The sequence below is a fragment of the Nonomuraea sp. NPDC003707 genome (assembly GCF_053587055.1).
Genome location: NZ_JBSFNK010000010.1, coordinates 115,343 through 172,674, shown reverse-complemented (window position 1 = coordinate 172,674; position 57,332 = coordinate 115,343). Strand labels below are relative to the sequence as shown.

Annotated in this window: 49 protein-coding genes (2 of these 49 running past the window's edge); 32 read left to right on the top strand and 17 right to left on the bottom strand. The window is 72.2% G+C overall.

Going from position 1 to position 57,332, the window contains the following annotated elements; all coding sequences use genetic code 11:
* From ACWDRB_RS26710 to ACWDRB_RS26690, 5 genes are all read left to right on the top strand, one after another.
* Positions 1-177: the 3' end of an ABC transporter substrate-binding protein gene (locus tag ACWDRB_RS26710; protein WP_449897931.1), read on the top strand. It extends 1,329 nt beyond the left edge of the window; 177 of the gene's 1,506 nt are visible here — the last part of the coding sequence; the start codon falls outside the window, past its left edge; the stop codon is at positions 175-177.
* Between the two features lie 95 nt (positions 178-272).
* Positions 273-1,220, top strand: coding sequence for an ABC transporter permease (locus ACWDRB_RS26705; protein ID WP_449897928.1), 948 nt, complete (start codon positions 273-275; stop codon positions 1,218-1,220).
* Positions 1,207-2,889 (top strand): dipeptide/oligopeptide/nickel ABC transporter permease/ATP-binding protein, encoded by a 1,683-nt coding sequence (locus tag ACWDRB_RS26700; RefSeq protein ID WP_449897926.1) that lies wholly within the window; start codon positions 1,207-1,209, stop codon positions 2,887-2,889. Before ACWDRB_RS26705 ends, ACWDRB_RS26700 begins: the two co-directional genes overlap by 14 nt.
* The gene (locus tag ACWDRB_RS26695; protein WP_449897924.1) at positions 2,882-3,688 is read left to right on the top strand and encodes an ABC transporter ATP-binding protein; all 807 of its coding nucleotides are present in this window, start codon (positions 2,882-2,884) and stop codon (positions 3,686-3,688) included. The genes ACWDRB_RS26700 and ACWDRB_RS26695 overlap by 8 nt, the downstream gene beginning before the upstream one ends.
* A complete protein-coding gene (locus ACWDRB_RS26690; RefSeq protein WP_449897921.1) occupies positions 3,685-4,932 on the top strand; it encodes an amidohydrolase family protein in 1,248 nt (415 codons plus the stop codon). Before ACWDRB_RS26695 ends, ACWDRB_RS26690 begins: the two co-directional genes overlap by 4 nt.
* A 14-nt stretch (positions 4,933-4,946) precedes the next feature.
* Here the strand turns inward: ACWDRB_RS26690 and ACWDRB_RS26685 are convergent, their stop codons facing one another.
* Positions 4,947-5,252 carry a hypothetical protein gene (locus tag ACWDRB_RS26685; protein WP_449897919.1) on the bottom strand — a complete coding sequence of 102 codons (306 nt, stop codon included), beginning with the start codon at positions 5,250-5,252 and terminating at the stop codon, positions 4,947-4,949.
* Between the two features lie 99 nt (positions 5,253-5,351).
* Between ACWDRB_RS26685 and ACWDRB_RS26680 the strand changes: the two genes are divergently transcribed.
* The 3 genes from ACWDRB_RS26680 to ACWDRB_RS26670 are packed head-to-tail and all read left to right on the top strand — an operon-like array spanning position 5,352 to position 12,143.
* Positions 5,352-5,735 carry a YbaB/EbfC family nucleoid-associated protein gene (locus ACWDRB_RS26680; RefSeq protein WP_449897916.1) on the top strand — a complete coding sequence of 128 codons (384 nt, stop codon included), beginning with the start codon at positions 5,352-5,354 and terminating at the stop codon, positions 5,733-5,735.
* Positions 5,735-11,596, top strand: coding sequence for an NUDIX domain-containing protein (locus tag ACWDRB_RS26675; protein ID WP_449897913.1), 5,862 nt, complete (start codon positions 5,735-5,737; stop codon positions 11,594-11,596). Before ACWDRB_RS26680 ends, ACWDRB_RS26675 begins: the two co-directional genes overlap by 1 nt.
* A gap of 31 nt (positions 11,597-11,627) precedes the next feature.
* On the top strand, positions 11,628-12,143 hold the full coding sequence (locus ACWDRB_RS26670; protein ID WP_449897911.1) for a hypothetical protein: 516 nt from the start codon (positions 11,628-11,630) through the stop codon (positions 12,141-12,143).
* Between the two features lie 10 nt (positions 12,144-12,153).
* Here the strand turns inward: ACWDRB_RS26670 and ACWDRB_RS26665 are convergent, their stop codons facing one another.
* The 5 genes from ACWDRB_RS26665 to ACWDRB_RS26645 are packed head-to-tail and all read right to left on the bottom strand — an operon-like array spanning position 12,154 to position 18,153.
* On the bottom strand, positions 12,154-12,867 hold the full coding sequence (locus tag ACWDRB_RS26665) for a helix-turn-helix transcriptional regulator (protein WP_363971191.1): 714 nt from the start codon (positions 12,865-12,867) through the stop codon (positions 12,154-12,156).
* A 57-nt stretch (positions 12,868-12,924) separates the two neighbouring features.
* A complete protein-coding gene (locus ACWDRB_RS26660; RefSeq protein WP_449897909.1) occupies positions 12,925-14,712 on the bottom strand; it encodes a dipeptide ABC transporter ATP-binding protein in 1,788 nt (595 codons plus the stop codon).
* Positions 14,709-15,560 carry an ABC transporter permease gene (locus ACWDRB_RS26655; RefSeq protein ID WP_449897907.1) on the bottom strand — a complete coding sequence of 284 codons (852 nt, stop codon included), beginning with the start codon at positions 15,558-15,560 and terminating at the stop codon, positions 14,709-14,711. Before ACWDRB_RS26655 ends, ACWDRB_RS26660 begins: the two co-directional genes overlap by 4 nt.
* Positions 15,560-16,525, bottom strand: a complete 966-nt coding sequence (locus ACWDRB_RS26650) for an ABC transporter permease (protein WP_449897905.1) — start codon at positions 16,523-16,525, stop codon at positions 15,560-15,562. The genes ACWDRB_RS26655 and ACWDRB_RS26650 overlap by 1 nt, the downstream gene beginning before the upstream one ends.
* On the bottom strand, positions 16,522-18,153 hold the full coding sequence (locus ACWDRB_RS26645) for an ABC transporter substrate-binding protein (protein WP_449897902.1): 1,632 nt from the start codon (positions 18,151-18,153) through the stop codon (positions 16,522-16,524). Before ACWDRB_RS26645 ends, ACWDRB_RS26650 begins: the two co-directional genes overlap by 4 nt.
* Before the next feature lie 179 nt (positions 18,154-18,332).
* On the opposite strand from ACWDRB_RS26645, the gene ACWDRB_RS26640 reads away from it, so the two are divergent.
* The 5 genes from ACWDRB_RS26640 to ACWDRB_RS26620 all read left to right on the top strand — a co-directional run bounded on the left by ACWDRB_RS26640 (position 18,333) and on the right by ACWDRB_RS26620 (position 24,080).
* Positions 18,333-18,716, top strand: coding sequence for a RidA family protein (locus ACWDRB_RS26640; RefSeq protein ID WP_363971181.1), 384 nt, complete (start codon positions 18,333-18,335; stop codon positions 18,714-18,716).
* Positions 18,709-20,619, top strand: coding sequence for an amidohydrolase family protein (locus ACWDRB_RS26635; RefSeq protein ID WP_449897899.1), 1,911 nt, complete (start codon positions 18,709-18,711; stop codon positions 20,617-20,619). Before ACWDRB_RS26640 ends, ACWDRB_RS26635 begins: the two co-directional genes overlap by 8 nt.
* A gap of 2 nt (positions 20,620-20,621) precedes the next feature.
* Positions 20,622-22,034, top strand: a complete 1,413-nt coding sequence (locus ACWDRB_RS26630) for a S10 family peptidase (protein WP_449898376.1) — start codon at positions 20,622-20,624, stop codon at positions 22,032-22,034.
* Complete coding sequence (locus ACWDRB_RS26625; RefSeq protein ID WP_449897897.1) at positions 22,019-23,473, top strand: S10 family peptidase; 1,455 nt, start codon at positions 22,019-22,021, stop codon at positions 23,471-23,473. Before ACWDRB_RS26630 ends, ACWDRB_RS26625 begins: the two co-directional genes overlap by 16 nt.
* Before the next feature lie 73 nt (positions 23,474-23,546).
* Positions 23,547-24,080, top strand: a complete 534-nt coding sequence (locus ACWDRB_RS26620) for a hypothetical protein (RefSeq protein ID WP_449897895.1) — start codon at positions 23,547-23,549, stop codon at positions 24,078-24,080.
* Between the two features lie 16 nt (positions 24,081-24,096).
* Here ACWDRB_RS26620 and ACWDRB_RS26615 read toward each other — a convergent pair whose 3' ends face one another.
* The 4 genes from ACWDRB_RS26615 to ACWDRB_RS26600 all read right to left on the bottom strand — a co-directional run bounded on the left by ACWDRB_RS26615 (position 24,097) and on the right by ACWDRB_RS26600 (position 26,839).
* Positions 24,097-24,648: a CGNR zinc finger domain-containing protein gene (locus ACWDRB_RS26615; protein ID WP_350727510.1), complete on the bottom strand. Its 552-nt coding sequence runs from the start codon at positions 24,646-24,648 to the stop codon at positions 24,097-24,099.
* 48 nt (positions 24,649-24,696) lie between these two features.
* Positions 24,697-25,344: a cytochrome b/b6 domain-containing protein gene (locus ACWDRB_RS26610; RefSeq protein ID WP_449897894.1), complete on the bottom strand. Its 648-nt coding sequence runs from the start codon at positions 25,342-25,344 to the stop codon at positions 24,697-24,699.
* On the bottom strand, positions 25,310-25,960 hold the full coding sequence (locus ACWDRB_RS26605; RefSeq protein WP_350727617.1) for a molybdopterin-dependent oxidoreductase: 651 nt from the start codon (positions 25,958-25,960) through the stop codon (positions 25,310-25,312). The genes ACWDRB_RS26610 and ACWDRB_RS26605 overlap by 35 nt, the downstream gene beginning before the upstream one ends.
* 156 nt (positions 25,961-26,116) lie before the next feature.
* Positions 26,117-26,839, bottom strand: a complete 723-nt coding sequence (locus ACWDRB_RS26600; protein WP_350727512.1) for a sulfite exporter TauE/SafE family protein — start codon at positions 26,837-26,839, stop codon at positions 26,117-26,119.
* Between the two features lie 69 nt (positions 26,840-26,908).
* Here ACWDRB_RS26600 and ACWDRB_RS26595 point away from each other — a divergent pair, with 69 nt between their 5' ends.
* Positions 26,909-27,607 carry a thioesterase II family protein gene (locus ACWDRB_RS26595; RefSeq protein WP_449897892.1) on the top strand — a complete coding sequence of 233 codons (699 nt, stop codon included), beginning with the start codon at positions 26,909-26,911 and terminating at the stop codon, positions 27,605-27,607.
* Here the strand turns inward: ACWDRB_RS26595 and ACWDRB_RS26590 are convergent.
* From ACWDRB_RS26590 to ACWDRB_RS26565, 6 genes are all read right to left on the bottom strand, one after another.
* Complete coding sequence (locus ACWDRB_RS26590) at positions 27,588-32,630, bottom strand: type I polyketide synthase (RefSeq protein WP_449897890.1); 5,043 nt, start codon at positions 32,628-32,630, stop codon at positions 27,588-27,590. The two genes, ACWDRB_RS26595 and ACWDRB_RS26590, sit on opposite strands and share 20 nt — an antisense overlap.
* Entirely contained in the window at positions 32,623-34,275 is a 1,653-nt protein-coding gene (locus ACWDRB_RS26585; RefSeq protein WP_449897888.1) for a non-ribosomal peptide synthetase, read from the bottom strand. The genes ACWDRB_RS26590 and ACWDRB_RS26585 overlap by 8 nt, the downstream gene beginning before the upstream one ends.
* Positions 34,276-34,296: 21 nt before the next feature.
* Positions 34,297-35,511 carry a peptidogalycan biosysnthesis protein gene (locus tag ACWDRB_RS26580; protein ID WP_449897886.1) on the bottom strand — a complete coding sequence of 405 codons (1,215 nt, stop codon included), beginning with the start codon at positions 35,509-35,511 and terminating at the stop codon, positions 34,297-34,299.
* 19 nt (positions 35,512-35,530) lie between these two features.
* A complete protein-coding gene (locus ACWDRB_RS26575) occupies positions 35,531-36,463 on the bottom strand; it encodes a sulfotransferase domain-containing protein (RefSeq protein WP_449897884.1) in 933 nt (310 codons plus the stop codon).
* Between the two features lie 160 nt (positions 36,464-36,623).
* Positions 36,624-37,796, bottom strand: a complete 1,173-nt coding sequence (locus ACWDRB_RS26570) for a hypothetical protein (RefSeq protein ID WP_449897882.1) — start codon at positions 37,794-37,796, stop codon at positions 36,624-36,626.
* Positions 37,793-38,278 carry a SigE family RNA polymerase sigma factor gene (locus ACWDRB_RS26565; RefSeq protein WP_449897880.1) on the bottom strand — a complete coding sequence of 162 codons (486 nt, stop codon included), beginning with the start codon at positions 38,276-38,278 and terminating at the stop codon, positions 37,793-37,795. Before ACWDRB_RS26565 ends, ACWDRB_RS26570 begins: the two co-directional genes overlap by 4 nt.
* 150 nt (positions 38,279-38,428) lie before the next feature.
* Here ACWDRB_RS26565 and ACWDRB_RS26560 point away from each other — a divergent pair, with 150 nt between their 5' ends.
* Together ACWDRB_RS26560 and ACWDRB_RS26555 are read left to right on the top strand one after the other, a co-directional pair.
* Positions 38,429-39,811 (top strand): cytochrome b, encoded by a 1,383-nt coding sequence (locus tag ACWDRB_RS26560; protein ID WP_449897878.1) that lies wholly within the window; start codon positions 38,429-38,431, stop codon positions 39,809-39,811.
* Between the two features lie 80 nt (positions 39,812-39,891).
* Entirely contained in the window at positions 39,892-40,473 is a 582-nt protein-coding gene (locus tag ACWDRB_RS26555; protein ID WP_449897876.1) for a carboxymuconolactone decarboxylase family protein, read from the top strand.
* A 16-nt stretch (positions 40,474-40,489) separates the two neighbouring features.
* Here the strand turns inward: ACWDRB_RS26555 and ACWDRB_RS26550 are convergent, their stop codons facing one another.
* Positions 40,490-41,221 carry a DUF3592 domain-containing protein gene (locus ACWDRB_RS26550; RefSeq protein ID WP_449897874.1) on the bottom strand — a complete coding sequence of 244 codons (732 nt, stop codon included), beginning with the start codon at positions 41,219-41,221 and terminating at the stop codon, positions 40,490-40,492.
* 165 nt (positions 41,222-41,386) lie between these two features.
* Between ACWDRB_RS26550 and ACWDRB_RS26545 the strand changes: the two genes are divergently transcribed.
* From ACWDRB_RS26545 to ACWDRB_RS26470, 16 genes are all read left to right on the top strand, one after another.
* Entirely contained in the window at positions 41,387-42,886 is a 1,500-nt protein-coding gene (locus ACWDRB_RS26545; RefSeq protein ID WP_449897872.1) for a phage tail sheath family protein, read from the top strand.
* 26 nt (positions 42,887-42,912) lie between these two features.
* A complete protein-coding gene (locus tag ACWDRB_RS26540; RefSeq protein WP_192784721.1) occupies positions 42,913-43,443 on the top strand; it encodes a phage tail protein in 531 nt (176 codons plus the stop codon).
* Positions 43,444-43,455: 12 nt separating this feature from the next.
* Positions 43,456-44,094: a hypothetical protein gene (locus tag ACWDRB_RS26535; protein ID WP_363971148.1), complete on the top strand. Its 639-nt coding sequence runs from the start codon at positions 43,456-43,458 to the stop codon at positions 44,092-44,094.
* Positions 44,091-44,789, top strand: coding sequence for a hypothetical protein (locus ACWDRB_RS26530; RefSeq protein WP_449897868.1), 699 nt, complete (start codon positions 44,091-44,093; stop codon positions 44,787-44,789). Before ACWDRB_RS26535 ends, ACWDRB_RS26530 begins: the two co-directional genes overlap by 4 nt.
* Positions 44,786-45,973: a DUF4255 domain-containing protein gene (locus tag ACWDRB_RS26525; protein ID WP_449897866.1), complete on the top strand. Its 1,188-nt coding sequence runs from the start codon at positions 44,786-44,788 to the stop codon at positions 45,971-45,973. Before ACWDRB_RS26530 ends, ACWDRB_RS26525 begins: the two co-directional genes overlap by 4 nt.
* Positions 45,970-48,066 (top strand): ATP-binding protein, encoded by a 2,097-nt coding sequence (locus ACWDRB_RS26520; RefSeq protein ID WP_449897864.1) that lies wholly within the window; start codon positions 45,970-45,972, stop codon positions 48,064-48,066. Before ACWDRB_RS26525 ends, ACWDRB_RS26520 begins: the two co-directional genes overlap by 4 nt.
* Positions 48,063-48,296, top strand: a complete 234-nt coding sequence (locus ACWDRB_RS26515; RefSeq protein ID WP_449897862.1) for a hypothetical protein — start codon at positions 48,063-48,065, stop codon at positions 48,294-48,296. Before ACWDRB_RS26520 ends, ACWDRB_RS26515 begins: the two co-directional genes overlap by 4 nt.
* Positions 48,293-48,973 (top strand): hypothetical protein, encoded by a 681-nt coding sequence (locus ACWDRB_RS26510; RefSeq protein WP_449897860.1) that lies wholly within the window; start codon positions 48,293-48,295, stop codon positions 48,971-48,973. The genes ACWDRB_RS26515 and ACWDRB_RS26510 overlap by 4 nt, the downstream gene beginning before the upstream one ends.
* Positions 48,973-49,287, top strand: a complete 315-nt coding sequence (locus ACWDRB_RS26505) for a hypothetical protein (RefSeq protein ID WP_449897858.1) — start codon at positions 48,973-48,975, stop codon at positions 49,285-49,287. The genes ACWDRB_RS26510 and ACWDRB_RS26505 overlap by 1 nt, the downstream gene beginning before the upstream one ends.
* Positions 49,277-50,386 carry a hypothetical protein gene (locus ACWDRB_RS26500; RefSeq protein ID WP_449897856.1) on the top strand — a complete coding sequence of 370 codons (1,110 nt, stop codon included), beginning with the start codon at positions 49,277-49,279 and terminating at the stop codon, positions 50,384-50,386. The genes ACWDRB_RS26505 and ACWDRB_RS26500 overlap by 11 nt, the downstream gene beginning before the upstream one ends.
* 9 nt (positions 50,387-50,395) lie before the next feature.
* The gene (locus tag ACWDRB_RS26495) at positions 50,396-50,983 is read left to right on the top strand and encodes a phage baseplate assembly protein V (RefSeq protein ID WP_350727532.1); all 588 of its coding nucleotides are present in this window, start codon (positions 50,396-50,398) and stop codon (positions 50,981-50,983) included.
* 14 nt (positions 50,984-50,997) lie between these two features.
* Entirely contained in the window at positions 50,998-51,342 is a 345-nt protein-coding gene (locus ACWDRB_RS26490) for a hypothetical protein (RefSeq protein WP_449897854.1), read from the top strand.
* Positions 51,339-51,707, top strand: a complete 369-nt coding sequence (locus tag ACWDRB_RS26485; RefSeq protein ID WP_357745506.1) for a GPW/gp25 family protein — start codon at positions 51,339-51,341, stop codon at positions 51,705-51,707. Before ACWDRB_RS26490 ends, ACWDRB_RS26485 begins: the two co-directional genes overlap by 4 nt.
* Complete coding sequence (locus ACWDRB_RS26480; protein ID WP_449897851.1) at positions 51,704-54,295, top strand: putative baseplate assembly protein; 2,592 nt, start codon at positions 51,704-51,706, stop codon at positions 54,293-54,295. The genes ACWDRB_RS26485 and ACWDRB_RS26480 overlap by 4 nt, the downstream gene beginning before the upstream one ends.
* 78 nt (positions 54,296-54,373) lie before the next feature.
* Positions 54,374-56,875, top strand: coding sequence for a putative baseplate assembly protein (locus ACWDRB_RS26475; protein WP_449897849.1), 2,502 nt, complete (start codon positions 54,374-54,376; stop codon positions 56,873-56,875).
* Positions 56,872-57,332 carry the beginning of a phage tail protein gene (locus ACWDRB_RS26470; protein WP_449897846.1) on the top strand. Its footprint extends 1,606 nt past the window's final position, so the window shows 461 of its 2,067 coding nt (coding positions 1-461); the start codon lies at positions 56,872-56,874; the stop codon falls past the right edge of the window. The genes ACWDRB_RS26475 and ACWDRB_RS26470 overlap by 4 nt, the downstream gene beginning before the upstream one ends.

The following is a 57,332-nucleotide window of genomic DNA, read 5'->3' as shown; positions in this document are numbered from 1 at the left end:
GTGACCGACAGCGGCGGACAGTGCGCCGCCCTCCAGTCCGCGCAGAAGTCGTTCCTCCAGCGGGTCGACGCGATCCCGCTGTCGACCCTGCCCACCACCACCGTCGTCTCCAGCGGATTCGCCATCCGGACCTTCGACGACTACCTCGACCCCGCCACCCTGCGCATCCTCAAGTAGCCGACATGACCTCTCTTTCCACGCCTGGTCCGAGTCTTTCCACGCCTGGTCCGAGCGCCCGGTCGCGGGGCTCCTCCGCCTGGCTCGGTTTCGCCGTGCGGCGGCTCACCAGCCTTGTCGTGATCTTCATCGCGCTGCTGGTCGTGTCGTTCCTCATCGTCCAGCTCATTCCCGGTGACCCGGCGGTCGGCGTCGCCGGGGCCAACGCCGATCTCGCCGACGTCCAGCGGGTCCGGACCGAGCTGGGGCTCGACCGGCCGATCTGGGAACGGTTCCTCGTCTACGCGGGCGGCGTCTTCTCCGGGGACCTCGGCACGTCGTTCATGTACCGGCAGCCGGTCGAGACGATCATCATGAACCGTCTCCCCTTCACCGCCACCATCGCGGTGACGGGAATCGCCGTCGTCCTGCTGGTCGCCGTACCGCTCGGCATGGTCATCGGCGTCCTCACGCGCGGCGGCCGGCGCAGGTGGCTGGACGCCGCCTTCGGGGTGGTCACCGGTTTTCTCGACTCGATCCCCGGCTACATCATGGCGTCGTTCCTGGTCGTGATGTTCGCCCTCGGCATCGGGCTGGTGCCGCTCTTCCCGCCGGCCTACGCGCCCCGCTTCGGGGCCGCGTCGTTCGTGCTTCCGGTCGCGGCGATCGTGATCGGCCCGATCTGCACCATCTCCCGGGTCGTCCGCCGCGAGACGGCGGTCGTGCTCGACACCGACTACATGCGGACGGCCCGCGGCTGGCGGCTGCCCGCCTTGCGGCGCCACGTCCGATGGGCGCTGCCGAACCTGCTCACCACCACGCTCACCCTGAGCGGGCTGATCCTGACCGGCATGATCGGCGGCGCGATCATCATCGAGTCGGTGTTCGCGCTGCCCGGCCTGGGCAGCGGCATCATCAAGGCCATCCTCGACCGCGACTATCCGGTCATCCAGGGCATGGTGCTGGTCATCGGCATGATCGCGGCACTCGTCAACCTCCTCGTCGACGTCCTGCTCGGGCTGATCGACCAGCGGACCCTCGGAGGGTCGCATGTCTCCGCGTAGCCGGCCGCGCCGCCGCAACCCCGGGCTCGTGCTCGGCCTGGCGCTGCTGGGCGGCATCGTGCTGATCGCCGTGCTGGCCCCGATCCTGTTCACGGAGCGGGCGGCCGTGCTGGGCCCGCGGTTCGCCGCGCCCTCGTCCGGGCACTGGCTCGGCACCGACGCGGCCGGCCACGACGTCCTGCTGCGCAGCCTGGTCGCCACCCGCCTCACCCTGCTGATGACCGTGGGCGCGACGGCCATGTCGGTCGTCTTCGGCGTCGTCCTGGGCACCGGCGTCTGGCTCGTGCGGCCCCGCGTCAGGGAGGTCTGCCTGCGCGTCATCGACGCGATGGTGGCCTTCCCCGGGCTCCTGCTCGCGCTCGTCGTGGCGGCCGTGCTCGGGGCGGGCGGCTCCTCGGCGGTGATCGCCATCGGCCTGTCCGGCATCCCCTACTTCGCGCGCCTCACGGCGAACCTCGCCGCGAAGGTCTCGCAGCAGGAGTACGTGTCGACCGCGGGCCTCCTGGGCGTCAGCCGCGCCCGGATCGCGATCAGGCACATGCTGCCGAACATGGCCGAGCCGCTGCTCGTGCTGACGGCCTCGACGTTCGCGGCCACGCTCACGGCGATCTCCGCGCTGTCGTTCGTGGGCCTCGGCGTCCAGTCGCCCTCCTACGACTGGGGCAAGCTCCTGAACGAGGCCCTGCCCTCGCTCCTGGCCGACCGGCCCTTCCAGATGGTCGGCCCGGCCTGCCTCATCGTCCTGACCGGGCTGGGGGCGGTCCTGATCGGCGACGGCCTCGCGGCGGCGGCGAACCCGCGGGGGCACACGGCGCCGGGCCGGAGCGAGGCACCCCCGGCCGCGCAGGAGGCGACGAGCGACCAGCTCGCCGACGTCCGGGATCTGTGGATCCACGCCGGCGACACGCCGCTGGTCAAGGGCATCTCCTTCGGCATCGGGCGGGGCGAGATCGTCGGCATCGTGGGGGAGAGCGGATCGGGCAAGACCCTCACCGCGATGTCGCTCGCGCGGCTGCTGCCGGACGGCCTGACCTCGACGGCGAGCCGCATGGCGGTCGGCGACCTGGACCTGCGCCGGCCCGTCCGGCCGGCCCTCCTGGCGGAGGCCGTCAGCCTGATCTACCAGGACCCGGGCTCGACGTTCAACCCCGCGCTGCGCATGGGCACCCAGCTCACAGAGGTGCTGCGTACCCACAAGCGCCTCGGCGGGCGAGAGGCCGCGCAGCGCATCCTCGACGCGCTCCGGGTGGTCCACCTGACCAGGCCCGAGCAGCGCATGAAGCAGCATCCGCACGAGCTCTCGGGCGGCATGCGGCAGCGGGCCATGATCGCCGCCGCGCTGGCCGTCGAGCCGCGCCTGATCATCGCGGACGAGCCGACCACGGCCCTGGACGTCACCGTCCAGGCGGAGATCCTGCGCGAGCTCAAGCGCGTCAACCGCGAGTTCGGCGCCTCGATCATGTTCATCTCGCACGACATCGGGGTGGTCCGCGCGCTGTGCGACCGCGTCCTCGTGATGTACCGCGGCGAGATCGTCGAGGAGGTCGCCGCCGGGGAGCTCACCGTGGAGACCGCCCGCCACCCGTACACGAGGGCCCTGCTGGAGGCCACCCCCGACATCGACGCGTCGTGGACCCCGCCGCGCACGAAGGAGCACTCGCATGGATGAGGAGACGGCCGTCGAGGTACGCGACCTCGAGGTGGGCTACGGGTGGGGCAAGAACGCGACGCGCGTCCTGCACGGCATCACCCTGGACGTCGCCCGGGGCCGCACGGTCGGCATCGTCGGCGAGTCGGGATCGGGGAAGTCGACGCTGGCCAAGGCGCTGGTCGGGCTCGTCCGGCCGACCGCGGGGAGCGTCAGGATCGGCGGCGTCCCCATCTCCTCCGCGCGGGGCGCCGGCCGCCGGGCGCTGCGGCGCAAGGTCCAGATGATCCCGCAGGACCCGTACTCGTCGCTCGACCCCAGGCGCACGATCGGCGAGGCGCTCGCCGAGGCCGTGGACCCGAGCCGGGCGGACGTGCGGCGGCACCGGGACGAGATCGTCCAGTGGCTCGAGGCCGTCAGGATGCCGGCCGACACCATCGACCGCTACCCCCACGAGTGCTCCGGCGGGCAGCGGCAGCGGGTCGCGATCGCACGAGGTCTGATGATCGGGCCCGAGGTGGTGATCGCCGACGAGATCACCTCCGCGCTCGACGTCTCGGTCCAGGCGGAGATCCTCCACCTCCTCGCCAAGCTGCGCCGCGAACTCAACCTGACCATGCTCTTCATCTCGCACAACCTCGCCGTCGTCCGGCACGTGAGCGACGAGGTCGTGGTGCTCTACCACGGCGACGTCGTCGAGCACGCCCCGGCCGCGGACCTCTACCGGAGTCCGCGGCACGAGTACACCCGCACCCTGCTCGACTCCGTACCGGGCGCCCCAGGCTTCGACATCGAACCCCGTCAGAAGGACTCCGCTTGACCACCCATCGAAAGCTCCGCCTCGCCAACGTCAGGATCATCAACGGCACCGGCGCGCCGCCCGTCGAGGACGGCGTCCTCGACGTGACCCCGGACGGCGTCATCGGGTTCGCCGGCCCGGCGGCCGAGGCCCCGGAGGTCCACGGCGCCGACGTACGCGATCTGCGCGGCAGGACGCTCCTGCCCGGATTCGTCGACTGCCACGTGCATATGGGCTTCTCCCTGGGGAACGGCCCCTTCCACGCCCTCCAGAACGACCCCGCCCTGACCGTCCTCGAGTCCGCCGCGCGGCTCCGGGCGACCCTCGAGGCCGGCGTCACCAGCGCGCGCGACCTCGGCGGGCTGTCCTCGGGCTTCCGCGAGGCGATCGAGCGCGGGCTGATCCCGGGCCCGCGGCTGAAGCTCGCGGTGAGCCCGATCAGCCACACCGCCGGGCACGGGGACATGCACCTGTACGGCGGGACGATCGCGCCCACCGTGCCCGAGCTGATCGAGATCGCCGACACCGTCGACGAGGTCCGCAAGGCGACGCGCCGGGTGCTGCGCCAGGGAGCCGACCTCATCAAGATCTGCACGACCGGCGGCATGGGGAGCAGGCACGACCACCCCGACGACGAGGGCCTGCGCCTGGACGAGGTGCGGGCCATCGCCGACGAGCTCGACCGGCACGGCGGCAAGCCCATCGCCGCGCACGCGCAGGGACGCAAGGGGATCCTGACCGCCCTCCGGGGCGGGGTGACCAGCGTCGAGCACGGGTACGGCATCGACGACGAGGGACTCGACCTCCTGGAGGAGCGCGGCGCCTTCCTCGTCCCGACGCTGTCGACCGTGTTCGCGATCGACAAGGAGACGATGCAGCCGTACCACTACGCCAAGAAGGTGAAGTGGTCCGAGATCACCAAGAGGAACATCGGCCACGCGATCGCGCGCGGGGCCAGGATCGCGCTGGGCACGGACGCCGGCGTGTGCCCGCACGGGCAGAACCTGCGCGAGCTCGGGCATCTCGTCGAGCTCGGCATGTCCCCGATGGCCGCCATCGTCGCCGGGACCCGGACCGCCGCCGAGCTGCTCGGCATCTCCGGCGAGGTGGGCACGCTGGAGGCGGGCAAGCTCGCCGACCTCGTGGTCACCGACGCCGACCCGTTGCGGGACATCCACGCGCTGGCCGACCCGGGGCACATCGAGATCGTCATGAAGGCGGGCGCCATCGTCAAGGACCTCGGCCCGGTACGCACTGGCCCGTAAGCGGTCCGGCCGGCTCAGGTGCGCAGGGTGCTGGCGTCCTCGCCGGCCTTGTACGTCTTCGAAGCCAGGTGGAGCCGGTTCTCCTGCTCCCTGAGCGCGCTCGCGAGCAGGTCGAGCCCTCTGCCGATGCTCTCCATCCGTTGCCCGCGCGCCTGCCAGTACGCGCGGCCGTAGTCGTCGTCGCCGACGGCGGTGTGTGCCGCGCTCGACGCCGTCTCGAACCGGGTGTGGGCGCCGGACACGTCACCGGCCATGCCGTCCGCCGCGCTCGCCAGCCGGTGGAGGTGGGTCTTGCTGTAGACGACGCCGTCGAACTCCACGGTTCGGGAGCCTAGCTGGCATGTGCAGACATGAGTGGAAGAATCGGGAAAGAATGGTGCTTCTGAGGTTTTTGGTGCTCGTGAGGGACGGAGGTGACGATGGACGAACCGTGGCGGCTGTTGGAACAACTCGTCCAGGAGGTCAACCAGCAGACCGAACAGCTCAAGAAGATGCAGGAGAGGGTTCGGGAGCTGTCGGCGACGGCGAAGTCCAAGGACGGCATGGTGACCGTGACCGTCGGTCCCCGCGGTGAGGTGCGCACGATCGAGTTCGACCCCCGGGTCTACCGCAAGCTGTCCCCGTCGGAGCTGTCCGCCTCCGTCGTCGAGCAGATCGGGCGGGCGACCAGGCAGGTCTCCACCGAGATGAAGGAACTGATGGAGCCCTTCGGCGTGCCGGATCTCCCGTTCGAGGACCTGTTCGGCGAGGGAACGAACTTCGAGTCGTTCCTGCCGCACCCCGGTACGCCCGAGCCGCGGTGATGGGACTCGACCTCAGTCTGGTGCCCGAGATCGTGCGGCCGCTGGCGCTGCCGCTGACGGGCGGGGCGCTTCCGGAGACCGACGTCGACGGGGTCATCGCCGAGGCGCAGGTGCTGGAGAACCTGGCGGACCTGCTGGCCACGATCAAGTCGGACGACGCCGCCGCGGTCGTGCGGTCGCTGCGGGATCACCAATGGCAGGGCGCCGCCAAGGAAACGTTCGAGCAGGTCTTCAAGGTGCTCGGCGGACAGCCGGACGCGGACGGCCCCCCTTCGGACGAGACGCTGATCGACCTCATGGAGAAGGCGCTCCGGGAGGAGGCGGCATCCCTGCGCGAGCACGGCGTGCGGATGCAGCACACCGAGTGGATGATCTACGCCTCGCTCGCGCTGCTCGGCGCGATGATCGTCAAGCTGCTGGTGTGGATCTACGTCAACGGCCCGGCCGTTCTCCGGCTGATCCAGCACAACACGTTGATGACCCAGGTGAACATCCAGACGCTGAAGCGGCTGATCCTGGTCAACATGCTGAAGTTCGCCGGGATCATGGGCGGCCTGGACTTCGGCGTGCAGGTGGCGCAGCAGATCTGGGGGGATCGCGAGGCGGGGGACTTCGACCTCGCGTCGCTGGCGATGTCGGTGGGCAGCGGCGCGCTGACCGGTGCCCTGTTCGCCGGCGCGAACGCGGCCCTGTCCCGTCTGCTGAGCCGGCGGATGGTGTACGTCGCCTCCGAGGCCGAACTGGCGGTACGCGACAAGATCGCGGCCATTGCGCAGAGCATGTACGGCCAGGCCCTGCTGGGCGGAGTGGCGGGCACCGCCGGAGCCGTCCCGGGGCTGGCGATCAGCGGGCAACTCGACGGCGAGCACCTGGCGTACACCTTCATCTCCGGTGTCGCGGGCGGCCTCGACATCCCCGCGTCGGCACGGGTGAGCCACTTCCCGATGCGGGCGGTCGCGGAACTCGGCGACACTCCGTCCGCCACGGTCCCGCATGCCGACCCGCCGCCCTCATCCGGCAACCAGCCCCCGCCCTCGCCTGCGCTTCCGTCCTCGCCCCGACTCGTACCGCACGACGCCGCCCCGCTGCCTGTACCGCACGACGCCGCCCGGCCGCCCGTAGCGCACGACACCGCCTCGGCGCCCGTAGCGCACGACACCGCACCGCGGCTCGCAGGGCACGACACCACCGCACTGGCGCAGCACCACCCTCGGCCCGACCAGCACGCCGACGTCGCCACCCTGATCAACCGCCAGCCGTCCGAACCGGGGACCAACCTCCCCCAGCCGCACCAGGGCCAGGTGATCGTCGGCGAGGTCACCCGGCGCCACGACGTGCTCCTGCACAGCCCAGCCGAGCAGGGCGGCACCCTCGCACGACCCCAGCAGAACCTCCCCGCCGCCCGAGCCCCGATCGGCGACACCACCCCTGCCGTCCCGCGGGCCGAGCCCGCGACTCCGGGTAGCCTCCCCCACACGTCACTGCTCCCGGCCACGGTCCCGGCGATCATCCCCCCGACCCCTGACAGCCCCGGCGCCGGCGAACAGGACAACCACCACCAGGGCCAGGACAGCCCGCCTCCCCAAGACACCGAAACCGCGCCGGCCGTCCAAGATCGGCACACGGAAGACTCCGCCCCCTCGGCGCGCGAGGACAGCGATCCGCCGGTCACCGGCCGGCAGACAACGACGCCCCAGCACGCGAGTACGGACCTCCAGGGCGGCCAGACCGTCGTGCCCAGGTCCAGCCCGCTGCCCGAGAACCCGCGCCGGATCGAGCCGGTGTCGCGGCAGGTGGCGGACCTGCTCAGCCGGGACGGAGCCCACGACCCGATCAGCGGCCCCGCCTGGCAGGCCGCCCACACCACCACGGTGGACCGGCTCGCGGACACGATGCGGTCCTCGACGAAGGACATGCTCGGCGTGGGCCGCAAACGAAGCCTGCAGGCGGCGGTCGGCGACCCCGCCACCGACCTCGTCCAGAGCGAGGTCCGCGTCATGGGAAAGACCATCAGGACCTGGCAGGCGGTCGAACGGAGCGAGCTCCCGGCCTTCGTGGAAGGCGCCCGCACGTACGCGGAAGGCGAACGCCAGATCATCCGGCAACTGCCGTTCGACTCGCCCGAAGCGCACCGGACGGCGCGACGGCTGGCCGTCGAGGAGCTGCTGCGCACGTGGGGATACGGCGCGAGCGAGATGCTGCCGGAGCGGCTGGCCATGCACATGGCCGCGCTCGACGAGTTCGGGCTGACCGGGGTCCTGGACCTGTCGGCGTACGGTGACCTCAACCGCGCCAGGACGGCCGCGAAGATCCACGCCCGCTCCGGGGACATGCTGCGCGACTTCCTGCGGCAGCAGTACGCGCAGACGCAGCGCGAGCTCGAAAGCCGCGGCATCGAGGAGCTGGTGCTCTACCGGGGGATCACGCTCGACCAGCATCCGGTCCCCGTCCTGGCGGAGGCCGCGAACGGCGACGTCGTGCCGGCCCCGCCGGCGCTGCCGCTGCAGGCGTGGAGCGCCATGCCCGGGGTCGCCAAGCGGTACACCGGCCTGGGGGAGGGGGCGGTCATGGCGGGGGTCTTCCCGGCCTCCCAGGTGCTGTCCACCCCGTGGACGGGGATGGGCCAGCTGCCTCTCAACGAGTTCGTCGTGCTCGCCACGCCCGGCGAGGTCACCGTGCTACGACCCCCGCACGTCGGCGAGACGCCCGCCACGTATTCCGACCTTCCACCCGGCTGGCAGGTCTCGAAGCCCAGCGACGGATGGACCCAGTGCGAGCAGGGCCACCGGCACTGGGGCACGGAAGGCGGGGCCGGTCTGCTGCTCTTCCACCGCGCTCCCGGCGGCGAGGTCCACGTTCTCATGCAGCTGCGTTCCATGGAGACGCAGCACGGAGGGACCATGGGGCTGCCCGGCGGCGCCCTCCACCGCGGCGAGGACCCGGTCGACGGCGGCTTCCGCGAAGCCGGCGAGGAGAACCGGCTGGACCCGAGCGAGGTGAAGGTGCGCGGGGTCCACCACGACGACCACGGCGGCTGGGCGTACGACACCGTCATCGGCGAGATGTCCCACCAGGCCGACGTCTGGCCCGCCTCCCGGGAGTCGCTCGACAACGTCTGGGTGCCGCTGGAGGAGGTGCCGGACCTCAACCTGCACCCCGACCTCGCCCGGGCCTGGCCCGACGTACGCACGGAACTCGACCGCGTCCTGGCGGCTCCCGACACCCGTCCCAGGCCACCGCACCCGGCGAACACGCACGAGATGCCCGGCCTGCCCGACACCGACGGATTCTCGCCGATCGCCGATCCGCGGCCACGGAACTTCGCCGAAGCCGCGGCGACCGTCCACCGCTGGTCGCCCGGCAACGACCGCCCGCACCAGAACGGCCCGCACCAGAACGGCCCGCACCAGGGCGGCCCGCCGAACCGGATCGAACACCTGCTGAGCAACCCCCCGGCCGCGGCGGACGACGTCCTCCTGGCGGAGGGCCGGCGCCTGGTGGAAGAGCTGCCCGTCATCGACGGGAGCGACACGACGGCAAGAGCCCTGGCCTCGATGAGCCGGACCCTCAACTGGCCGAACCCGCGCAGGGCCCTCCACGACCTGGCCTCCGAACTCGGCCTGAACCTCGATCTCGACGCCTTGGTGGAGGTCTACGAGAACGCCCAGCGATTCGGCATGAACCCGGACGGAGCGACCGGCCGTACGGGCCTGGTCGACGCTCTCAGAACGGCCATGGCGGCGGACTCCTACCGCTGGACGGGGCAGCACTACCAAGCCCGCTTCTCCCTCCCCGAGGCGACCCCCGCGCAGGCACGCACGATCGGGCTCATGGTCGAGATGATGGGCGAGCCCGTCACCTCCGCCAAGGTCCGGAGCTTCGTCAAACCCGTGCTCGACCGGCACGGCATCGGCGACGTCGGGGAGTTGCTCCCGGTCGTCCGGGCCGCCCACGAGAAGGGCTACCTCCCGGCCGGGACGACCGGGGAGGCGGAGTTCCGCGCGGCCATGGACCAGTTCTGGCAGGACGACCCGTACCTGTGGAACGGGGTGCTGCTCGCCGACAGATACTCCTTGCCCGAGCTGCACGACCCGACCGCGCGTCTGTCCGCGCGGCTGGAGGAGATCGTCGCGCACTCCGGTCGTGACGCCGTCCCGCCATTGGAGGGTCTGGCCGGCGACCTCGGGCTGGGACGCTCCGCCGAGCAGCTCGTCCGCCTGGCCGCGGACGCGCAGGCGGACGGCGCCGACCTGGCGCGGGCGGCCGACCGCGAGGATCTCGTCGGCCGCCTCGCCGCCTACCGGGCGCGCGACCCGTACCTCTGGGACGGGCTGCGGATCGCGGCCGAGCGCGGCATCACGGGGCTGAGCAACGACGAGGCGCGCATCCTTTCCCGCCTCGCCGAGATCACCGCCTCCGAGTCGCCGTCCCGGATGTGGGTGTTCGATCCGCTGCGCCGGTTGGCGGGGGACGCGGGTCACCACCATTCCGTCGAGCAGCTGGTGCGGCAGGCCACCGTGGCACTACCGCACGGGGTCGACCCCTTCGGGCCGCTCGACAGGCAGCAGGTGCTCGACACCCTGGGTACGAACGCCGTCGTACGGACGGCCCCGCAGCAGGTCCCGCCGGGCCTGCACGACCTGTCGCCCGCGGCCGTCCGGGACGCCCGGCAGGCCGCGGTCCACGCGCACGCGCAGGCGAAGGAGGCCTTCCACCAGTCCTCCCTGCGCCGCACCGTGTCGCGCCTGGTCGGCCAGGACCCGCGGGTCGTGGCCAGGCAGGAAATGGTGGCCTCGCTGGAGGCCCGCACCCGGGCGTGGCAGCGCTGGCCGGATCGCCCCGAGGTCTCTTTCACGGGGGACTTCGCGGCCTTCCGGCACGCCTACGATCAGGCGGTGCAACGCGCGGTCAGGGGAGAGGCGGTGATCCCCTACATGCGGGAGAACGCCACCGCGTCCCTGGGGGCCCGGGACGGCGGGCGCGGCTTCGGGGTGGAGATCGAGTTCGAGCTGCCGAAGCACAACGCCCGCCAAGCCCTGCAGGCCATCGCCCGTGCCCTGCACAAGGCCGGCCTGACCGCCGATGCCCAGGTGGACAACTACCACACCATGCGGGACGAGGGTTACCGGTCAGGCAAGAACGGCGGGCGCGGCCTCTGGAGACTGGAGCAGGACGGCACGGTCGACGGCGAGCTGATCTCACCCATCCTGTACGACGAGCCGGCGACGTGGGAGAACCTCCTCGTCGCCACCGAGATCATCCGCGCGCACGGCGGCACGGCCGGCGCCTCTACCGGCGGGCACGTCCACGTGAGCACGCACGACTTCGACCACATCGTGGAGAACTACACCAGCTTGCTGAATCACGGGGGCCTGCACACCGACACCCTGTTCAGGCTCGGGCACAATCCGGAGCGGGAAAGCCACCGGGGCGTGGCGCAATGCAAGCCCAACCGGCTCCCCACGGAGGGTTACCGGTCGATAGCCCCGGTGCGCAATCTCAACGGCCGCAAGTCCGCGATGAACATGGAGAGCATGAAGGGGACCGCGAAAGACCACGTCGAGTGGCGGCTGTGGGACGGTTCGCTCGACCCCGCCGTGATCCAGTCCCGTGTGAAGGTGTCGCTCGCGGAGGTCGAGGCGGCCTTCCGCACCGCGACGCTGGGCCGGCTGCCCAACCTGGGCCGGCTCGACCAGTTGGGCGCCCACGCCGAGCTCCTCAAGCTGGATCCGGGGCTGGACCTCACCGAGCAGGGAAGTCTCTCCTTCCGAGTCCTGATGGACGAGCTGTTCTGGCGGGCCGCCGACAAGGAGCAGCTCACCGCCCTGTTCGCCGCCACCCGCTGGGTGCCCGCGGCGTGAACGACCTCACCACGGAACGGGAGGCCGGCCGGTGGCCGTGATCATCCGCAACTCCTCGGCGGCGGAGCCGCCTCCGCCCGCCCCGGTCAACGGCGACGGCCGGCCGTACCGCTACGAAATGATCCACGCGGACGGGACCTACCGCGGCTACGCCGACGACGCCGCCGAGCTGGCCGGGATGCTCATCCCCGGCTACGCCTCGCTCGCCACCGACGGCGAGCGGGCCGCGGCGCGGGTCGGCCTCGCGATGGACGTACAGGTCAGGGTGCAGGCCCAGCTCGCGGCCGGGCCGCAGCTCGACGCCTGCGACGAGGCCGAGCGCGCCGTCCTGCTCGGCGGCCGGCACGAGCCACCGGCCCCCTCCCGATGGGAGGCGCCGGTGCCCCTGGTGCTGGTCTCGGCCTTCTACGAGCCCGCCGGGGCGCTGCCGCGGCCGACGGGGCCGGCGGAGCTCCAGGTCTGGCTCGACCCGGCCGACGACTGGACCCTGCTGACCAGCCTGCACACGGCCGGCGTGATCGTCGTGGGAGCGCGGGACGACACCTGAGGCCGGACGTTCAGTCGACGGTCTCGGCCTGGAGCTCGTTGAGGTAGTTGTAGATCGTGAAGCGGCTGACGTTGAGCCGCTGGGCCGCCTGGTCCACCGCACCGCGCAGGGTGAAGAACCCGCGTTTGTTGAGGTCCTCGACCACCGCGACCTTGTGCGACTTCTTCATCAGGTCGACCGGCACCCCGGCCCCGTTGATCGCGTTGTCGAGGATCCCCTCGCCGAGGCTCTCCAGCGACACCGGGAAGGTCTCCGCCGGCCTGCCGGGAGGGGCGTCGAGCATCGGGCCCGCCCCGGGTGCGAGGGCGGTCATCGCATGGAGGATCTCCTCGGCCCGCTTCAGGTCGCCGATGTCGGTGTTGACGCACAGGCACACCACCGACTTGCCGGACGGGGCGTGGAAGAAGATGCTCGACGAGCGCATCACCAGCCCGTCGGCGGTCTCCGACCGGTAGCCGATCAGGTGCTCGGTCCAGCCCGCCTTGAACGTGCGCAGCCCCAGGTCGGTGGGCGGACCGCCGATGTCCCTGCCGGTCAGCGTGCCGCCGATGGCGGCGATCGTGTTGGGCATCGTGGTCAGGTTGTGCAGCACCGCCTCGGTCTTGGGGCCCATGGCCTGGGCGAGCGCCGGGATGACCGGGCCCAGCAGTTCGACCACCAGGGCGGCGTGGGCCCGCTCGTTCGTGGTGAACGTCGGCTCGCCGTCCGCGGACGTGGCTGTCATTGGCCGTACCCCTGTCTCGTGTCTCGCAGGATCGATCTCAACAGTATGTCGAAGTGTTCACTCGTGCCGGGGCACGGACTCGACCAGGCTGATCGTGTACGGGTGCCGGGGGGAGTCCAGGATCGTGCCCGTGTCCCCGCTCTCGGCGATCTCTCCGTGCCGCAGCACGATGGCCCGATCGGTCATCTGCCGCACCACCGCCAGGTCGTGGGTGATGAAGAGCATGCTGGTGCCGTGCTCCCGGCGTACCTCGCGCAGCAGCTCCAGCACCTGCGCCTGGACGGACACGTCGAGCGCGGCCACGGGCTCGTCGCAGATCAGCAGGCGGGGCCGGACCGCGATGGCCCTGGCGATGGCGACGCGCTGGCGCTCGCCGCCGGACAGCGCGCTCGGCTTGCGGGCGGCGTAGGCGGCGGGCAGGCCCACCAGGTCGAGCAGGTCGCCGACCCGCTGACCGGTGCCGCCGACGGCGAGCGCCTCCGTGAGCGCCGCGCCGATGGACAGCGCGGGGTTGAGCGAGGCGTACGGGTCCTGGAACACCACCTGGACCAGGCGGCCGGCCTGCCGCCGCTGCTTCGCGGTGAGCCGCCGGTGGTCGGTGACGTCCAGCTCGCCGAGGCGGATCGTGCCGGCGGTGGCGGTCTGCAGCCCGAGGACGCAGCGCGCGATGGTGGTCTTGCCTGAGCCGGTCTCGCCCACGAGCCCGAGCGACTCGCCCTCGGCGATTTCGAAGGACACCTCCCGTACGGCCTGCTTCGTCGCCGCCCGCGAGACCATGGACGTGGTGCGGTAGGTCATGCTCAGCCCGGACACGGTCAGGATGGGCGCGCCGGTCCGCGGCCGGGGCACCGCGGCGGGCTGCGTGGCCTCCTGACGGCGCAGCCGCAGGTCGGCGCGGATCTCGTCCAGGCGGAGGCAGGCGGACGAGCGGTCGTCGCCGACGGGCGCGAGCGGCGGCCGGGACGCGGCGCAGTCGGGCGTGCTCCAGTCGCAGCGCGCGGCGAAGGCGCACCGGTCGGCCAGGTCGTCGGCGCGCGGGACGCTGCCGGGGATAGCGGTGAGCGTCTCGACCAGGTGCGTCACCGGCGGCTCGGCGAGCAGCAGGCCGAGGGAGTAGGGGTGCTCGGGCGTGCGCGCCAGCTCGCTCGCGGGGGCGTTCTCCAGGACCGACCCGGCGTACATGACCAGGATCCGGTCGCAGACGGAGAAGGCCACGCGCAGGTCGTGCGTGATGAGGATGAGCGCCATGTCCCGGTCGCGCTGGAGCTTGTGCAGCAGGCGCAGGATGTCGGCCTGGGTGGTGGCGTCGAGGGCGGTGGTGGGCTCGTCGGCGACCAGCAGGTCCGGGTCCCCCGCGAGCGCGGCGGCGATGGCGACGCGCTGGCGCATGCCCCCGGACAGCTGGAAGGGGTACTTGCGGGCGACCTCGGCGGCGTCGAGCCCGACCTCGGCCAGGCGGCGGACGATCTCGGCGCGGGCGGTGCCGCGGTCGCGGCGCACCTGGCGCGGGAGCGACTCGCGCAGGTGCTCGCCGATGGTCTGCAGCGGGTTCAGCGCGGTGAACGGGTCCTGCATGACCATGCTGATGCGGGTGCCGCGCAGCGGCCGCAGCTCGCGTTCCTTCCTGCCGATGAGCGGGACGCCGTCGAAGGTGATGTCGCCGGACGCGCCGACCCCCGGGGGGAGGGCGGCCATGACCGCGCGGGCGGTCATCGTCTTGCCGCTGCCCGACTCGCCCACGATGCCCAGCGTCCGGCCGGCGTCGAGGGTGAAGTCGACCTCCCTGACCAGGGTTCTGGGACCGGCGTGCACGCGCAGGCCGCTGACGGTGAGAAGAGGGGTCACGGCCGGTCACCGTCCATGGAGTAGCGGTCGTAGATCCAGTCGCCCAGGAGGGTGAAGCTGGTGGCGGTGAAGGCGATCATGGCGCCGGGCGCCAGGGAGATCCAGGGGTTGTCGGCGAGCAGGTTCTGGCCGCTCTGCAGCAGGGCGCCCCAGTCCGGGTTGCCGGGCGGCGCGCCCAGGCCGAGGTAGGACAGGCCGGACAGGCTGATCAGCGCGCCGACGAAGTCCAGCAGGAAGGTCGCGATCACGGTGGGCATGATGTTGGGGAGGAGGTGCCTGGCCATGATCCGCCCGGCGGGCAGGCCCAGGGTGCGGGCCGCGTCCACGTACGGCAGGCGTGCCTGGGCGAGCGTGGCGCTGCGGCACAGCCGGATCTCGCCGGGCAGCGACAGCACGGCCAGGACGAGGACGGCGAACCAGTAGCCGCCGCCCACGACGCCGACCAGCACGATGATCACCAGGAGCCCGGGCAGCGCGTACATCAGATCGGCCAGCCGGTTGAGCAGCGAGTCGATCCAGCCGCCCCGGTATCCGGCCAGCACGCCCAGGGCCGCGCCGACCACGACGGTGCCGAGCGCGACGCAGAGCGGCCCGGCCAGCGCGCTGCGCGTGCCCGCGATGACCTGGGACAGCACGTCCCTGCCGAGCTGGTCGGTGCCGAGCCAGTGCGCGCCGCCGGAGCCCGACACGTTCAGCATCAGGTCCTGGGCGCCGGGGTCGTAGGGCGTCAGCCACGGCCCGGCCGCGGCGAGCACGGCGACCAGCAGGAGGAAGCCCGCGGCCAGGCGCACCATGAGGGGCGCCCTGGCCACGCTTCGCGCGGAGGCGGAAAGGGCGATCACCGCCATCAGGCACCTGCTTTCGCGATCGTACGGGTGCGCGGGTCGAGCGCCAGGCCCAGCAGGTCGACGACCAGGTTGACCAGCACCACCAGCGCCCCCAGGAGCACGGCGAGGCCCTGGACCACGGGGATGTCCTTGTTGACCACCGCCTGCAGCAGCAGGGTGCCGATCCCGGGCAGGGAGAAGACCTGCTCCACGAACACCCCGGCGGACACCGCGGCGATGACCAGCATCCCCGTGCTGGTCACGACGGGCAGGGCGGAGTTGCGCAGGGCATAGCGGATCAGCACCCGGGCGGGGCTGAGCCCGCGGATGCGGGCGAAGGTGATGTAGTCCTGCTGCATGACGGTGAGGGTGGCGGCGCGGGTCTGCCGGATGACGACGGCGGACAGGAATCCGGCCAGCGCCAGCGCGGGCAGCGTCAGGTGGGCGACGCGCTCGCTGAAGCCCTCGCCGATCCCGTAGACGGGGAACCAGCCGAGGGCGACGCCGAACACGTACAGCAGCGCGATCGACAGCACGACCGGCGGCGCGCTGATGGCGAGGGTGGCCAGGAACGACACGGCCCGGTCGGTGGGACGGCCGCGCCGCATGCCCGCCGCCATGCCGAGGGGGATGCCGAAGCCAACGACCAGCACCACGGCGTAGAACGCGAGCTGGAGCGTGATCGCCGCCCGGTCACCCATCAGCAGCAGGACGTCCTGGTCGGTCTGGATGGAGATCGACTGCCTGAAGTCCAGCCGGAGCGCGTCACCGAGCCAGGACCAGTACTGGAGCAGGAACGGCTCGTCGAGGTGGTACTTGGCCTGCAGCGCCGCCAGCACCTCCGGTGTCGGCGGCCGGCTGCCGAGCAGGGTCTGGACCGGCGAGCCGGGGCTGGCCGCCAGCAGGCCGAAGACCAGGAAGCTGAGCACCAGCAACAGCAGGAGCATGGCGCCCAGCCGCTTGGCGAGGAAGAGGAGGATCGTCATTTGCTCGAACGCAGCAGGTCGATCCAGGCGCCGCTCTGCTTGTCGAAGAGCGTCGGGGTCCTGGTGAACGTGAGCCCGCCGGCCAGCGCGTACACCTGCTGCTGGGTGTAGAGCGGCACGTACGGGACCTGCTCGGCGATCTCCGTAATGATCGCCTTGGTCGCCGCCCAGCGCTCCTCCTTGGAGTACTTCCCGGCGGTCTCGGGGGCGATGAGCGGGAAGTTCTTCTCGACGACCGGGGTGGTGAAGTTCGCCGAGTTGGGGAAGTTGGGCTTCATGTTGGCCTTGCCCACGAAGCCGAACATCAGCCCGGAGGGGTCGGGCAGGGTGCTGCCGAATCCGGTGATCACCTGGATGCCGGTGGTCTGGTGGCTGAAGAACGTCTGGAACCACTGGCCGGGGGGCACCGGCTTGGGGGTGACGGTGACGCCCAGCTGCTTCATGTTCTGCTGCAGGTTGAGCAGCAGCAGCCGCTCCCACGCGGAGGTGTTGAGATAGGGGACGGTGACCTCGAACCCGCCGGCGTGCGCGGACTGCGCCAGCTCCGCCTTGGCCTTGGCCAGGTCGAACTCGTACGCCGGGAGCCGGCCGAGGAACGCCTCCGCCTCGGCCTCCTGGGCGACGCCGGCCAGCTCGCCGGTGGGCACGATCGTCTTCAGCAGTGCGGCGTGCTCGCCGAAGGCGGCGGCCAGCACGCCCTTGCGGTCGATGGAGTGCGCGACCGCCTTGCGGACGTGCAGGTCGTCGAAGGGCGGCTTGCCGGTGTCCATCGACAGGAGGTCGGAGTTGAAGTCGTCCCCCATGTGCAGCGAGGCCCCGCTGCCCTTCCACTGCGCGGTGGTCTTGAGGTCGTTGACCTGCACGCCCTGAAGCGATCCTGAGCGCATGGCGAGCTGGGCGGCCGAGTTGTCGCTGATCACGGTGAACTTGACCGAGTCGGGCTTGGGCGGCGTGCCCCAGTAGCCCGGGTTGCGGGCGAGCGTGATGTCCTGCGAGGTCTGCGCCTTGAAGGCGTAGGGGCCGGTGCCGATCGGGAGCGCGGCCGAGGTGCCGAGGTCCTTGGGGTGCGCCTTGGCGAACGCGGCCTGCTGGATCGGGAGGCCGCCGAGGGCGTTGCGCAGGAAGGCGGTCGGGTACTTCCACGTCACCGTGACCTCGCGGGGGCCGGTGACCTCCGCGCTCTTGAAGCCCTGCATGTTGCCCGCGGTCTCGGCGGTGGGCGCGGCGGCGGCGTCGATGCTCCAGACGACGTCCTCCGGCGTCAGCGGCTTGCCGTCGGAGAAGGTGACGCCGTCCCGGAGTCGGTAGACCACCGTGCTCTTGTCGGGCTCGGCGGCCGAGACGGCCAGCCCCGGCGTGATCCTGATCTGGCCCTGGTCGAAGCCGATCCGCTCGAGCGGCTCCGCGACCAGTGAGGTGATCATCTGCGTGTTGGTCTTGGTGGTGATACCGCTCAACGACGTGGGCATCTGCGAGATCGCGTACGTGAACGAGGCGATCTTCCGCTCCGTCGGAGCGTTGCGGCCGGCCGGGCCGCCGGAGGCGCCGGAGGCGCACGCGGTCAGGAGGACGAGGCCCCCCGTGAGCGTGAGCGCGGCTCCGGCGCGGCGCCGAGTAACCGATTGCATAGGTGGCTTCCCTTCACCGAGGTGACGGGAACTATACGACCTGTTTTAGTTCTCTACAATAGCCACAAGTTTCTGTCGGGTAACGGCAGCTCGGCCTCGGATAACTCTTGACTGTTGTTGGAAATCCTCTACCGTGTGTTGAAAATCTCGCCGAGAGGTCACACTTGATGGGAGAGTCGATGCCGAAGAAGGTCGTCAACACCGGGTCCGCGCTCGGCCCGTACTCGTCGGCGGTCGTCGCCGGCGACACCTGCTACGTGGCCGGGACCGGCGGGTTCGTCCCGGGAACGACCCGGATCGTCGAGGGCGGCATCGAGGCCGAGATCCGGCAGACGATGAAGAACCTCGAATCCACGATCACCCAGGCCGGCTTCCGCCTTCAGGACGTGGTCAGCACGACCTGCTACCTGCGCGACATCGAGCACTGGCCGCTGCTCAACGACGTCTACAGCGGTTACTTCGGCCATGAGCCCCCGGCCAGGGCCGCCGTGGTGGTGGGCGACATGCCCGCCGGCGCCAACATCGAGATCACCTGCGTGGCCTGGCGCGGCAAGGATGACTGAGCGTTTCGCCGTCGTCTCGGGCGGCGAGGTCACCGGCCGCGTCACCGTGGAGCGCTCGGGCGGCGACCTGCTGATCGACTCCGCCATGGACGACAACGGCCGCGGCGCCAAGCTGCGCGAGCGCGTCACCCTGGACGCGCACGGCATCCCGGCCGCGTGGGAGATCGACGGCACCTCGCTGATGGGCGGCGCCGTACGCGAACGGCTCCGCGACGGCGTCTGGGAGAGCCAGGCCGATCGCGGCCGGGCACCCGGCGGAGAGCGCCGGCTGTACCTCGCCAACGACTCCAGCCCCTACGCCTCGGGCATCTACGCCCGCGCCGTCCTCGATCACGGAGGCGCGCTGGACGCGCTGCCGGGCGGCCGCGTCACCGCCGAATTCCTGCGGCGCGTGACCCTGTCCGGGAGCGACCTGGACGCCTACGTGCTCAGGGGCGTCGGCCTGCTGCCGGAGTTCGTGCTGCTGGACCACGAGCGGCGGCTGGTCGCCCGGCTCGGCGGGTCCCTGATGGTGCGCGAGGACCACCTGCCGGCCGCCGCGGAGCTCGCGATTCTGGACACCGTCCTGTCGGCGGAGCACGTGGCCCGGGTCGGCGAGAGCGTCCGGCATGTCTGCGACGGGCCGGTCCGCATCCGTGACGTGCGGGTCTTCGACCCCGGGACCCTCCGGCTCACCGAGCCGTGCTCGGTGGTGTTCTTCCGCGGCGTGATCACCTCCGTCGGGCCCGACGCCCCGGGCGACGGGGTGGAGATCGACGGCCAGGGCGGCACCCTGCTGGCCGGGCTGCACGACATGCACGCCCACAACACCGCCGCCAGTGGCCTGTTCTACCTGGCCGCGGGCGTCACCACCACCCGTGACATGGGCAACGACAACGCCATGCTGCTCGGCCTGATCCCCAGGATCGACTCGGGCGAGTTGCCGGGGCCGTCCATCGTCCCCTCCGGGTTCATCGAAGGACGCAGCCCGCACTCCGCCCGCATCGGCGTCATCCCCGACGACCTCGACCACGCGCTCGCCACCGTCCGCTGGTACGCCGAGCGCGGCTACCATCAGATCAAGATCTACAACTCCGTCGACCCGGCCTGGGTGGCCCCGCTCGCCGCCGAGGCGCACCGGCTGGGCCTGCGCGTCACCGGCCACATCCCGGCCTTCGCCACCCCCGACGGGATGATCGAGGCGGGCTACGACGAGATCACCCACATCAACCAGCTCCTCCTCGGCTGGCTCCTGGACCCCGAAGAGGACACCAGGACACCGCTGCGGCTCACCGCGCTGACCCGCGCGAAGGATCTCGACCTCGCCTCGCCCCGCGTCCGCCACACCCTCGACCTCATGCTGGAGCGGGGGATCGGCCTCGACACCACGACCGTCATCCTCGAACGCCTGATGCTCTCCCGGGCCGGGCGGATCCAGGAGGGCGACCGGCCGTACCTGGACCACATGCCGGTCGGCTACCAGCGCTACCGCAAGCGCACCTACGTCCCCAACCCGGACGACGGCTACGACGAGGCCTTCCCCAAGCTCCTGGAGACCATGGCGCTGCTGCACGCGCACGGCGTCCCGCTGTGGCCGGGCACGGACGACCCTTCCGGCTTCACCGTCCACCGCGAGCTGGAGCTGTACGCCGCGGCCGGCATCCCCGCCGCCGAGGTGCTCCGGATCGCCACCCTCGACTGCGCCCGCCACCTGGGCCGCGAGCATCTGAGCGGCAGCGTCGCCCGGGGCAAGCGCGCCGACCTGATCCTGGTGGACGGCGACCCGACCAGGGACATCTCCGCGATCCGCCGCATCCGCATGACCGTGAAGGGCGGCGACCTCTACTTCCCCGCGGACATCCACCGCGAGCTGTCCATCGCCCCGTTCACGGCCGCGCCGCCGGTGAAAGGAGTCACCCGGTGACCATGCCCGGCATCCATCGTGAGGCCGTGTTCGGCGGCCTCGACGTCAAGTACGAAGCGCGGGTGGACGAGATCGTCGTACCCGATCTGTCGGGCGAACCGGGGGCGCGCTACGTCTGCGCGAGCTACACCGTGCCCGGCGCGTCGGAACGGCCCGTGATCTTCGCCTTCAACGGCGGGCCGGGGTCGTCCTCGGTCTGGCTGCACCTCGGGATCGGCCCCCGGCGCGTCGCGGACGCCGACCTGCTGCGGCCCCGGATGGCCCCGCCCTTCGGGCTCGTCGACAATCCGGACTGCGTCCTGGACTGCGCGGACCTGGTGTTCATCGATCCGCCCGGGACCGGGTTCAGCCGGGTGCTGGACGAGGAGCGGCAGGCCGACTTCTACGGAGTCGTCCCCGACGCGATCGCCACGATGCGGTTCATCACCCAGTGGTCCCGGCGGTACGGGCGGGAGAACTCCCCGAAGTTCCTGCTCGGCGAGAGCTACGGCGCGATCCGGGCGGCCACCGTCGCGAAGCTGAGCGCGGGCGGGCCCACCACCACCGGCCGCCTGGAGTCGCTGGCGCTCAACGGCGTGATCCTGATGGGGCCGGGCCTGCAGTTCGGCAACGGGGCGGACCTCGCCCACGTGACCACGCTGCCCTCGCTGGCCGCCACCGCCTGGTACCACGACCGGCTGCCCGGCCGGCCGGCCGACGTGCGGGAACACGTCGAGGCCGCCACCCGGTTCGCCGAGGAGGACTATCTCACGGCCCTGTTCGCCGGGTCCCGGCTCGACCGGCGGCGCCGCGAGGCCGTGGCGGCCCGGCTGCACGAGCTCATCGGGCTCGCGCCCGGCGTGATCGCCGAGCATGATCTGCGCCTCACCCCGCAACGGTTCGCGAGCCTGCTGCTGCGCGACCAGGGCGAGCAGGTGGGCCTGTACGACAGCCGCTACCGCCTGCCCCTGGCCGGGGCCGGCGGTGACCCGGTGGCCGACGATCCCGCGATGGGCCAGTACGTCCCCTCCTTCGCCGGCGCCATCGACGGCTACCTGCGCGAGGAGTTCGGCGTCGAGCGGGACGACGACTACCGGACCATCGAGTTCGCCCGGGTCAACTTCCGCTGGGACTACGGCGACGGCGCGCGCCTGCCCGCGGGCAACTACGCGGCCGACCTCGCCGTGGCCCTGCGCCGCAACCGGGACCTGCGCGTCCTGCTGTGCGTGGGGATGTACGACCTGGTCACGACCCTGGGGGAGACGAACTACGCGCTCTCGCAGGCCCCCATCGACCCGGAACGGGTCAGCGTACGCACCTACGAGTCCGGCCACATGCCCTATCTCGGGCGCGAGTCGCGCGAACGCCTGGCCGCCGACCTTCGCGCGGTCGTGAAAGCACCGACTGGAGAGGAACCCCCGTGCGTGAGCCAGTGACGACGTTTCATGAAGGCGTGTTCAACGGCCGCCGGCTGCGCTACGCCGCCACCGTCCGGGAGGCCGTCGTCCCGCAAGAGGGCGGCGAGCCGGGCGCGTACGTGGTGTCGACCCAGTACGTGGCCGCCGGGCAGGGCGACCCCGCGGACCGCCCGGTGATCTTCGCCTGCAACGGTGGGCCGATCGTCGCGGCCACACCACTGCACATGGGCGGGCTCGGGCCGCGCAGGATCGCCTACCCGGACGACCTCGCCGCCGACCCGTCGGGCTTCCCGATCGTCGACAACGAGTACTGCCTGCTGGACGTGGCCGACCTCGTCTTCTTCGACCCGGCCGGCACCGGTTTCAGCAGGGTGGGCGAGGGCGTCGACCCGGCGACGCACTACGGCGTCGACGCGGACGCGCGCCAGATGGCGACGTGGATCGAGGGCTGGCTGCGCGACCACGACCGGTCGGCCTCCCCGGTGTACCTGGTGGGCGAGAGCTACGGATCCATCAGGGTCGCGGTGGTCGCGGAACTGCTGACCGCGCTCGCCGAGCCGGTCCGCGTCGAGGGCGTCGTCCTGGTGAGCCAGGCGACCAACATCATCGAAACCTGCTGGCGGCCGGCCAACATCCTCAGCTACGCGGTCTCGCTGCCCACCCTCACGGCGATCGCCTGGTACCACGGCAAGATCGACCGCGCCGGCCGCACCCTCGACGACGTGATCACGGAGTCCTCGCAGTTCGCCGACACGGAATACCTGTCCGGGCTCTTCCGGGGCGACGACCTGCCCGCCGGGGAGCGGGAGCGCCTGGCGGAGCGGCTGGCGTCGCTCACCGGGATCCCGGCGAGCCGCTGGGCGGAGCGGAACCTGCGCCTGTCCAAGCACGACTTCCGGGCCGAACTCCTGGCCGCGGAAGGGCTCGTCCTCTACATGTACGACGGCCGGTACGCGGGACCACCGGCCGTGCCCGAGCCGGCCGGCGAGGGGTCGTTCAGCGCGCACGTCGGCGGACCGGTGAATCCCACCGGCGTCTCGGCGATCGTGGACGCGCTCGAACCCGCCATCGCGACCCACCTGAAGGACTTCCTCGAAGCCGGCCGGCCCGGCGACTACCGGGGCATGGAGCCGCCCGTCGACGCCGAAGGCCGCGCCCCGGCGGACGTCTGGCGGTGGGGCGCGACGTCCCCCTTCGGGGACTGGCCCTACATGGACTCCATCGCCCGGGCGATGAAGCGGGCGCCGGCGATGCGGCTGCTCATCTGCACCGGCCTGTTCGACCTCACGACGACGATCGGCGCCGCCCGGCACGCCGTACGCCAGTCGGCCTGGCCCCGCGAACGCGTCCGGACGGCCGCCTACGCCGGGGGACACATGATGTACAGCGTGGAGGCGAGCCTGCGGGAGCTGTCCGGCGACCTCCGCGACTTCGTGAAGAGTGCTCCTGTGACATAACAGGTACGCGATCCGCCCGGTTTCTTCTATGTTTGTCCCTGGCTGTGACCATGCGCCCAAGGAGATGTTCGTCGTGAAGAAACCTCTTGAAGGAGCCGCCCTGCGGGCCGGTGCCGTCGCCGTCGCGCTGACCGCCGGCCTGCTGACCGCCTCCCCGGCCGGCGCCACCGCCGTGACCGGCACGGAGTCTGTCGCCCTGGCCCCGCAGAACGCCGCCGCGGCCCGCCCGGGCAACGGCAGGATCATCTACGACGGCCTCAGCGGCGGCCGCGGCGTCCTCAAGATCAAGAACGGCACGCCGAGGGACGGCGTCGTCACCCTCGTCAAGGGCAGGACCAAGGCGATCAGCATCTACGTCCGAGCGAAGTCCTCCGCGAGCATCAAGGACGTCAGGGACGGCTCATACCGGATCTACTTCACCACCGGCTCCCGCTTCAGCACCAGCAAGCGCAGGTTCGCCGTGGGGGCCGCCTACCAGCGCTTCAACCAGCGGCTGAAGTTCGTCACCACCGCCACCTCGTACAGCATCTGGACCATCACCCTCCACCCGGTCAAGGGCGGCAAGGCGCAGACCTCGCAGATCAACCCCAAGGACTACCCCGCCTGATCGCCGCCGGCCGGGGTCAGCGGGCCCCGGCCGTCTCCTTCTTGCGGGCCCGGTAGGCCGCCGCCTTGATCTTGTTGCCGCAGGACTCCATGCCGCACCACTCCCGCCGCCCGCCCCGCGAGCGGTCGATGAAGACCTTGGTGCACTCGGGGTTGGCGCACTCCTTCATCAGCGGCACCTCCGGGCCGCTGAGGAGCTCGATCGCGTGCCGCGCCACGGTGGACAGTGCCTGCGCCGGCGTCGCCTCGACCCACCGCCCCTCGGCGGTGAGCTGGGGTGTCGCCGGCGGCTTGCGCGCCGTCTCGTTCACCAGGGCGAGCGCCTCGTCGTCATATCCGTCGTCGGCCAGCCGGGCGGTGACCAGCGCGTAGACGGCCTCCCGCACCGCCACCGCCTGGACGAGGTCCGCCTCCTGGCAGGGGGAGACGGCGTCGACGATGCCGGACTCCAGATACCAGGCGTCGAGCCGGTCCGGGGCGTCCAGCGTCTCGAAGCGCGTGGTGCGGCGCGCCCGGAGCGTGCAGGCCAGGTCGAGCGCGGGGTTGCCGCACAGAAAGACATGCTTCACATCACCAGTTTGACAGGTGACGTCTCGCCGTGCAATCGCCATCACCGCTCAAGCCGGTGACTGGCCGTCCGTCCCGTCGTCGAGCCAGCGGGGATGGTGCTTCCTGGCCCACGCGGTCGTCACCCAGCCCGTACGCATCCCGCGCCGCGCCTCCGGGTCCCGGTACGCCAGCCGGATGTGCCCGATCACGACGGCGGCGATCGCCACCGCCGTCAGGTCGTGCACGAAGATCGCGCTTGCGCGAGGGATCCCCGGCAGCAGGCCGGTGAACCACATCAGCAGGCCGGTGAACGTCATGACCGGCACGGCCCCGGCGATCCACCCGGCGTAGACCTTCTGCCCGGCGTTGAACTTGCCGGCCGGGCGCGGGCCCGGGATCCGCCCGCGTGCCGCGCGCAGCCACTCCCTGTCGTACGGCGCCAGCCGGTTGAGCCTGCGCAGGTCGGCCCGGAACGCCCGCGAGGCGAGACCGAGCAGGACGGGCACGGGCAGCAGCAGCCCCGACCACTCGTGCACGACGACCATCAGGTGGCGACGGCCGACCAGCTGGGCCAGCGGCGGGAAGTACAGGCAGGCCGCCGTCCCCGCGCACAGCAGCATGAGCCCGGCGGTCGCGCGGTGAACCAGCCGCTCGCCCCGGCTGAACCGCCGCCGCGAGCCCTCAGGCCGCCGGGTCGAGCCAGCCGTCGACGTCATAGCCGTACTCCTCCCAGTAGCCCGGGATGACCTGGTCGGTGACGGAGATGCCGGACAGCCATTTGGCGGACTTGTAGAAGTACATCGGGGCGACGTAGAGCCGCACCGGGCCGCCGTGGGCGTGCGTGACCGGCGCGTCCAGCATGTCCAGGGCCACCAGCACGTCGGCCCGGCGGGCCTGTTCGAGCGTGAGGCTTTCGCTGTAGACGCCGTCGAAGCAGGTGAAGCGGACCGCCTTGCCCTCGGGACGCACCCCCGCCGCGTCGAGGAGGTGCGAGAGCAGCACCCCGGAGAAGGGGACGTCCGGCACCCGCCAGCCGTCGGTGCACCGTGCCTCGCCGACGACCCGGGTCTGGGGCAGGGCGCGCAGCCCGTCCAGCGTGTACGTCCCCGGCCGCTCGACCAGGCCGCCGATCTCCAGCCGGTAGTCGGCCGCGGTCTTCCTGGGTACCGAGGCCGCGACGCTGTAGTACCGGAAGCCGCCCGGGTTGGGCAGCAGCCCGCTGAGCCCGGTGGGGTCGTTCTGGGAGGCCGCCCCGAGGAGCCGTTCCCAGCCGCTCCGCACGAGTGGCGCGGCGGCGAGGCCGGCGGCGCCCGCGCCGAGCATCGAGAGCATCACCCGTCGCGCGATGGGCGGGCCGCTCTCCACTGAATGTCGTTCATGGGTCACATGGACGATTCGAGCACCCGCGGCTCCTGGCTGCGCGGAAAGGCGGAGGCCCGTAAGACTTCCGTCACTATTGTCCCCGAGTGCGCGTTTCGCTCGCCGGCGTCAGCCGTTGAGCGCGCTGGCGAGGGTCACGGCCGCGCTGACGAGGAGAGCGGCCAGCACCACCTTGCGGAAACGATCCGGATCGATCCGGCTGAAGATCGCGTTGCCGGCGAACCACCCCAGCTGCACGACGGGCAGGCCCACCAGCCCGATCCAGAGCGACTGGGTGTTCACCTGGCCGGCCACGGCGAACCCGATCAGGCTGAACACGCTGGTGCCGGCGAACACCGCCGAGAGGGTGGCGCGGAACTTGGCGGGCTCATAGCCCATGCCCTGGAAGGCGGCGACCATCGGCGGCCCATTGGTGCCGGTGGACGTCGAAAGCGCGCCGGACACGAGACCGACTCCCACCAATACGGGGACATTTCCGGGCACCTTCACGCGCCGCCACACCATCACCGTGCAGCCTAAGACCCCGACCCCGATCAGCGCCGTGAGCAGCCGCTCGGACGTCACTCCGTACACCCAGAGGCCGATCGGCAGGCCGAGCACGATGCCGGCCATGGCGATCATGGCCACCTTCCACTCGGCGTGGTGACGCTGGCGCACGGCGATCGTGATGGTCATGGCCAGGGCGGACATCGTGGTGGAGACCACCGCTGTATGGGGGTCGACCGCGAGGGCCAGCAGCGGGGTGGCGACGAGGGCGTACCCGAATCCGGTCACGGCGTGCACCGTTGAAGCAATCAGGATGATCACGGCGGCGGCAAGCAGCGTGGACACCTATCACACTTTGCCATAGATCCATTTAAATGATCCAGTATTGTCAGGGGTTAATTAGGAGCGAATTACATGAGTGGTCAGGAATCTGCGAGTTACGTCGTCAGCCCGTCACTCGATGGCGACCAGGTCGTCATCTTCGTTCCCGGTCTGGGGGGCCGGACGAAGTTCGTGGACCGGTGGAACGAACCGGGCCGGGAACCTGTCATCCGCCGGGCCGGCTGGAGCGAGCCGATGAACGTGCCCTCCGTCGACGTGCGCGGCGCGGCGCTCGCGTCCCTCGTCGCGGACTCCGGCGCCACGGAGGTCGTGCTCGTGGGGCACAGCATGGGTGCTCTGGTCTGCCTGGAGGCGGCCAGGCACCTGGAGCGGCAGCTTCGCGGCATCGTCGTCATGTGCCAGTACCCGCCGCATCGCACGCCCGTCTCGCCTCTGGCGGAGCTGCCGGACCGGGCGCTGGCCGAGGAGATCGAGGCGCCGCCGCACATCCTGGACACGGTGGCCCTCCCCGAGTACGCACGTCTCTGGCGGTCCGAGTACCGCCTCCTCAACCGCTATCTGGAGTCGGACCCGCGCCCGGTGCTCAACGCGCCGATCGTCGCGGTCGGCGCCAGAGACGATGCCAGCTCCTGGGACACCGAGTGCCTCGACGACTGGAGCCAGTACACGACGGAGTGGCTCTCGGTCCACCTGATCGACGGCGGTCACCAGGTCGTCGAGGAACTGCCTGCCGAGACCCTTCGCGAATGGGTCAGGAAGGTTCGCGGCTGAGCAGCCTTCGCAGCTCGGCGGACAGTTCGGCCACCGTCGGGTGGTCGAAGATCACGGCGATGCCGACGTCCACGTCGAAACCCCTGCGGATCTCCTCCACCAGCCCCACGGCGGCGAAGGAGTCGCCGCCCAGCTCGAAGAAGTCCTCGTCGGGGCGGACCGACTCCACACCGAATTCGGCGCACCACATCTCCGTCAGCCGGGCCTCCAGCGACGCCCCGTCCGACGGCGTTTCATCCGTGATGCGATCGGGCGATGCGTCCTCTTCCGCATCGTCGTCCGGTGTGACCTCGGGGTTCTTCAGCACCGCGTCCTCGCCCGCCAAGGTGATCGCCACCTGTCTGTGGCCGGGCCCGCCCAGGATGCGCAGCAACATGCCGACCCCGGCCGCGGGCGTGATCCCCGAGTCCCGCTCCTCACGGTAGGTCTCGGGGGCGACCATGGACTCGTCGACGCGGCGCATGGTGAAGCCCCTGACTTCGACGGCGACGTCACCGCCGGCCGTCAGCACGTCGATGTCGGCCACGATCGTGTCCGAACCGCTCGGGCGCCGGCGGATGTGGCTGTACGCGAGCCCCGGTATCGGCCGGTGCACCACGATCGACTGGTACGCGAAGGGCGCGTGCGGAGGCTCGTGGTCAGGATCCCGCGCCAGGGACACCGCCGCGTCCAGCAGGGTGGGGTGCAGGGCGTGCTCGTCGAGCTCATGGTCGAACGCCTCGGGAAAGGTGAGTACGGCGAGCTTCGTTCCGGCGTCCTCCCCGGAGATCCAGATCTCCTCTCCCGGCCACCGCGGACCGATGGTGAACAGCCGGTTGTCAGGATCGTTCGCGGGCACCCGCCGCTCGGGCAGCGACGCGCGCAGCCCGTCCAGGTCCACCGTGCCCGCACCTGCGTCCGCCAGCCGGATCTCACCCGTCGTGTGGACGCGGTAGTCGCCGGATGAGCCGGGGGACGGCGAGAGCGGCGCGGAGCGGACGGTGAATCGCCAGAGGTCCTCATGCGGTTCGAAGCCGACCTCGAGCGACACGGGCTCCGGGGTGGTGATCGGCTGCCGGAAGACCATGTGGCGCAGCTGCGCGGGCCGCCCGTCCGGGTGATCGACCGCCTCGCGGAAGGCGCGCAGGACGAAGTCGACCTGGGCCGTGCCCGGCAGCACCGGCACGCCGTTCATCCGGTGCTCGTCCAGGATCGGATAGTCCTCGGCCGACAGCGGGGTCGACCACCGGCGCACCTCCGCCCCCGGTCCGGAGCGCCCGGCCTGCGGCTGCCGCCCCTGGCGGGCGGCCATGCCGACCTCGGCCCAGGACGGCCAGTTGATGGTCATCGAGGCGCAGCCGGCCAGGGGCTGGCGGCGCACCAGCGCGTCGAGGAAGGCGTTCGCCGCGGCGTAGTCGGCGCTGCCGACCAGGCCCCTGAGCGCCGCGCGGCTGGAGAAGGCCACGAAGAAGTCGAGGTCCGTCCGGCCTCGCAGCACCTCGACCAGGGCCAACGTACCGTGGACCTTCGGCGCGAGCGTCGCCGACACCTGCTCCCGCGTCCGGAACTGGAGCATGCCCCCTCCCGCCACGCCGGCCAGGTGGAACACCCCGTTGACGCCCCCGAAGGAGTCCGACGCCCGGTCGATCGCGCGCCGCAGCGCCTTCACGTCGGTCACGTCGCAGGCCTCGACGCGGCACTCGGCTCCGAGCGCCCGGATCTCGGCGAGCTCGGCGTCGTGCCCGCCTGTCGCATGGCGGCCCAGCAGCAGCAACCGCGGTCGCAGGCCGGTGTCCGCCAGGCCGCGCGCCACGGCCAGGCCGAGGCCGCCTAGCCCGCCGGTGATGACGTAGGCACCCCCGCGCCGCAGGTCGGCAGGGCCCACCCCGCCGGGGACGAGCTCCCGCTCGCCGGGGACCCAACGCCGATCCCCCCGCAGGGCGACGATCTCCGATCGCTCGGGGCCGCGCAGCTCCCCGAGCAGCCGATCGTCGATCGCGCCGCCCTGGACGTCGACGAGCTTGCACCTGGCACGCGGGTTCTCGAGCATGTAGCTCCGCAGGAGCCCGAGCAGCATGGCCCGCACCGGATGCACGGTCTCGCCGCCCGTCACGTCCGCGGACAGCTCGGTGACGACCAGGACGTCGCGGGCGCGCTTGTCGGGCGCCCGCCGGGCCGCCTCCTGCAGCAGCTCGACGATCCGGTGGAAACCGGCGTCGAGCTGGTCGTCGATGTTGCCCAGGTCAGGTTCGGCCGGGTCTCCGAGCTGCGTCGCGTCGACGATGAGGTCCGGGTATCGCCGCGACTCTCTCAGCTCGTCCAGCAGCCGGACGACGTCCGCCGGGTGCCGGGGGCGGATCACGAACTCGTCCGCCGCCTCCGAATACGAGGAGCCGTGCCGCACCCGTAACGCGTCCCACCCGGCCTTGCCGAGCAGGGCGGCCAGCTCGCCGGCTCGTCGCGGATCGTCGGGCAGGAACACCAGCGGCCGGTCCCGGGCAGGGGTGTCGCGGTGCCCGCCCGGTGCGGCCTCCACCCACGTGGGCAGCCGGTACACCGCGCGGCCCGCCGGCTCCCGCGCCTCCTGAGCGGGCGAACCGCCCGGCGACGCCTGCTCGATCCAGTGCCGCTCGCGCTGGTACGGGTAGCCCGGCAGAGGCACGCGTTCCCGAGGGCCCGTGGCACTCAGCGCCGACCAGTTCACGTCCGCGCCAAGGGTCCACATCCGGGCCAGCGCGTGAAGGAACGAGGCGCGCTCGGTGGCGCCCTTCGTCGGCCCGTTCGGGAGCGTCGGCACCGCCAGGTGCCGCTTGGCGCGCACCTGAGGATGTGACCGTACGAGGGTCGTGAGCGTCCGCCCGGGGCCCACCTCCACCAGCACCCGGTCACCGCCGGACAACACGGCATCGAGCGCCTGCTTGACCAGGACGGGCCGGGTGAGCTGCCGGACCCAGAAGTCCACGCTGCGCAGCTGTGCCGCCTCCACCAGGCCGCCCGCGGACGCGGAGCAGACCTGCCAACGTGGGCTGCGTGGCCGGATGCCGTCGAAGGCCGATCGGAACCGCTCGGCGGCGCCCGTCATGGCCGGGTCGGCCGCGACCGCCACCATCGCGCCCTGGGGCGCCTCGCCCATCGCCCGGGCCCGGGCGCTCACCAGCCGCACCGCCTCTTGGAGGGTGAACACCTCGGCGAGCGCGGCGGCCGCGAACTCCCCGATGCCGTGGCCGAGCAGCACGTCGGGCTCGACGCCCAGCGCCAGCCACAGCCGCCCCAGCGCGTACTCGACGCTGAAGAGCAAGGTGGTGTCCTCCAGCCCTTCCGACGCCTCCTCCCAGATCTGCCGCTGCGCCGGCCCGTGGGCCTCGAAGAGCTCGAAGCACTCGTCGAGTGCCGCGCCGAACGCCGGTTCGGTGCGATAGAGCTCCGCCGCCATGCGGGCGTGCTGCGCCCCTTCTCCCGGGAACAGGAACACCGTGCTCCGGTCCGCCGGCTCCTCCGGCGTGACGATCCGCCTCGCGCGGTCGAGCACGGCGGTGGCCGCGTCGGACAGGTTCTCGACCACCACGGCGCCTCGGACCGGGTGCGGCGTGCGTCCCTTCTGCAGCGTGAACGAGACATCGGAGAGCGGGTCCGCGCTCTCCTCGAAGGAACGGGCGAGCCGCTCCGGGTAGGCCTCGGCCGCGGACGGCGTCCGTCCTGACCACACGATCAGCTGCATGGGTCCCGGAGCCGGGGCGACCGCGCGGGGCGGCGCCTCTTCGAGGATCGCGTGCGCGTTCGTGCCGCCGATCCCGAACGAGCTGACCCCCGCCAGGCGGCGGCCGGCCGATCGAGGCCAGGGCCGCAGCGTGTCGTTGACGAAGAACGGTGAGTCCCCGAGCCCGAGGAGCGGGTTCACCTCCTCGAGGTTGATGCTCGCGGGGATCTGCTCGTGGGCCAGCGACAGCGCGGCCTTGATCAGCGAGGTGATCCCCGCCGCGTGACCCAGGTGGCCCACGTTCCCCTTGATCGATCCGATGGGGCACTGCCCCGACGTCGCCCGGGCACCGAACGCCTTCCGCAGCGCCGCGATCTCGATGGCGTCACCCAGCCGGGTCGCGGTGGCGTGCGCCTCGACGTACCCGATGTCCCCGGGACCCACGCCGGCGACCTCCATGGCCCTCAGCACGACCTCCGCCTGCCGATCGGCGCTGGGCGCGGTGAAGCCGACCTTGTTCGCGCCGTCGTTGTTGACGGCCACGGCGCGGATCACCGCGGAGATCCGATCGCCGTCGGCCAGGGCGTCGGCGAGCCGCTTGAGCACCACGACGCCGACGCCGCTGCCGAAGATCGTGCCGCCGGCCGCCGCGTCGAAGGGGCGGCAGTGGCCGTCCCGGCTCAGCGGGCCGTCCTGGGCCCACCAGTACCCGTGACCGACGGGGAACTCGACGTCGGCGCCGCCGGCCAGGGCGACGTCGCACTCGTGGAGCCGAAGCGCGTTCACGGCTAGATGCACGGCCACGAGCGAGCTCGAACACGCGCTCTGCACGGTCATGCTGGGGCCGTGCAGGTTCAGCTTGTACGAGACCAGCGTCGAGGCGCTGTCGGGGTTGTTCCACATGCCGGCCGCCATGCCGGTGGCACTCCGCAGCGCCTCCAGGCTGCCGAGGACGCGGCCGATCCCGTAGCGGTTCGCGGCGACCGACGAGAACACGCCCGCTCTGCCGAGCCTCGAAGCGTCGTAGCCGGCGTTCTCGACGGCGGCGTGCGAGGTCTCCAGGTACAGCCGCAGCTGCGGGTCGCACGTCTCGGCCTCGCGCCGGGTCAGGCGGAAGAACTCGGCGTCGAACAGGTCGATGCCCTCGGGCTCCGCCACCGCCCGTACGTAGGCCGGGTCGTCCAGCGCTTCGCGTGACACGCCGCTCGACCGGAGCTCGTCCGCGGACGGGAAGCGCACGGCCTCCTCCCCGGCCACGAGGTTGCTCCAGAGCTGCCGGGTGTCGACCGCGGCCGGGAACCGACCGGCCATCCCGATGATCGCGATCGGCTCGACGAGGTCACCCATGTCGTCCTTCTTTCAGGTTCTCCCGCAGGTGATCGGCAAAGGTGTTCAGGGTGGGATATTGGAAGACGAGCACGGGAGAGATCTCCGTTCCGAGACGAACGGAGACCTCCGCCACGAAACGCATGAGAGACATCGAGGTGAAACCGGCCTCGAAGAACCCGCCGTCAGGGTCGATCTGTTCTCCGCCTCGGCCGAGAGCGGATTGCGCGCTCTCGTGCAGCACCTCCCACAGCGTCGCCGCCCGGTCCGTACCCTGCCCGCCAGGCGAGTCGCGCACCTCGATGCTCGAAGGCATGACCGCGGGGTCCAGGCAGTCGCTGAGCACCGCACGAACCTCGTCGCCGTCGACCGCCGCCGTGGGGCCGCGTACGACGGTCAGGCGCACGGATCCGACCCCGTTGCCGTCCTCGACGAACGTCGCCACCGCGTCGACGACGCCGGCGACCCGGGCGGCCGCGCCCTCGATCTCGTCCAGCTCCACCCGCGTGCCGTTGACCTGGACCTGCCGGTCCGCCCGCCGGAGGAAGCACATCGAGCCGTCCGGCAGCCGGCGGACGATGTCGCCGGTGTCGTACCAGCGCCGGCCGTCGTGGCCGGGAGCCGGCAGCGGGGTTCCGTCGGTGTAGCCGAGCGCGCAGGCGGCGGCTTCCACGTGCAGCCGGCCCGCACTGTCGATCTTGACAGAGGCGTGGCCGAGCGCGCGTCCGATGGGAACCGGGTCCTCGCTCGCGACCCCCTCACCGGGCGGCACCTGGTGCATGCACACGACCTGCGGGGTCTCCGACGCGCCGTAGCAGTTGGCGATGGTGGCACGCGGGGCGAACCGGGCCGTCGACCGCAGCGCCGCCGCCGTGAGCCGTGCCCCCACCGAGCAGACCAGCCGCAGGCTCTCGACGGGAAGCCCCGACGAGCCGGCCATGAGCTGGAGGAGGACCGGCGAGCCCTGGAGCACGGTGATGGAATGCTTCGCGAGCCAGGCCGCCGTCAGCCGGGGATCCGAGGCCGTGCGGCCGTCGGGAATGAACAGCGTCGCGCCGGTGAGCCAGGGCGCGATCAGCTCCCGCAGGCTCGGGTCGTGGCCGGGCCTGCTGAGAAAGGCGATCCGATCGGATTCGTCCATGGGCAGTTCCTTGAAGAACGCCACGCTGGCCGCCTCGAAGGCCGCCCGTCCGACGACGATCCCCTTGGGCCTGCCCGTCGTGCCGGACGTGAAGAGGACATGACTGACGTCTCCCATGTCCTCGCCATGGAGCTGCCGGCCGGTGTCCAGCGGCTCCAGATCAGTCAGGGCGGGCCCGAAGGTCGCCGCGGCGCCGGTGGCCGTCAACGCTCCGCGCACCCGCTCAGGACCCCAGTCCCCGAGGATCGCCGGGACGGCGCCCGCGCGCCAGACCCCCACGATCCGCGCGACGAACTCCGGGCTCCGCTCCGCCGGCACGCCCACCACGCGGCCCTCCAGGCGGTGAGCCCGCACGGCGTCGCCGACGTCCTCGCTGAGCGCGGCGACGTCGCCGAAGGTGATGTCACGGCCCTCGTGGACCAGGGCGACCCTGCCCGGGTCGCGTGGCACCCGTCCGAGAAGCCCCGGCGCGGCGGTGCCGGCCGGGTCACGGACAGGACTGATCAGCTCGTCCCCTCGGCTCACGCTAGCCTCCCTCGGATCGGGTCATAACAGCTCATCCCACGCCGAGTGGAAGTACCGGGGGTGCGCGCCGCGTAGCTCGCTCCAGTGCTTCCTGCGCTGCTCCGCCGGCGCGGTGTCGATCCGGCGGGCCGGGCGATCCCCGGCCGCCGCCCACGCCAGGTGCGTCAGCGGGAGCACGGCCGAACCACGCCTGGCCTTGCCCAGCTCCGCCCCGGCGCCGGTGACGACGCTCGACAGCCCCATCGCGTAGGCGTGCCTGACGGGTTCGTAGATCGCGGCGTTGAAGTACACGAACGGGTCCGCCGCGTCGTCGTCGAGGCGCCCGAAGTCCGTCACGTACAGCCGGTCATGCCAGCGGCACAGGACTCCGGCGCCGACGACCCGGCCCCGCACCCGGCACAGCACGGCCGTCGCCGCGGCGTCTCCCAGCGCGGCCGAGTACTGCGCGAGGCGGCGCGTGACCGCGTCCACGCCGTACGCCATCCCGTGCTTGGCCCGCACGTTCACGATCATCGGCGCGACGGTCGCGATGGCCTCGCGGAGAGGGACGGTCTCGGTCGCACAGGTCCTGGCGAAGAGCCCCACCTCCCTGCGGACGCTGGTGCGGGTGTTCCGTGGCAGCGTCGCGAGGTAATCCTCGAAGCCCCCACCGGGGAGCTCCAGCTCGGTCTGCGCGACGCTCGCCAGCCGGTGGTGATCTCCGTCGCCGACGACCGGCGCGAGATCTCTCCATGAGGAGGCGTCGAGGAACAGGAAGAAGGTGTACGGGAGCCCGCGCTCGACCGCCACGGCGCAGGCGGCGTCCCGAAGCGCGTGCAGGACCGCCGTCCTGGTCGTGGTCGGCAGGGTGCGGTTCACGATGAGCCGCGTGCTGAATCCCGCACGGGAACCGGCCAGCAGTCCCAGCCGGCCGCCGGGCGGACCCGCGGCGTGCAGGAGGTCCTGGAAGTGGAGCTCCGGCCAGTACAGGAAGTCACCACGACTGGGGAGCGAGTCATAGAGGGGAAGGGCGCCGAGGATTCGAGGGTGCCCGGGTTGTCGGGCGATCAGGTAGGTGACGGGCGCTTCACCGGATTGCTCCAGAGCCCGCAGCCACGCGCGGCTCTGGAACAGGTCCCGCGGGTCGGCGACGTCATCCCACGCACGCCCGGCGATGTCGTCCAACGAGGGGACGCGCTCGACCGTCACCAGCCCGGGCACTTCTGGCTGTATTTCTGGAATTCTCTGGTGCGTCATCGAAACACCGCAGTCACGGTCAGCCGGGCTCGTGATGGAGCCATTCGAGCAGGTCTGGCTCCGCGAACTCGGCTATCCGGCGGTCGTAGTGCGCTCGATCCTCAACGGTGAGGAACTGCTGCCATTGGCCCGACTTACCGCTGCGGAAAAAGCGTTCGCGATCGCGGATGTAGCCCAGTTGCTCATCGGGTGCGAGTTCGTCCGCGCGATTTCGCATCTGTTGGAACGTTGCCGCCTCGACCAACTCCGGCCACCTGCTCTCGTCGATCTCGATGCCGAGCCGTCCGGCGAGCCGTCGCATCTGGCCGGGGAGGTCCTCGGAGAGCTCGGCGTAATGGAGCAGGATGACGTTCGGCTCCGAGCGGCGGACCCATGCGCGGCTCTGCGTCCAGATCAGCGCGCGCAGCGAGTCGAGGTTGGCGTACGGCGGGTCGTCGTTGTCCACCCAACGTAACAAGTACGTCCGTTCGTCGAGGAGGTCCCTCTCGTCATGACCGTCGACCGGGGCCTCGGCCGCCCCGTTACCGGGCTGGGCGGCCTGGTGGATCAGCCGGCGGATCACCTCACGCTTGAGGTTCTTGCCGTGGCTGCGCAGGGAGATGGCGACATCGCGCGGATCCCGGCCCACCGTGATGTAGGTGACCTGCGGATCGGCCGGGATGCCGTCGAGCGGGATGTGGGTCTTGATGAAACGGCGGTGCCGCTGCGCGGACAGGTGGTCCCAGACCTCCTGCTTCGGACGTACGAGCATGTCGATCCACGGTGAGAGGCTCGACAGCGGCGCGGGCAGCTGAGGCGTCTGGAAGACCAGGAGCGCGCAGATCATCTGGGTCCAGGTGGTGCCGCACTTAGCCGGGGAATTGATGACGATGTCGCCAGGCCGGAATTGGAACCCGTCCCACCGAGAGCTGTCCTCCATCGGTGTGAGGTAACGAGCTAGATGCGTCGTCATTTGTGTGAGTTTAATCACTGCACATGAGTTACGGAAGGTATGTGATTGTGTGTGTGCATTCCGTATAAGAATCGAGATTTGGCCACATTACTGATCTGACTAGCGGGGAATTGTTTCGGTAAACCCCCCTGTCTGGGCATTTGATGATCAAATCGCGGGCTCACCAACCGCGCAGGGAGTAGGCGGTCACCTCATCGGGCAGTTCGGCGACGCGCGACAGCGCGCCGGTGCCGATGTTCCAGCCGAGCAGCCTGTCCCCGCTCTCGATGATCACCGTGTCCTGGCCGATCCAGCCGCGTACGGGGCAGCCGCCCTTCCCGCACCTCATGTCAGGCGCGTCGCCCCAGGGCAGGAGCAGCGTCCTGACCACCCGTCCCGTGTCGGCGTCGGCCACGACGACCACGTCGGCGTTCCCCGACCGGTCGCCGTGGGCGAACGCGGACCTGGCGACGAGGTCGCCGCGCTGCCATCCGTGGTTGCCCAGGACGCCCACGGGCATGCCGCCCTCGCCGGTGAGGCCCCGGATGTCCAGCGCCACCTCCGACCCGCCCTCCTGGATGACCGTCCGGCCGCCTTCGCCGGGCGAGACGATCCTCAGGTCGCGATAGCCCGCGACACCCGTGAAGCCCTGGTACGACTGCCGCCGCGCCTTCCCCGTGGCCAGGTCGAGCAGGTAGTTCGCCTTCTCCTGCTCGACGAGGAGCTGCTCGCCGCGCCAGAGCACCACCTCGTTGAACCCCGGCACCTTGTAGCGCCTGGTCTGGCCGATCACCAGGTCGACGACCACCACCGCGTCCTTCTGCGGGAAGGCGGCCATCGTCCCGTCGGGGGAGAGCGAGTTGGGCTTCAGCGCCGTCCCGCCGTTGCCGGCCGAGTCCACGGAATCGCTCAGCTTCACATCGAGGAGGACGCGGCCGTCGGACTTCACCAGGTAGATCCGCCCGTCGCCGAACTCGGCCAGCGCCAGGACGGGTCCGGGAACCGAGGTCACGGCGGGGATGCCGGCCCACTTCTGCGGCAGCCCGGTCGCCAGCGAGGGCAGCCCCGCCTCGCCGCTGGGCGGCGGCGCCGTGTCCATGGGTGGGTTCGACGGGATCGTGGGCGTGGAGGTGGCGCTGGGGTACACGGTGATGCCGCGCTCGACCGGCTCCGGGGACACGACGATCCCCACCGCGACGAGCGCGGTGAGCGTCGCGGCCACCGCGGCCACCGTCCACCGGCGGCGGGCCCGGCTCCGCGTACCCTGCCGCCACAGCTCGCCCGCGCGGGACGGCCCCTCGGGCAGCGTCTCGGCGAGATCGTCGAAGAGCTCCCGCAGCCTCTGGTCCGTCATATCAACACCTCTTCCAGCTCGGGAGCGACCTCGCGCAACCGCTTCAGCGCCGCGTGCGTCTGGCTCTTCACCGTCCCGGGCGAGACCCGGAGGATCGCGGCGACCTCCCCGACGGGCAGGTCCTCGTAGAAGCGCAGCACCAGCACCGCCCGCTGCTTCACCGGCAGCCTGGCCAGCGCGCGGGCGAACACCACCTTCAGGTCCGACGCTCCCGAGGTGTCGTGATCCGCCAGGTCGGGCGGCTCCCCGTAGGCGAATTCCCGCCGCCTCCGCCAGCTGGACGCCACGTCCCTGTACAGGGTGGTACGTACGTAATTGACCGGGTCGGTATGCACGTTCGACCAGCGGCGCGCCAGTTTGATCAGGGCATCCTGGAGGACGTCCTCGGCCAGATGCCTGTCACCGCTGATGAGGATGGCCGCCCGCAGCAGCCGCGGGTGCCAGGCGGTGACGAAGGCCTCGAACGCCTCGGAATCCGTCATGTAGACAAGACGTCCCAGAGGGGGTGAACGGTTGGGGCCTCCGCGAAATCTGGTCCGTGGTGACGTGAATCACCGTCACCGGCGCCTCTTCGGTGTCACACCTCCCGGCCCGATTTCGTCTTGTGAGTGAGGCACTTTTAGGGGGCTCACATGCGTTCGTTGCCGGCCAAGCGCCGCTCGTTTCAGTTCTCCCACTGGTCGTTCATGTTCGCCGAGATCGCCGTCTGGTCGTTCGTCGTCCTGGCGGTGACCGGGGCGGTGCTGATGGTGTTCTACGACCCCGGCATGTCCCAGGTGACCTATGACGGCTCGTACGGCCCGCTGCGCGGACTCCTCGTCAGCAGGGCCTTCGACTCGACCATGCACCTGAGCCTGGAGGTGCGCGGCGGCCTGCTCATCCGCCAGGTCCACCACTGGGCGGCGCTCGTCTTCGTGGCGGCCGTCGCGGTGCAGCTGCTGCGGATGTTCCTCACCGGCGCGTTCCGCCGCCCGCGCACCGGCCAGTGGCTGATCTGGGTGACCCTGCTGGCGCTGGGCATGGCCGCGGGCGAGACCGGCAACGCCCTGCCCGACGACCTGCTGTCGGGCGGGAGCCTGTGGCTGATCAAGTCGGTCGTGCAGTCCATCCCCGTGGTGGGCACCTGGGCGCTGTCGCTGCTGTTCGGCCCGGACTTCCCCGGTGACAGGGTCATTCCGGTCATGTACGGGGGCCACCTGCTGGTCGCGGTGATCATGGCCGCGCTGCTGATCGCCCGTGAGCTGCTGGTACGGCGGCACGGCCACTCCCGGTTCGTCGCCTCGCTGCCGGCGCGGCGGAGCGTGCGCCCGACGATGGCGCTCGCGACGATCGGCATGCTGATCATCCTCGGGTTCGGGTTCCAGATCGCCCCCATATGGCTGTACGGCCCGGCGACGCCGACGCAGATCTCGGCGGGCTCGGTTCCCGACTGGTACATGGGGTTCCTCGACGGCGCTCTGCGGATCATGCCCGGGTGGGAGCTCACCGTCGGGGACTACACGCTCAGCCTCGCGGTCATCGTCCCCACGCTGGTGATCCCCGGGGTCTTCTTCACCGCCCTGGCCGCGTACCCGATGGCCGAGCGCTTCCTCGCCTCGCGACGCGGCCGCCGCGACGCGCTGGGCCGGCCCAAGACGACGGGCCGCATGGCCCGCGAGACGCTCGCGCACGACCTGCTCGATCGGCCCCGCGAGACGCCGGTGAAGACGGCCGTCGCGGTGGCCGGCGTCACGTTCTACGGCCTGCTGTGGGCGGCCGCGGCCAACGACCAGTTCGCCCACCAGTTCCAGCTCACGGTCGATGCCGTGACGATCTTCTTCAGGTACGCCGTGCTCATCGGCCCTATCGTCGCCTTCGTCATCACCCGGTGGATCTGCCTGGCCCTCCAGCAGACGGATCGCGACGTGGCCGAGCACGGAGTGGAGACCGGGATCATCGTGCGGTCCCCGGACGGCGGATTCCACGAACGGCTCGCGCCGGCGCGGCGGGAGCCGGCGATCACCTCAGGGCGATGACAGGTACGCTCGCCCTGCCCACCGTCGCGGGCTTCTTCACCACACATCTCTGACCCGATACCGGCGAACAGGACATCGACGTGCGCGACACGCCCGCCCCGCGGCTTCCGAAACTGACCGAGGCCGAACTGAGCGAGGAACAGCTGGCCCTCTACCGGCAGATCACCTCGGGTCCCCGCGCCGCAGGGCCCCAGCTCTTCGCGCTCCAGGACCAGGACGGGGCGCTCAACGGGCCCTTCGGCGTGATGCTGCACGCGCCCCTCCTCGGCGGCCCGCTCCAGGAGCTGGGCGCGGCACTGCGCTACCGCACGCGGATGAGCGCCCGCACCCGCGAGATCGCGATTCTCGCCGTCGCCGCGGCGACCGGGAGCGACTTCGAGAGGTACGCCCACGAGCGGGTGGGCCGCGCGGCCGGGCTCACCGAAGAGGAGCTGTCCACGCTCGCCTCCGGCACCTTCACCTCCGCCGATCCCACCGAGGCGGCGGCCTACCGCCTGTGCCGGCGGCTGCAGGACGACCCGCGCCCGCTGGACGACGAGGAGTACGCCGCCGCGGCCGGACCGCTCGGACGCGAGGGTGTCGTGGAACTGGTCGTCCTCGTCGGCTACTACCGCACCCTCGCGCAGCTGATGGACGTGTTCGCGATCGGCGCGCCGCTCTAGCCGGCTCGCGGGCCCGTCAGGACGGGGACGGAAGCGCGTCCAGGTCGATCAGGTTGCGGTCGGGGTCGGCGGCGTCGTACAGCACGCGAACGCGGGTCCGGCCCCGCAGGCGGGGACCCGGGTCGTCGCGGAGGTGGTCACTGGCCGCGGTGTACGTCCGGCCCGTCCGCTCGTCCTGCCATGTCGCATGGACGACGTACGGGTGCCGGTTGTTCACCCGCACGCTGAAGTCGCGTCCCACGTGCTCGATCTCCGCCCAGACCTGCTGTCCCTGCTCCCGGAGCCAGGCACGCAGCCGGGCGATCCGCCGTCCCTTGACGAACAGGACCGTACCGATCGGGGTGAACACCACCCCCAGCCCGCCGACGATCAGCGGAGCGAGGAACGCCGACGAGAACGACGCGATCTGCGCGTCGGACGGATCGTCCGGGTCGTAGGCGACGGGCACGCTTTCGCCCTTCTGATGGGACGGCGGGTTGCTGCCGGTGGAGCTCTGGAACGCGTACCGCCTGCCGCCGACGGTGAACTCCACGGTCGGGTACCAGTACGTCGCGCGGCGGGTATGGCCGTCGGAGCTCCGGGTCGTGCTGGTCCGCGCGGTCAGCTCGACAACCGTGCCGTCGGTCCGCTCGGCCGAGGCCAGGAAGCCCGCCGTGGAGGCGGCGATCGCGATGCCGACGCAGAGCAGCACCAGCCCGATCAGACCGAAGATCCCGCCCACGATGGTGAAGAGCCGTCCGTTACGCATAGGACGAGTGTGCCCGATCGGCCCCACGGGGCCCGCGGCGGTCCAGCCGGGAACGGCTCGTCCAGGGCCTGGGTGATGGCGCAGTGACGGTGAGGTGACGGCCGGGTTATGGCCTGGGCCGACACTACCGGCAGAGGCTCTGCGGCTACAGGACGAGGAAGGCCGATGGCGACGAGATTCACCTATCCCGGTGTCTATCTTGAGGAGATCGAGAGTGCGGTCCGGCCGATCGTCGGCGTCGACACGTCCGTGGCGGCGTTCGTCGGCCTGGCGCTGGAGGGTCCGCGCACCCCGACGACGATCAACAGCTGGACCGAGTACGACAGCACCTTCGGCGGGCTGTGGACCGGCAGCGAGCTGAGCTACGCGGTCTACCAGTTCTTCCTCAACGGCGGCGCCAAGGCGATCGTCGTACGGGTCGGCGCCGACACCCAGTACGCCACCATCGACCTCGGTGACGGCGTCAAGCTGCGGGCCACGGCCCCGGGCACGGCGGGCAACACGCTGACGGCGACCGTCAAGCACGACCCCGCCGACAGCAAGCACTACACCCTGACGATCAAGGTCTCCGGCAAGGCGACCGAGACGTACGAGATCTCCATCGACGCGGCCCTGCGCGGCAGGTGGCTGGACCGGGCGCTGGAGACCTCCCGGCTGGTCGGGCCGGCCGACGGCAGCGCGGTCGACAAGCGGCCCCCCGAGGGGGACAAAACCGCCACCCCGGCGGCCGACGTGACGCTCAACGCCGCCGACGTGATCGGCGACCCGGTCCGGCGCACCGGCATGCAGGCCCTGCTCGACGTGCCGATCTTCAACCTGCTGGTGATCCCGCCGCAGCTCGCGCCCCCCGCCTCCGGAACCCCCGACGACAGGGACTCGCGCTGGGCGCCGGTGATCGACGCGGCGGCCCGGCTGTGCGTGGACCGCAGGGCGATGCTGCTGCTCGATCCGCCCTTCTCCTGGACCAGCGTCGCCAACGCGACCTCGGGGGCGGGCGCGGGGCTGCCGGTCACCGGCGTCGCCGGGCGCAACGCCGCGGTCTTCTACCCGCGCCTCACGATCTCCGACCCGGCGGGCGGCCCCGACCTGACCGTGGGGCCCATCGGCACCGTGGCCGGGGTGTTCGCCCGCACCGACACCCTGCGCGGGGTGTGGAAGGCGCCGGCGGGGGTGGACGCGGCGCTGGCCGGCGTACGTGCGGCGACCGTGGCGCTGACCGACGCGGAGAACGGCGGCCTCAACCCGCTGGGCGTCAACTGCCTGCGCACCTTCCCCGTCTACTCGCACGTGCTGTGGGGGTCGCGGACCTGCCGGGGCAACGACGAGGTGGGCGACCCGTGGAAGTACGTCCCCGTCCGCAGGCTCGCCCTGTTCATCGAGGAGACGCTGTTCCGCGCCACCAAGTGGGTGGTGTTCGAGCCCAACGACGAGCCGCTGTGGGCCTCCATCCGGCTGAACGTCGGCGCCTTCATGGACGGCCTGTTCCGCCAGGGCGCCTTCCAGGGCAGGACGGCCCGGGAGGCGTACTTCGTCAAGTGCGACAGGGAGAACAACCCGCAGGCCGACATCGACGTCGGCGTCGTCAACGTGGACGTCGGCTTCCAGCCGCTGAAACCCGCCGAGTTCGTGCGCATCCGGATCCAGCAGAAGCGTCCCGACGCCTGACGATCGGCCACTCCCTAGGAGCGACATTGGTTCAGTTCTCCGTCAACACCACTCGCCTGGACCCGTACAAGAACTTCAAGTTCCGGGTGAAGTGGGACAACAAGTACGTCGCCGGGATCAGCAAGGTCAGCGCCCTGCGCCGGACCACGGAGGTGGTCGAGCACCGCGACGGCGGCGACCACTCCAGCTCGCGCAAGTCGCCGGGCCGCACCAAGTACGAGCCGATCACCCTGGAACGCGGGGTCACCCACGACCCCGAGTTCGAGCAGTGGGCCAACAAGGTGTGGAACTACGCCAACGCCCAGGCCGGCCCCGACCAGCGCGACCGCGAGGTGGCGCTGGCCTCCTTCAGGAAGGACCTCGTCATCGAGGTCTTCAACGAGGCGGGCCAGAAGGTGCTGGCGTACCAGGTCTTCCGCTGCTGGGTGTCGGAGTTCCAGGCGCTGCCCGACCTCGACGCCAACGCCAACGCCATCGCGATCCAGCACCTGAAGCTGGAGAACGAGGGATGGGTGCGCGACCTGAGCGTCACCGAGCCCACCGAGCAGGACTCCTGAGGGGCGGTCCTGGTGACAGTGGTGGCCGGTGCTGCTGAGCTGCTCGACGCGTGGGAGGCGGGCTGGGACCGCACGCCGCTGGAGCGGGGCCTCGCCCTGCTCGCGGCCGGTACGGGCCGCACCCCCGGCGAGCTGGCCCACCTGACCGTCGGGCAGCGCGACCGGGCTCTGTTCGAGCTGCGCGCCGCGCTGTTCGGCTCCAGCCTGGACGGCGTGTCCACGTGCCCGGAGTGCGGCACGGACGTGGAGGTCTCCTTCGACCAGGAGCAACTGCTCGACCCGCCATCCTCGGCGCCGTGCCGGCTGCCCACCAGCGCCGACGTCGCCGCCGCGCTGTCCGAGCGCGACCCGTGCGAAGCCCTCGTCGGCCGCTGCTCCGAAGCGGAGGACATCGAGAAGACGGCCGCGGCCTGGGCCGCGGCCGACCCGTTGGTGGACGTCGAGCTGTGCCTGGCGTGCCCCGACTGCGGGCTGGAGTGGGCCGAGTCCTTCGACATCGTCAGCTACCTGTGGTCGGAGCTGGACGGCTGGTGCCGCAGGACCCTGCTGGAGGTGCACGACCTGGCCGCCGCCTACGGCTGGACCGAGCCGCAGGTCCTCGCGCTGAGCGCCTGGCGGCGGCAGTGCTACCTGGGGCTGGTGAGATCGTGAGCGGCCTGGTCCAGCGGCTGATCGCGCGCAGCCGCGAACCGGTGACCGGCATCCGCCCCCGCCCGGCCTCGCTGTACGAGGAGCAGCCGCCGATGAGCCGCGCCCAGGCCGAACCGCCCGCCTTCTCCGACGTGCCGGACCCCGCCCCTGCCGCCCGGCCGCCCGCCGTCCCCGCGACAAGACTCCGACGGCCCGCGGCGGAGGAGACGGAGGCGTACGAGGAGCCCGAGATCGACGTGGAACGGTCCCCGCGCGCCCCCGCGGAAGCCGGCCGCGAGCGGACCTCGGCGGCCCCGCCGGTGCCGTCCGCGACCAGGCCCGATGTGGTGGACCCGGCCGTCGCGGCCCGGACGCCGCGCGCCGGGCGCCGCACCCCCGCCACCCCGCCGCGGCCGCACGCCCTCGCTCATCAGCCGGACTCGCCGCTCCCCGACATCGCCGAAGCCAGGCGCGCGGCGGGCGCCCCGCTGCTGCGGGTGGCCGCGGGCCCCGTGCTCGCCGCGCCGGCGCGGCCCTCGCCCGGCCAGGCGGCACAGGACGCCCCCGCGCCCTCGGTGGTCGAGATCTCGATCGGGCGGCTCGAGGTACGCGCCCCGCAGGCCCAGGCCGCCCCGCAGGCCAAGCCGCCGCGCAAGGACCACGCCTCGGTGCTCCAGGCGTACCTGCGCGGCCGGAGCAAGGGGGAGCTGGCATGAGCAACTCCCTCGCCATCGCCGCCGTGACCGCCGCGCTGCGCGCCAGGATCTTCAACCGGCTCGGCGGCCCGCAGGTGACCATCGTTCCGCCGGACCGCGCGCCCGACGAGGTCAACGGCGACCACGTGAACCTGTTCCTGTACCGCACCGACATGCACCCCTCCTTCCGCAACGCCGACCCGCCGGGCGCGCCGCCCGGGGAGTCGCCCAGGCCGCTGCTCCCGCTGGTCCTGCACTACCTGCTGGCCGCCTACAGCACCGACGAGGGCACCGCCCACGAGCTGCTCGGCGCCGCGATGCTGGCCCTGCACGACACCCCGATCCTGCCGGGGGCGGAGATCCGGGCCGCCACGGCGATCCCGCTGCCCGGCAGCGACCTGCACCTGCAGCTCGAGAACGTGAAGGTCAGCTTCGAGTCGCTGAGTCAGGACGACATCGCCAAGATGTGGACCGCGTTCGCCACGCCGTACCGGGTCTCGGCGTCCTACCAGGTCTCGGCGGTGCTCATCGACAACCCCGCGCCCGGCGCCGCGCCGCTGCCCGTGCTCAAGCGCGGCCCCGACGGCAGGTCGCCGGTCGCCCACCCGGACGCCGCCTCGCCTTTCCCCGCGGTCACCGGCATCCTCTACGGCGTGCCGGGGAGCCCGGTCGCGCTGCCCGGCGAGACCGTCACGCTGAGCGTCCGCAACCTCCCCGCGGGCGCCCTCGTGGCCCACCTGCGTCATCTGCGGGTGCCGGCCACGGCCGAGGTCCACCTCCCGTCTCCGGGAACCGAGGAGGTCGCCGTCGCGCTGCCCGCCACCGGGCTGCCCGCGGGACCGTGGGCGATCTCCCTGACGCCCGCGTCCGGCGGGGTGCCCACCAACGAGGTCCCCCTGGCCGTCGCCCCCGAGATCATCGCCCTCGCCGCCACCCCGGCCGGCGGCACCCCGGCCAGGACCACGGTGACCGCGACCGTCGCCGATCCGGTGCTGGTCGGCCAGCAGGCGGCCGTCCTCGTGGGCGGCCTGCACCTGCCGGTGCCCCTGCTGACCGCCGGCACCGGCACGCTCTCGGTCGTCGCCGCGATCCCGCTGGGCACGTACAAGGTCCGCGTCCGCGTGGACGGCGTCGACACCGACATCGTCGACCGGGCCACGGGCGCCTTCAAGACCGGCCCCACGGCAGAGGTGGTGATCCCATGACCGACGCGCCCGCCTGGGAGCAGGCCAACGGCGCCTACCTGAAGGCGTCCCTCGACTGGCTGGCCGTCCGGCTCGCCGGCCTCACCCCGCAACCCCCGAGTCCCGCCCAGCGGTCTGAGCCGGAGCCGCTGGAGACGAGGAAGGGCTGGCGCAGGACCCGTGACCGCTCCGGCGAGGCCCCCCGCACCACGGCCGCCGCGCCTCTCACCCGCAACGCGCCAGAGGGAGAGACCGCGGCGCAGGCGATGGCGGGCGCGCGGGAGGCGGCGGCTCGGGCGATGGCGGGCCTCGGGGCGCCCGCCCTGGTGCAGATCGCCGAGCGGCTGGGGCTGAGCGACTTCGAACGGGACGTGCTGCTGCTGTGCGCCGCCCCCGCGATCGAGCCCGGCATCACCGCGCTGATCGCCGCGGCACAGGGGGATCCGGCCCCCACCTTCGCCCTGGCGCTGCGCCTGTTCGACGACGCCCGCTGGGACGTGCTCTCGCCCGAGCGGGGCCTGCGGTTCTGGCGGCTGGTGGAGCCCGTGGGCGCGGGAGCCCAGCCGCTGGCCGTGGTGCCGCTGCGGGCCGACGACCGGATCGTCGACCTGATCAGAGGGCTCAACCGGCTCGACGAGCGGCTGACGGGGCTGGTCGAGCACCGCCCCGACCCGGCGGCGGGCCTCGGGCTGCCCCGCTCGTCGCAGGCCGCGGCGGACGCCCTGGTCGGCGCGGCGCTGACCGACACGCCCGACGGCCGCTTCCCGGTGATCCAGTTGCTCGGCGGCGACGAGCCGAGCTGCGAGCTGGTCGCCGTACGGGCCATGGCGCTGCTCAACCGCGAGCTGTACCACCTGCCGGTCGGCGCGCTCGTGGCGGCGGGGGCGGACCAGGACCTGGTGGCCAGGCTGTGGCAGCGCGAAAGCCTGCTGCTGCCGATGGCGCTGCTGCTCGACGCCGTGGACGCCGACCTGGCCGACCCCGCCACGGCCGCGGCGTTGCGGCGCTTCCTGTCCCAGGTGGGCGGGCTCGTCCTGCTGGCGACGCGCGAGGTGTGGCCGGTCACCGACCGGGCCACGTCGGTGATCGACGTCGGCCGGCCGACCCTCGCCGAGCAGGCCGAGCTGTGGGCGGCCGCGACCGGGCTGCCCCTGGAGGGGGCGCCGCGCACGCTGGCCGGCCAGTTCCGGCTGAGCGTGCCCGCCGTCCATCGCATCGCCACCGCCCTGCGGCCCGTGCTCGACGCCCCCGACGGGCGGGCGCGCCTGTGGGCGGCCTGCCGCAGCTCGGCCAGGCCGAGGCTGGAGGCCCTGGCCCAGCGCACGGTGCCGCAGGCCAGGTGGGAGGACCTGGTGCTGCCCGGCGAGCAGACGGACCTGCTGCGCGGGCTCGTCGCGCAGGTACGGCACCGCGCCACGGTCATGTCCACCTGGGGGTACGGGGAGCGCAGGGCACGCGGCAACGGGGTCACCGCGCTGTTCAGCGGCCCCAGCGGGACGGGCAAGACGTTCGCGGCCGAGGTGCTCGCCCACGAGCTCGGCCAGGACCTCTACCGCGTCGACCTGTCGGCCGTGGTCAACAAGTACATCGGCGAGACCGAGAAGAACCTGCGCAGGGTCTTCGACGCGGCGGAGGACGGCGGCGCGCTGCTGCTGTTCGACGAGGCCGACGCGCTGTTCGGGCGCCGCAGCGAGGTGCGTGACAGCCACGACCGCTACGCCAACATCGAGGTCAGCTACCTGCTCCAGCGGATGGAGGCCTACGAGGGGGTGGCGGTGCTGGCCACCAACCTGCGTGCCGCGCTGGACCCGGCCTTCCTGCGGCGGCTGCGGTTCGTCGTCGACTTCCCGATGCCGGGACGGGAGGAGCGCAGACGGCTGTGGTCGGCGGCCTTTCCCGCGGGTGTGCCGCTCGGCGGCCTCGACCTCGACGCGCTGGTGGACCTGCCGGTCACGGGCGCCGCCGTACAGGCGATCGCGCTGGGCGCCGCGTTCCTCGCCGCGGACGCCGGCGAGCCCGTCGACACCGCGACGGTGCTCACGGCGGCGCGGGCGGAGTTCCGCAAACTGGGCCTGCCGCTGACGGTCCCGCACCCCGAGCGGGTGGGCCGGTGACGCGCATCGTGCTGCACATCGACAGGGTCGTGCTGGACTCGGCGGGCCTCTCCCGGCAGGAGCTCATCGACGCTCTGGCCGAGGCCGTCCGGCGGGATCTGGCGGACGGGCCCACTCGACAGGCCGCCCGGCGGCGGTTGAGCGTGGACGCCGCCGACGGCTCCACGCCGGGGCTGGCACAGGCCGTCGTCGGCGGGATCCAGGGACTGGCGGGAGGCGGGCAGCGGTGAGCGCGCAGTTCGCACCGGGGACGCCCGTGGTGCCGAGGGGCGGGCTCGTCCTGCTCGACCCCGCCAACGGCGCGGTGCTCAGGGTCATCACCCTGCAGTACAACCCGGACACCATCACCCGCACGCTCCAGCCCCAGGGCGTGGGCGCCGAACCCGGCGACCGCAGCGAGGCGCTGCGGCTGCGCGGCCCCGCGCACGAGACCATCAAGCTCGAGGCGGAGCTCGACGCGACGACGCAGCTCGAAGACCCCTTCGCGCCGGGCAACGACGCCGTCGCCGCGTACGGCCTGCTGCCCGTCCTGGCCACGCTGGACCTGCTGGTGAACCCGACGGCCGACGCCCTGATCGCGCAGGACGAGGCGGCCCGCAAGGGCGCCTTCGAGATCGTCCCCGCCGAGTCGCCGCTGACGGTCTTCGTGTGGAGCCGCGAGCGCGTGGTGCCGGTCAGGCTCACCGAGTTCACCGTCACGGAGGAGGCGTTCGACTCCAACCTCAACCCGATCAGGGCCAAGGTGTCGCTGTCGATGCGCATCCTCACCGTCGACGACCTGGGGTTCACCCACCGGGGGAGCGGCCTGTTCATCGGCCACCAGCGGCGCCGCGAGCAGCTCGCCGCGCTGCACCCGTCCGACCAGCTGCGCACCCTCGGCCTCGACGGCCCGCCAGGAGGCACCTGATGTTCACCGCGACCAGTCGCTACCAGGGGATCGAGATCGCCACCCACCGGCCGGAGGGCGGGGAGCCGATCCCGTACGTGCGCCGAAGGTTCCTGCCGGACCGGCGCACGCTCACCGTGATCGCCGTGCACGTGGTGCGCGACGGCGACCGCCTGGACCGGATCGCCGCGCTGCACCTCGACGACCCCGAGCGCTTCTGGCAGATCGCGGACGCCAACCCGGTGCTCGACCCCGCCGACCTCACCACCCGCCCGGGACGGCGGCTCGACGTCGCGCTGCCCACCGCGACCATCGGGAGCCCGCATGGCTTCTGAGCTGCTGCTGTCGCTCAGGCTCGGCGCGGTGCGGGCCGAGCGGGTGCCGCGCGAGGTCGTGGACGCGCTGCTGTCGGTGCAGGTGAGCGAGGGTGTGGGCCAGCCGGGCGGGTTCCGGCTGTCGTTCGGCATGGGCAAGCGGTCGCTGCTGTTCCGCGAGTTGCTGCCCTCGGGGGCGCTCGACCCGCCGGCCAGGGCGCAGATCGTCGTGACGATCAGAGGCCAGGCCACCGTGCTGATGGACGGCGTCGTCACCCGGCACGAGGTGACCCCGTCCGCCGAACCCGGCCAGGCGCGGCTCACGCTCACCGGCGAGGACGTCTCCCGGATGATGGACATCGTCGACTTCACTGGCGTGCCGTACATAGGTCTGCCGCCAGAGGTGCGGGTTGCCCTGATCTGCGCCAAATACCCGATGTATGGGCTCGTCCCGAAGATCGTGCCGAGCGTCAAGCTGATCACCCCGAACCCGATGGAGTCGATCCCCGCGCAGCAGGGCACCGACCTGGCCTACGTCAAGGCGCTCGCGGCGCAGGTCGGCTACCAGTTCTACGTCGAGCCGGGGCCGGACCCCGGGGTCAACTACGCGTACTGGGGGCCGCTGGTCAAGGCCGGGCCGCCACAGCCCACTCTGTGGGCCAACGCCGACGCGACCACCAACGTCGAGACGCTGACGTTCACCTTCGACGGGTTCTCCGCGACGCAGTACGTGGCGCTGGTCCAGGATCCGGTCACCAAGTTCCCCGTTCCCGTCCCGATCCCGGACATCACCCCGGTCAACCCGCCGATGGGCGCCCGCAAGCCGCTGCCGCTGAAGGCGTCGGTGGTCAGGGGCCTGGCCAAGCTGTCCCCCCTGGAGGCGGGGTTGGTCGCGCTGGCCAGGGCCGCCGACAGCTACGAGGTGATCAGCGGGCAGGGCACGCTGGACGTGCTGCGCTACGGCCAGCCGCTGCGCGCCCGCCGTCCCGTCACGGTGCGCGGCGCGAGCCTCGGCTACGACGGCACGTACTTCGTCAAGAGCGTCACCCACGACATCAAACGCGGCGGCTACACCCAGCAGTTCACCCTGACCCGCAACGCGTTCCTGCCCCTCTCCTAAGGACCTGCCATGAACATGGACGAGCTCGGCTATGTCGAGTCTCCCGGCTTCTTCGGCCCCGCCGAGCGCGAGGACGCCGAGCCGCCGGGCACCAGACGTTTCTACGGCAAGTACCGGGGCTCGGTGCTGAACAACATCGACCCTCTCGGCAAGGGACGGCTGCTGGTCAGCGTTCCCGACGTGCTCGGCGTGCTGCCGTCGACGTGGGCGATGCCGTGCGTGCCGCTGGCCGGGCTGCAGATGGGCTTCTTCGCCGTGCCGCCGCCCGGCGCCGGGGTCTGGGTGGAGTTCGAGCAGGGCAGCCCCGACAGCCCCATCTGGGTGGGTTTCTTCTGGGGGAGCCGGGAAGAGGCGCCCGCCACCGCCAAGCTGCTGCCCCCGGCGGCGCCCGCGCTCCTCATCGAGACCATCGGCAAGAGCAAGATCGCCCTGTCCGACACGCCGGTGGCCCCGATGAAGGGCAGCGGCGTGCTGCTGCAGTCCCAGTCGGCGGCCATCACGGTCGACACCTCGGGCGTGACCATCACCGCGCCGGCCATCAACCTCGTCGGGCTCGTCAACATCAACAACGGCGCGCTCGTCGTGAAGCCGGCCTGAGAGGGGTGCCGACGATGCCGGGTTTCCTCCTGACCGTCGCCTCGCAGGTGACCTGCCTGCACCAGGGCAAAGCCACGATCGTCCCCGGCCAGACCGTGGTGCTGGCCGGGGGCGCGCCGGTGGTGACCGTCGGCGACGTGGTCGCGGTGGCGGGCTGCTCGCTGTCGGGCGCGACCCCGCCGAGCCCCTGCGTCACCGTCGACTTCGCGCTGGCCGCCTCCACCCGGGTCTTCGTGCTCGGCAAGCCGGTCGTCCTGGAGCCCGCGGGGCCCGGCGCCGGTGTCAGCCAGTCGGCGGTCAAGGCCCCCCAGGGCACGCCGGTCATCACCTCGACGCAGCTCAGGGCGGCGGGATCATGAGCACTCACCTCGACTTCCCCTTCCACGTCGACGCGCACGGCCGGTCGGCCACCACCACGGACGAGGACCACGTGCGCGACATGGTCGAGCAGCTGCTGTTCACGATCCCGGGGGAGCGGGTCAACCGGCCCGACTTCGGCACCGGCGTCCTGCGGCTGGTCTTCGCCCCCAACAGCCCCGAACTGGCCGGGGCCGTCGAGTACACCCTCCAGGCCGCCCTGCAGCAGTGGCTGCCCGACGACCTGCGCGTCGAGCGCGTGGACGTGCGGGCCGAGGAGGGGGCGCTGCTGGTGTCGGTGGCGTACGTGCTGCTGCTGACCGGGGAGCTCAACTCGGTCACCGTCGAACGGAGGACCGGGCCATGACGGCCGACGAGGGCTGCCCGCCCCGCGCGCGGCGGGAACGGGACCGCGCCTGCGGATGGGGCGGCATCGCCGGCGTGCAGGTCGACAACGAGGCGCGCACGCTGCGGCTGCTGCTGTTCGGCAAGGCTCCCGAGCCCGTGCCGAAGGCGGACGACGTCGCCATCACCGGTCCTGGGCGCGTGGTGCGGGCCGTCCACGTCGAGGTGGTCGCCGCGCGGGCCGGTCGCTACGACGAGCTGGTCGTGCACCTCGACCGGCTCGGGGACCGCTCGCCGTACGAGGTGGAGCTGGCCTGCGCGCAGGACCTCGACCCCCGGCACGCCCGGGCCGCCTTCACCTTCACCGGCGACTGCGGCGAGGAGAGCGACTGCGGCGCGACGGCGCCCTGCCCGCCGGGCGAGGAGGACCGGGCGGTCATCGACTACCTGGCCAAGGACTACGCGAGCTTCCGGCGGCTCATCCTGGACCGGCTCGCGCTGACCTCCCCCGCCTGGACCGACCGGCAGATCCCCGACCTGGGCGTCACGCTGGTCGAGCTGCTCGCCTACATCGGCGACCAGCTCTCCTACCGCCAGGACGCGGTGGCCACCGAGGCGTACCTGGTCACAGCCCGGCTGCGCACGTCGGTGCGGCGGCACCTGCGGCTGGTCGACTACCGGATGCACGACGGCTGCAACGCGCGCACCTGGGTGCACCTGGAGGTCGAGGAGCCAGGGGTCCTGTACGCGGGCAGCTACCGGTTCGTGACGGCGGTTCCGGCGCTCGGCGGCCGCCCGATGGTCTCGGAGGGCGAGCTGCGCCGTCTGGCGCCCGGCGGCGGCTACCAGGTGTACGAACCCGTGCTGGAGCACGACGTGGCCGTCAGCCCCGCCCGTAACCGCATCCGGCTGTGGACCTGGGGCGGCGAGGAGTGCTGCCTGCCGCGGGGCGCGACGGCCGCGACGCTGGTGGACGGCTGGTGCGACGAGGAGCGGTCCGAGCGGCTGCTCGGCCTGTGCCCCGGCGACGTGGTGATCTTCGAGGAGGTACGCGGCCCGCTGACCGGGGTGCCGGGCGACGCGGACGTCACCCACCGCCAGGCCGTACGGCTGACCGAGGTCGAGGAGCTCGACGACCCGGTCTACGACCAGCCGTTGCTCCGGGTGAGCTGGGCGTGCGCCGACGCCCTGACGTTCGACCTGTGCCTGGCCGCCATCGGCGGCGAGGAGTGCTGCCTGTTCGAGGACGTGAGCGTGGCCAGGGCGAACGTGGTCCTCGTCGACCACGGCGCCACGGTGACCGGCACGCTGACCGTGCCCGAAGGGGAGCCCGGTCCCGTGCGGTGCGAAGGGCTCGGCCGCCCGGAGCGCGACCCCGTACGGGTGCGCTTCGAGCCCGTGCTGCCGCACGCGCCCCTCACCCGCCGGGCGCCCTACCCCGCTCCCGAGATCGTCGCGGCGGGCCAGGCCCTGACGCTGGCCCGCATCCCCACCGGCACCGCGCCCCGGCCCCGCCTGCTCGGCAGGCTGGCCAGGCTGATCGCCCAGGCCCGCCTCGGCCTGCCGCTGGACGCCGCCGACGCGGCCGAGGTGGCCGCCACCTGGGGTGCCGGCGCGGGGCTCGACCCCGCCGAGCCGGTCGCCGCGGGTCCCGCCGCCGCCGCGCTCACCCAGGACCCGCGTACGGCGCCGGCCCAGCTGTGGCTCACCTCCGACTGCGAGACGTGGACGGTGCGGGCCGACCTGATCGGCAGCGGCCCCGAGGACCGGCACGTCGTCGTCGAGGTGGACGACGAGGGCAGCTCGCACCTGCGCTTCGGCGACGGAAAGTACGGCCGCGGGGTCCGCCCCGGCCAGCGGTTCGAGCTGCGCCTGCGGGCCGGCAACGGGACGGCCGGCAACGTCGGCCCCGAGGCGGTGGCCCACCTGGTGGCCTCGTGCCCCATCGCGGTGCCCGTGACCGGCGTACGCAACCCGCTGGCCGCCACGGGCGGCATCGACCCCGAACCGGTCGCCGAAGCCCGCCTGCTCGGCCCCACCGCCTACCGGCACCGCCTGATACGGGCGGTCACCGCCGAGGACTACGCCACGATCGCCGCCGCCCAGCCCGGAGTCCAGAGCGCGGCCACCGACCTGGCCTGGACCGGCGGCTGGTACGAGGCCGACGTGGCGATCGACCCCCTGCGCGGCCGCTGCGGCGAGGGGTTCCCTCTGGAAGCGGTGCGGACCCGGCTGGAGCAGGTCCGGCGGATCGGGCACGACCTGCGGGCCGACCCGCCCCGGCTGGTCGCGGTCGACCTCGGGCTACGCGTCTGCCTGGCGGCGAACGCGCCCCGCTCGGCCGTCACCGTCGCGCTGCGGGCCCGGCTCGGCGACGCGCCGGGCGGCATGTTCGACCCCGACCGCCTCACCTTCGGCACCGGCCTGTACGTGAGCCGGATCCTGGCCGAGGCCATGGCCGTGCCGGGAGTGGTGTCGGCGAGCGTCGTCCGGCTGGCCCGCACGGTCTCCACCGGGCCGCCCGTGCCTCCCGGCGGCGCGCTCGCGTTCGGCCCGCTGGAGATCCCCTCGGCCGGGACGTTGACGCTGGATCTCGTGGGAGGGCGGTGAGCCGGTATGAGCTGCGGTGAAGCGGCGGGATGTTGCGGGCGGTGCGCTTCGGGGACACCGCTGCCGCCCGGAAAGGTGATGGCCAACCCGCCAGGAAGGTCGAGCCTGAGCGTCCGCGTGGGCACCCGGGCGGCGTTCCTGGCCAGGATGATCGGGAGGCTGGCCTCCTCCGACCATCCCGAGCTGGCCAGGCTCACCACGCGCGCCCCCGACGACCCCGCGCTGGCGCTGCTGGACGCGTGGGCCTGCGTCGGCGACGTGCTGACCTTCTACCAGGAACGCATCGCCGACGAGGGCTACCTCGCGACGGCCAAGGAGCGGCGCTCGCTGGTGGAGCTGGCCGCGCTCGTCGGCTACCGGCCCCGGCCCGGGCTGGCGGCGAGCGCCTGGCTGGCCTACACCCTCGACCCCGACCCCGCCGACCCGCTCGTGCGAGTGCCGGCGGGCGCCAGGGTGCAGAGTGTGCCCGACCCCGGCGCCAAGCCGCAGATCTTCGAGACGGCTGAGGAGCTGGTGGCCCGCTCGTCGTGGGGCGCGCTGCCGCCCAGGCTGCGCCGCCCGACGCGGCTGACCCGCTGCCGCGTGGCCTCCCTGCGGGTGGTGCACGTCGAAGGGATCGCGACCGGGCTCGCGCCCAACGACCGCCTGCTCTTCCACTTCACCGACGGATCGCCCCTGCTGAGGATCGTCGAGTCGGCGGAGACCGATCTGGACGCGCAGGTGACCGCCGCCAGGCTCCAGCTGTCCCCGGCCGGGGTGGCCGAGGACGGCGACGAGGAGGCGGAGTTCGTCCGGCTGGAGGTCCTGCGGGCCAAGGCGGCCACGTTCGGCTCCGCGGCCCCGCTCCCGCCCGCGACATCCGGCGGGGTGATCGGCGAGGTCGCCGCGGACGACCCCGACTGGGAGCTCGACGAGGGCCTGTACGACTCCGACGCGGGCGCGCGCACCCTGCTGCCGCTCGACGCCGACTATCCGCGCATCCTCCCGGGAAGCTGGATCGTGGTGGTCTCCGGCGGCGGCCTCGTGAACGTCAACCTCGTGAAAGAGGTGCGCACGCTGGGCCTGGCCCGCTACGGCATCTCCGGCAGGGTGACCGCGCTCGTGCTGGTGGCGCCCTGGTTCCCCGAGGAGCACGGCGACGCCGGGCGCTCCCTGTCCGAGCTGCGCGGCTACACCTTCTACGTCCAGGCCGAGCCTCTCGCCCTGGCCGACGAGCCCATCACGGGGCCCGTCGAGGGCGGCTCGATCGACCTCGGCGTGGTGATCGAGGACCTGCCGACCGGCCGCACGATCGTCGTGTCCGGGATGCCGCAGGACGCGGGCCCGCTCACCCCGCCGAGCGGCGAGGTCGCGCGGGTCATCGGCACCCGGCGGGTCTCCTCGTCGGGGAGCGTGCCGGATCACACCGTGCTGGACCTCGCGGCCCCGCTGCGCGGCAGCTACCGCCGCTCCACCGTCACCGTCTGGGCCAACGTCGTGCGCGCCACGAACGGCGAGACGAAGCTCGAACCCGGGGCGGGCAGCGGCGACGCCGGCGCGGCCGGCCAGCGCTTCACCCTGGGCCAGCAGCCGCTGACGTACATCGCCACGCCCGACGCCGACGGCGCCGAGGCGGAGCTGATCGTCAGGGTGGGCGGCATCGCCTGGCACGAGGTCCCCGAGCTGGCCTGGGCGGGGCCGTCCGAGCGGGCCTACCAGCTGAGCGTGGACGCCGCGGGCGGCGCGACCGTCGAGTTCGGCGACGGCAGGCGCGGATCGCGGCTGCCCACCGGCACCGGCAACGTGGCCTTCACCTACCGCGTGGGCATCGGCAGGGCGGGCAACGTGCGCGCCGGGCAGCTCAGCCAGCTGCAGACCAAGCCGCTGGGCATCAGCGCGGTGATCAACCCGCTGCGCGCGAGCGGCGGCACCGACCACGACGCGGACCCGGCGCTGCGCGGCCGGGCACCGCTGCCCACGCTGGCCATGGACCGGCTGGTGGGCCTGCGCGACTACGCGGACTTCACCCTGGCCCGCGCGGGTGTCGGCAAGGCCGCGGCGACCCGCCTGAGCGCGGGCGGCAGGGAACTGGTCCACGTGACGGTGGCGGGCGTGGACGACGCGCCGATCGAGCCGGACTCCGACCTGCTGCGCGGCCTGCTCGCGGCCTGCCGCCGCTACGGCGACCCCGGCGTGCCGGTCGCCGCGGCGCCGCGCACGCTGTGGAACGTCGTCCTGGAGGCGAACGTGTGGATCGCCGCCGACCGCGCCCCCGACCTGGTCGGCCCGCAGGCCCGCGCGGCCCTGGAGTCGGCGTTCGGGTTCGACGCGCGCGCTCTCGGGCGCAGCCTGTACCTGTCCGAGGTCGTCGCGGAGCTCCAGCGCGTGCCCGGCGTCGCGTTCGCCGACGTCGTACGGCTGGGCGCCATCCTCGGCACGACCGCCCCCGAGGCCGCCGCGGTCACCGGCGTGGCCGAACGGATACCCGCGAGACCGGCCAGGACCCGGGCCGACGGCGTCCACATCGACCCCGCCGAGCTCGTCCTGATCACACCTGGCCTGGACGGGTTCGTCGTCCTGCACGTGGAGGTGGCCCGATGACCCGTGACGAGCTGGCCGCGCTGCTGCCCGCCATCCACCGCAGCAGGGACGAGGAGCGGGGCCACCCGCTGCGGGCGCTGCTGCGGATCATCGAGGAGCAGGTACACGTCATCGAGGACGACCTCGACACCTGGTACGCCAACTGGTTCGTCGAGACCTGCGACGAGTGGATCGTGCCGTACATCGCGGCCCTGGTCGGCATCGACAGGGAGGGCGTCTCCCGCGCCGAGGTGGCGGACGCGATGGCCGTACGCCGCCGCAAGGGCACCGCCGCCGCGCTGGAACAGCTCGCCTTCGACGTCGCGGGCCGGCCCGCGCGGGCGGTGGAGACGTACCGGATGCTGGTGCGCGACCAGCACCTCCGGCACCTGCGGCCGGACCGGCCGGCCACCTTCGACGTGCGCGACCTCGTCGCCTGCGAGCGCGTCGGCGGCCCCTTCGACACCGCCCCCAGGCT

What these genes read in the sequence shown, in the direction of transcription:
- ACWDRB_RS26645 (WP_449897902.1), bottom strand. Translation starts at nt 18,153, where the DNA reads ATGCAATCGGTTACTCGGCGCCGCGCCGGAGCCGCGCTCACGCTCACG.
- ACWDRB_RS26680 (WP_449897916.1), top strand. Translation starts at nt 5,352, where the DNA reads ATGGACGAACCGTGGCGGCTGTTGGAACAACTCGTCCAGGAGGTCAAC.
- ACWDRB_RS26580 (WP_449897886.1), bottom strand. Translation starts at nt 35,511, where the DNA reads ATGACGCACCAGAGAATTCCAGAAATACAGCCAGAAGTGCCCGGGCTG.
- ACWDRB_RS26520 (WP_449897864.1), top strand. Translation starts at nt 45,970, where the DNA reads ATGACCGACGCGCCCGCCTGGGAGCAGGCCAACGGCGCCTACCTGAAG.
- ACWDRB_RS26700 (WP_449897926.1), top strand. Translation starts at nt 1,207, where the DNA reads ATGTCTCCGCGTAGCCGGCCGCGCCGCCGCAACCCCGGGCTCGTGCTC.
- ACWDRB_RS26610 (WP_449897894.1), bottom strand. Translation starts at nt 25,344, where the DNA reads ATGACGTCGACGGCTGGCTCGACCCGGCGGCCTGAGGGCTCGCGGCGG.
- ACWDRB_RS26630 (WP_449898376.1), top strand. Translation starts at nt 20,622, where the DNA reads ATGCCCGGCATCCATCGTGAGGCCGTGTTCGGCGGCCTCGACGTCAAG.
- ACWDRB_RS26505 (WP_449897858.1), top strand. Translation starts at nt 48,973, where the DNA reads ATGTTCACCGCGACCAGTCGCTACCAGGGGATCGAGATCGCCACCCAC.
- ACWDRB_RS26650 (WP_449897905.1), bottom strand. Translation starts at nt 16,525, where the DNA reads ATGACGATCCTCCTCTTCCTCGCCAAGCGGCTGGGCGCCATGCTCCTG.
- ACWDRB_RS26675 (WP_449897913.1), top strand. Translation starts at nt 5,735, where the DNA reads ATGGGACTCGACCTCAGTCTGGTGCCCGAGATCGTGCGGCCGCTGGCG.
- ACWDRB_RS26655 (WP_449897907.1), bottom strand. Translation starts at nt 15,560, where the DNA reads ATGGCGGTGATCGCCCTTTCCGCCTCCGCGCGAAGCGTGGCCAGGGCG.
- ACWDRB_RS26525 (WP_449897866.1), top strand. Translation starts at nt 44,786, where the DNA reads ATGAGCAACTCCCTCGCCATCGCCGCCGTGACCGCCGCGCTGCGCGCC.
- ACWDRB_RS26500 (WP_449897856.1), top strand. Translation starts at nt 49,277, where the DNA reads ATGGCTTCTGAGCTGCTGCTGTCGCTCAGGCTCGGCGCGGTGCGGGCC.
- ACWDRB_RS26565 (WP_449897880.1), bottom strand. Translation starts at nt 38,278, where the DNA reads ATGACGGATTCCGAGGCGTTCGAGGCCTTCGTCACCGCCTGGCACCCG.
- ACWDRB_RS26595 (WP_449897892.1), top strand. Translation starts at nt 26,909, where the DNA reads ATGAGTGGTCAGGAATCTGCGAGTTACGTCGTCAGCCCGTCACTCGAT.
- ACWDRB_RS26665 (WP_363971191.1), bottom strand. Translation starts at nt 12,867, where the DNA reads ATGACAGCCACGTCCGCGGACGGCGAGCCGACGTTCACCACGAACGAG.
- ACWDRB_RS26485 (WP_357745506.1), top strand. Translation starts at nt 51,339, where the DNA reads ATGAGCACTCACCTCGACTTCCCCTTCCACGTCGACGCGCACGGCCGG.
- ACWDRB_RS26560 (WP_449897878.1), top strand. Translation starts at nt 38,429, where the DNA reads ATGCGTTCGTTGCCGGCCAAGCGCCGCTCGTTTCAGTTCTCCCACTGG.
- ACWDRB_RS26495 (WP_350727532.1), top strand. Translation starts at nt 50,396, where the DNA reads ATGAACATGGACGAGCTCGGCTATGTCGAGTCTCCCGGCTTCTTCGGC.
- ACWDRB_RS26545 (WP_449897872.1), top strand. Translation starts at nt 41,387, where the DNA reads ATGGCGACGAGATTCACCTATCCCGGTGTCTATCTTGAGGAGATCGAG.
- ACWDRB_RS26475 (WP_449897849.1), top strand. Translation starts at nt 54,374, where the DNA reads ATGGCCAACCCGCCAGGAAGGTCGAGCCTGAGCGTCCGCGTGGGCACC.
- ACWDRB_RS26490 (WP_449897854.1), top strand. Translation starts at nt 50,998, where the DNA reads ATGCCGGGTTTCCTCCTGACCGTCGCCTCGCAGGTGACCTGCCTGCAC.
- ACWDRB_RS26575 (WP_449897884.1), bottom strand. Translation starts at nt 36,463, where the DNA reads ATGACGACGCATCTAGCTCGTTACCTCACACCGATGGAGGACAGCTCT.
- ACWDRB_RS26480 (WP_449897851.1), top strand. Translation starts at nt 51,704, where the DNA reads ATGACGGCCGACGAGGGCTGCCCGCCCCGCGCGCGGCGGGAACGGGAC.
- ACWDRB_RS26640 (WP_363971181.1), top strand. Translation starts at nt 18,333, where the DNA reads ATGCCGAAGAAGGTCGTCAACACCGGGTCCGCGCTCGGCCCGTACTCG.
- ACWDRB_RS26590 (WP_449897890.1), bottom strand. Translation starts at nt 32,630, where the DNA reads ATGGGTGACCTCGTCGAGCCGATCGCGATCATCGGGATGGCCGGTCGG.
- ACWDRB_RS26605 (WP_350727617.1), bottom strand. Translation starts at nt 25,960, where the DNA reads ATGCTCTCGATGCTCGGCGCGGGCGCCGCCGGCCTCGCCGCCGCGCCA.
- ACWDRB_RS26695 (WP_449897924.1), top strand. Translation starts at nt 2,882, where the DNA reads ATGGATGAGGAGACGGCCGTCGAGGTACGCGACCTCGAGGTGGGCTAC.
- ACWDRB_RS26635 (WP_449897899.1), top strand. Translation starts at nt 18,709, where the DNA reads ATGACTGAGCGTTTCGCCGTCGTCTCGGGCGGCGAGGTCACCGGCCGC.
- ACWDRB_RS26550 (WP_449897874.1), bottom strand. Translation starts at nt 41,221, where the DNA reads ATGCGTAACGGACGGCTCTTCACCATCGTGGGCGGGATCTTCGGTCTG.
- ACWDRB_RS26570 (WP_449897882.1), bottom strand. Translation starts at nt 37,796, where the DNA reads ATGACGGACCAGAGGCTGCGGGAGCTCTTCGACGATCTCGCCGAGACG.